The organism is Rhizobium ecuadorense, from assembly GCF_001187535.1.
GTDB lineage: Bacteria > Pseudomonadota > Alphaproteobacteria > Rhizobiales > Rhizobiaceae > Rhizobium > Rhizobium ecuadorense.
In genome coordinates, this window is record NZ_LFIO01000459.1 from 1 (window position 1) to 56,661 (window position 56,661).

Genomic DNA, 56,661 nt, shown 5'->3' on the forward strand with positions numbered 1-56,661 from the left:
CCACCGCAATAGGCAGTACTACGCCAATAGCGGGTAAAGGGAAGTTACAAAGGTGCCGGCAGGCGGATGAGGGGCAGCCACCGGCGTTTGCTTCTCAGAGGATCATCAGCGCCCTGACGAAGGCAACCGAGGCAAGCAGCGAGGCTGCCGTCCGCACATGGTTCCACCACGTCCAGTCCCTGAGATAGGTCGCCCAGAGCGCGGTCGCTTCTGCCCCGCCGCCGCTGACCTTCGCCAGCGCATCATTCATCGGCACGTTGAAGATGATGGTCGAGAGGAAAGAGGCGACGACATAGAGGGCCGCACCCGCCAGCATCAGCGCGGATGCGCCGCCGCGCCAGTTCATCAGCGCCAGCACTGATATGACGATGCAGAGGATTGCCGTCGGCACGAAGAGGGCCATGAACGGCGAGCGGACGATTGTCACGTTGATCGAATTCATTGCGGCGATGCCCTGTTCCGCCGGGATGCGGGAGAAGGCGGTCATGATGAAGGTCGAGAAGGCGAAGAAGATGCCGGCGACGAGGCCGCTGCCGATCGCTGCGGCGACGAGGGAAAGGATGAGGACGATCTGCATGTCGAAGCTCCTTCCGAAGATTTAAAACAAGAGAAACTCTCCCATTTGCAAAATGAGATAAACTCTCTTATTTTCCTTGTCAACCGTCGAAGGAGAGACGATGTCGGATCAGCCGGTCGCATCACGCAGGCGCCAGCAACATACCGGCCAGCCGCGCCGCATTCCCAGCCAGCAGCGCGGCCGCGAACGCTTCGAAAAGATCCTCGCCGTCGCCTCCGAGCTGATCGAAAGCCGCGGCAGCGACGGCTTGAAGATGAGCGAAATCGTCGAAAAGGCCGGTCTTTCCTTCGGCGCGCTCTACCAATATTTCCCCGATAAGAGTTCGATCATCCGGACATTGGCCGAGCGCTTCAACGAGGAGGGCAGGCGCTGCGTCGAGGCGGAGCTGGCTGAGGTGACTGATCCAGCGGCGCTCGCCGGCGCGCTCGCCACTATCGCCGACGAATATTATGCCTTTTTCCGGCGCGAGCCCGTCATGCGCGATATCTGGCATGCGACCCATACCGACAAGCTGCTGCAGCAGGTCGATGCCGAGGATATGGAATTCCATGCTCAGGCATTGCTCGCCGTGCTCGCCCGCCTGTGGCCGGAGCGTGACCGCGGCGAGCTTCTGGCGATCGCCCGGCTGACGATGCAACTGCTTGCCGCCGCCGTGCGCTATGCCGTTTCGCTGGATGCGGAAGCGGGCGATGCGGCGATTGCGCTCTTCAAGAAGATGCAGGGGCCTGATATCGGCCGTCTCTTGCTGTAAGGCTCGCCTTGCGTCTGGAAACGATGGGCTCTTGCTGCTATTGCCGGAGACGCAAAGCTGAAGGAGAGCCGCATGATCCAGACGACATTTCCCGACCGCGCCGTAATGGCCGAACTGGTGGCCAAGATGCTCTGGGAGATCAAGGCGGTGCATTTCAATGCGGCCCAGCCTTACAAACTCGCCTCCGGCATGGCGAGCCCTGTTTATATCGATTGCCGCAAGCTGCTTTCCTTCCCGCGCATCCGCTCGACGGTGATGGATTTCGCCGCCAGCACGCTGCTGCGTGATGCCGGCTTCGAGCAGTTCGACTGCATCGCCGGCGGCGAGACCGCCGGCATCCCCTTCGCCGCCCTGCTTGCCGATCGCCTCGGCCTGCCGATGATCTATGTCCGCAAGCAGCCGAAGGGCCATGGCCGCAATGCCCAGATCGAAGGCCATATGCCGGAAGGGTCGCGCGTGCTGGTGATCGAGGACCTGACGACGGCCGGAACCAGCATGTTCAAGTTCATCGATGCCGTCCGCGCTGCCGGCGGCATCGTCGATCACGGCATCGCGCTGTTTTTCTACGACATCTTCGGTCAGCAGCGCTTTACCGACGGCAAGGTCAGGCTGCATCACATCGCCACCTGGCGCAATATGCTTGCAGTCGCCAAGGCGCAGAAGCTCTTCGACGAGAAGACGCTCGAGGAGGTCGAGGCCTTCCTCGATGCGCCGCTCGCCTGGTCGGGACGGAACGGTGGCGTCAGTGAGCTTTCGCTCTAGCCAGTTGACAAAAGCTCGCTTAATCGGTTGATGAACCTATCAGTGCTGTTGGGAGGAATATGATGATTTTGTGCTGCGGCGAAGCCTTGATCGACATGCTGCCGAGGGACACGACCCTTGGTGAAAAGGGCTTTGCCCCCTATGCCGGCGGCGCGATCTTCAATACCGCGATCGCGCTCGGCCGCCTCGGCATCCCCACCGCCTTCTTCACCGGCATTGCCGACGACATGATGGGCGAAATCCTGCTTGCGACGCTGAAGGCCGCCAATGTCGACTACAGCCCCTGCGCCATCACACAGCGCCCCTCGACGATCGCCTTCGTCAAGCTGGTCAACGGCCAAGCGACCTATGCTTTCTACGACGAGGGCACGGCCGGCCGCATGATCACCGAGGCCGACCTGCCAACCCTCGGCGACGATTGCGAGGCGCTGCATTTCGGCGCGATCAGCCTGATTCCGAGCCCCTGCGGCGAAACCTACGAAGCGCTGCTCGACCGCGAGGCCGAAAAGCGCGTCATCTCGCTCGATCCCAACATCCGCCCCGGCTTCATCAAGGACAAGCCGGCGCACATGGCCCGCATCAAGCGCATGGCGGCCAAATCCGACATCGTCAAATTCTCCGACGAAGACCTCGACTGGTTCGGTCTTGCAGGCGATCACGACGCGCTCGCCGCCCATTGGATCGCCGAGGGCGCCAAGCTCGTCGTCATCACCAAGGGTGCGGAAGGCGCTTCCGGCTATACCAGGGATCGCAAGGTGACGGTGCCGAGCCAGCGCGTCGCGGTCGTCGACACGGTCGGCGCCGGCGATACTTTCGATGCCGGCGTGCTGGCCTCGCTGAAGAGGGATAATCTGCTGACCAAGGCGCAGGTCGCCGCGCTCGACGAACAGGCGGTGCGCAACGCCCTGACGCTCGGCGCCAAAGCCGCCGCCGTCACCGTCTCCCGCGCCGGCGCCAACCCGCCCTGGGCGCATGAGATCGGGCTTTAAGCTTCAGCCAGCGTCGGCCCCTCATCCGCCTGCCGGCACCTTCTCCCCGCGCGCGGGGCGAAGGGACATGCCGCAGCCTCTCCGTCCCTCGTCAACGTCTCGCAGGGCACGTCCCCTCGCCCCGTTTACGGGGAGAGGGTTAGGGTGAGGGGCATTTTTAGCGCTTACTTTGCCAAGCGCCGCAGCCAGCCCTTACGTCCATGGCCCGCCCGTGCGCCTTCGACGGCTCATGCGATGACGATGGATGCCGATCAATCAGGAGACTACCCTTGAGCCCCGCTCCGCTCGGAGCTCGGGGCAGCCACCAAGTCCCGCAGGAAATCTTTGCACCAGAGCGAGACGTCGTGCGAGAGCAGATGTTCCATCATCATGCTCCAGCGGTCGCGGCGCTCCTCCAGCGACATGGCGAGCCCTCGCGCAATCGCATTGGCGGTACCTTCGACGTCATAAGGATTGACCAGCAGCGCGCCCTTCAGCTCTCGTGCGGCGCCGGCAAAGCGTGACAGCACCAAGACACCCGGGCGATCCGGATCCTGGGCGGCGACATATTCCTTGGCGACGAGGTTCATGCCGTCGCGCAATGGTGTGACGAGCCCGATCGTCGCCAGCCGAAAAAGCCCGGCGAGTACGTTGCGGCTGATCGATCGGTTGACATAGCGGATCGGCACCCAGTCGACGGTTCCGATGGAACCGTTGACGCGGCCGGCCTGTTCGGCGACCATCTTCTGCATCTGCTCGTATTCGGGAACTTCCGATCGCGATTTCGGCGTGACCTGCAGAAAGGTCACCTTGTTCTGGTAGGCCGGATTGACGGTGATGAAGTGCTCGAAGGCTTCCAGCCGCTGAATGATGCCCTTCGAATAATCGAGGCGATCGACCCCGATGATCATGTCGCGGCCTTCGATGCTGCGCCGGGTCTTCTGGACCATGACGTTCTCTGCGGCTCTTTCGGCGAATTCGGCGAATCCAGCGGTTTCGATGCCGATCGGATAGGCGCCGGCCTTGAATGTGCGCCCATGCGAATCGAACAATCCGTTGCCGAGGTCGTCGCCAATGCCCTCCCTTCTGAGATAGCCGGCGAAGTTCTGGAGGTCGTAATCGGTCTGGAATCCGACGAGATCGTAATGCGAGAGCCCACGCATGATCTCTTCGTGCACCGGCATGGTGACGAGAATGTCGGCCGGCGGCCAGGGAATGTGCAGAAAGAAGCCGATCCGGTTCTTCAGCCCCATCTGGCGCAGTTCCGCCGCCAGCGGGATGAGGTGATAATCGTGAACCCAGATAATATCATCAGGCGCGATCAACGGCGCCAGCCGGTGCGCAAAGAAGCGGTTGACGCGGAAATAACCGGCCATTTCCTTCCGGCCATATTCGGCGAGATCCAGGCGGTAGTGGCAGATCGGCCAGAGAACGCGGTTTGCAAAGCCGCGATAATATTCCTCGACGTCGGTGTCGGTGAGGTCGGTCAGGGCATAGGTGATATTGCCCTTCTGCTGTAGCGACAGCGCGCCGGGTTCCCTGTCGCCGCTCGATTCTCCCGACCACCCCATCCAGATGCCGCCGCGCTCCTGCAGGGCTGCCTGCAGCGCGACGGCGAGGCCGCCGGCAGCCGCACCGCCATCTCTGTTCGGCACGGGAACACGGTTGGAAACGACGATAAGACGGCTCATGGGGTTCCTTTGCCTTGGAGCGGTTCAGCTTTTCCGCGCCGATCCGGACGAGGGCCTGCTCATAGGCCAATGGGAATAATGGAACGGAGCGTCGTCCCGGGCTTGATGGGCCATGTCTTGGGAGACAGCCGTTGCACAGAATTTGCTTGAATCTAGGGCGATCGCCGCGGATTGAAAGAATTCCTTCTACAATTTTCCATTAGAAGAACGTTTCATCCGCTTCCGCACGGGAGCGTCTGTGCGGGGCCGCGCGCCTGACGCCACCGATGTCGGTTCGACTTTTGCCGCCGTGATGATGATGTTGGCGCCCGTCGCGATGTCGGCCTGTGGATCGCCTGCGCGGGTCACAGCCCGCTGCAGGACTCCTCTCCTGGGCATAGGGCGCCGGAGGACGGGCATAGAGGTTTGCCCGGCCTCTTGATTAAGATGGGGCGGCAGCCTCGAGTACTTACTTCGCCAGCTTCGACAGCGCCGCAACCAACCCTTGCGTCGAGGAGTCATGGCCTGCCGCGCTCTCCTTGCCCTCGACGACAGGCAACAGACCCGTCGCCAGTTCCTTGCCGAGCTCGACGCCCCACTGGTCGAAGGAGTTGATGCGGAAGAGCACGCCCTCGACGAAGACGCGATGTTCGTAAAGCGCGATCAGGCGGCCGAGCGCGTAAGGCGTCAGCTTGTCGTAGACGAAGGTGATCGACGGACGGTTGCCCTGGAAGACGCGGTGCGGGGCGATGAAATCGGCCTTCTTGTCGTCCATGCCCTTGTCGGTCAGCTGCTTCTTGGCTTCTTCGAAGGTGCGGCCCTTCATCAGCGCTTCCGACTGGGCAAGAACGTTCGAGATCAGCAGCTGGTGCTGGTGGCGCAGCTCCGGTTCGAAGGCATTGGCGGCGATCATGAACTCGGCCGGGATGATGCTCGTGCCCTGATGGATCAGCTGGTAGAAGGCGTGCTGGCCGTTGGTGCCGGGCTCGCCCCAGACGACCGGCCCGGAATTGCCCTCGACCGGCGTGCCGTCGATGGTGACGCCCTTGCCGTTCGATTCCATGTCGAGCTGCTGCAGATAGGCGGGAAAACGCGACAGGCGCTGGTCATAGGGCAGGATGGCGCGGGTGGGATAACCCAGCACATTGCGGTGGTAGAAGCCGATCAGGCCGAGCAGCATCGGCAGGTTTTCTGCAATCGGCGCCTTGCGGAAGTGATTGTCGACGGCATGGGCGCCATCGAGGAACTTGCCGAAATTCTCCGGACCCACGGCGATCATCAGCGGCAGGCCGATGGCCGACCAGATCGAGTAGCGGCCGCCGACCCAATCCCAGAAGCCGAACACGCGGGCGCTGTCGATGCCGAAGGCTGAAACCTTGTCGAGCGCCGTCGAGACGGCGGCGAAGTGATGCTGCACGGCCGCTTCACCGAGCGCCTTGGCGATGAATTTACGCGCCGTCTGCGCATTGGTCATCGTCTCCACCGTCGTGAAGGTCTTTGAGGCGACGATGAACAGCGTCGTCTCCGGCTGAACCAGCTTGAGGATATCGGCGATATGGGCGCCGTCGATGTTGGAAACAAAATGCGCCCGCGGGCCGTCATGGAAGGGGGCAAGCGCCAGCGTCGCCATGACAGGGCCGAGATCCGAGCCGCCGATGCCGATATTGACGACATCGGTGATCGCCTTGCCGGTGGCGCCCTTCAGCGCGCCGGAGCGGATCTCGTCGGCGAACTTGCCCATGGCGGCGAGCACAGCGTTGACATCGGGCATCACGTCCTTGCCGTCGACCAGAACCGGCGTGTTGGAGCGGTTGCGCAGGGCGGTGTGCAGCACGGCGCGATCCTCGGTGAAATTGATCGCCTTGCCGGAGAACATCTCCTCGCGCTTCTTCTCGACGCCGCCGTCTTCGGCAAGCTTCACCAGCAGCTTGAGGATGTCGTCATTCACCGCCGTCTTGGAAAAATCCATCAGCAGATCGTCGAGCGAGACCGAGAATCGCGAAAAGCGCTCGGAATCGGCGGCGAAGGCCGCACGGAGATCGGTCGCCTTGGTGGCATCAGCAGTGCTTTTCAGCTGTTCGACGATGGCGTTCATGGGGAGGCTCCTTTGGAGGCGGAAAGGTTGCGGAAACTATTCGCTTTATCGGGGCCAAATCAAGTTCAGCCATTGCTCCAACATGAAAAAAGCCACCCGCGGCAAGCGGATGGCTTTAAATTTCATGAGCTTGTCAAATTCAGCCGCGCAGGTCCTTGCGCAGGATCTTGCCGACGGGGGATTTCGGCAGTTCGGTACGGAATTCGATGAAGCGCGGGCGCTTGTAATTGGTGAGATTGGCGATGCAATGGGCCTTCACCTCGGCTTCCGTCAGCTTCGGATCCTTCCTGACCACGAAGAGTTTGACCGCCTCGCCCGAATGCCCGTCCGGCACGCCGATCGCCGCGGCTTCGAGAATGCCGGCGTGCATGGCGGCGACTTCCTCGATCTCGTTCGGATAGACGTTGAAGCCGGAGACCAGGATCATATCCTTCTTGCGGTCGACGATCTTGGTATAGCCGCGTGCGTCCATGAAACCCATGTCGCCCGAGCGGAAATAGCCGTCGTCGGTCATCACCCGCGCCGTCTCCTCCGGCTTCTGCCAATAGCCGGCCATCACCTGCGGCCCGCGGATGCAGATCTCGCCGACATCGCCCAATGGCAGCGACTTGCCTTGCTCGTCGCGGATATCGAGGTCGGTGGAGGGCATCGGCAGGCCGATCGAGCCGGTGAATTCGGGCGAATCGAAGCGGTTGGCGGTGGCGACGGGCGAGGTCTCGGAAAGCCCGTAGCCCTCGGTCACCGCCGTGCCCGTTATTTTCAGCCAGCGTTCGGCGACCGGGCGCTGCACGGCCATGCCGCCGCCGAGCGACATGATCAGCGGGGAGAAATCGAGCTTGGCGAAATCGGCATTGTTCATCAGCGCATTGAACAGCGTGTTGAGGCCGGGAAAGATATGCACCTCGGACTTGCCGAATTCCTTGACCAGACCGGGAATGTCGCGCGGATTGGCGATCAGGATATTGCGGGCGCCGAGCGACATGCCCATCAGCGAATTCACCGTCAGCGCGAAGATATGGTAGAGCGGCAGGGCGCAGAGGAAATTCAGCACCTCCGGCTGTTTCTTGCGCTCGAAGGCTGACCGCAGCCAGAGCGACAGCTGCAGCTTGTTGGCAAGCAGATTGGCATGCGTCAGCACCGCGCCCTTGGCAACCCCTGTCGTGCCGCCGGTATATTGCAGGAAGGCGACGTCGCCGCCGGTAAGAGCGACCGGCTGCAGGCTTTTCTTCGCCCCTTCGCGCAGCACCTGGCCGAAGCTTTTGTGCTGGGGGATCGACCAGGAGGGGACGAGTTTCTTCACTTTGCGTACGGCGAAATTGACGATCAGCCCCTTCAGCCCCAGCATTTCGCCGAGCGAGGTGACGACGACATGCTTGACGTCGGTCTTGTTGAGCACCTGCTCGACCGTACGGGCGAAATTCTCAAGCACGAAGATCGCCTTGGCGCCGGAATCGCGCAGCTGATGTTCGAGCTCGCGCGGCGTATAGAGCGGATTGACGTTGACGACGACGAGGCCGGCTCTGAGGATGGCGTAGGTCGCGACCGGGTTCTGCAGGACGTTCGGCATCATCACCGCGACGCGGTCACCCTTCTCGAGGCCGGTGCTTTGCAGCCAGGCGGCGACCTTGCGGGTCTGGCTCTCCAGTTCGCGATAGCTCATCGCCTTGCCCATGCTGGAAAAGGCGGTCCGGTCGGCGTAACGGGCACAGGATTTTTCGAGCAGTTCCGCCAGCGAGGCATGTTCCAGCGGCGGAAGCTCGGCCGGAACCATCTCCGGATAGGCGGCAAGCCAGGGTTTCTCGGGCTTGGCTCCGTTCGGATGGACGGAAATGCTGTTCATCGTGTCTCTCTCCCTTGCGGCCGCCGTGCCGACGATCGGTCGGCAAATCGACCGGAAAGACCCTCCATCTTCCAGTCCGGCAGCTTATGCCATTGCTCGAATGGTTCAAGCCGAATTGAAGCTATACTAACCTTGACGTAAACGTCAACATTCGCTGGCCGTGCCATCCCGCCGGAGATGGGAACTTTGAACCCGCCATGACGTTGATCTTCCATACCCAATCCGAGAAAACCAAAAGGAGGTGCACAATGCTGAACCAGGATACCGACGCCAACCGCCGTGACCCGAACGCCAAGAGCACACATTCGCTGATCGCCAGCGACCGCGTCGAAGGCACCCGTGTCTATGGGCCCGATGGCAGACATATCGGCTCGATCGAACGCCTGATCATCGGCAAGCTCGATGGCCGCGTCGCCTATGCCGTGCTGAGCTTCGGCGGCTTCCTGGGCATCGGCCACGACCACTACCCGCTGCCCTGGGAAAAGCTGAACTACGACACCCAGCTGGACGGCTATCGCATCGATCTGACCAAGGAACAGATCGAAGGCGCCCCGAGCTATGCGGACGATGACGACACCTGGTACAACGATAATGGCCGCCGAGTGTATGACTACTACGGCGTGCCGCCCTACTGGATGTAACGTCGTCCGATAGGCGGAACTGGAAGGGCCCCGTGCGATGCGGGGCCTTTTGGTGTGTGCTGTTGTCGGTGGCGCTGCCCCTCACCCTAACCCTCTCCCCGTAAACGGGGCGAGGGGACTCGCCCTGCGCGAGGTTAGTGAGGAATGGAGAGGTCGCGGCATATCCCCCTTCTCCCCGCGCGCGGGGAGAAGGTGCCGGCAGGCGGATGAGGGGCTTTTCAGCAACCCGCAACAAGATCATTGGCCGACCGCAGCACCGTACCGACGACAATGTCTTCAGCCCGAATCATTTTGCCCGTCGTCACCGCAAATACATGGCTCTCGCCCGGCAGCAGCGTCACCAGCATGGTATCCACCACGGCATCCGGATCCAGCCGGTCCGCCATCAGGCAGAGATCCTTGAGAAAGTTCTCGGCCGTCACCGCAACCGCAAACCCGCCATCGATCGCTGTGACATCGATGCTCAGCCGCGGCGGCTGCAGGGCGAGTTCGATATCCTCGACGAAATAGTGAAAAGCCCGCCTGTCGAGCATCTCGATGACGATGACTTCCTCCTTCGGTAAGCCGGGGCTGACGATATCCTCGGGCAGCGGAAACGCCTTGGCTTCGAAGCGGTCGCAGAGCAGGCGCCAGAATTCGAATTCGGCCAGCACGGAGCCGTCGAGATTCAAACGTCTGCCGCTGATCTTCGCCCGCCAGAACAGCGTGCGTTCGTTGACCGCCACTGCCGCAAGCCCCCCATCACGCGGCTGGATTGTCAGCAGCCGTGGATCATAGGCGGCCTTCAGCGCATACCAGAGCGGCTTGCGGCGCCCGGCCGAATCCAGCGCCGCCCAGGAGGTCACCGGCCAGCAATCGTTGAATTGCCAGACCACCGCGCCCTTGCAGATATTTCGATGCGAGCGCATGTGCTCGATGCCGAAACGGATGGCGCGCGCCTGATTGAGCTGGGTGGCGAAGTGCCAGTCGTCCATCGTCTTCGGCTCCGGCAGATGACCGGCGAGGCCGCGGATCAGCTTGTCATTGCCTTGCGTCGCCTTCTGGTGATGGAAGACGCCGTTCGATTGCGGCGTCAGCGGCTGGTCGTGCACGCTTTCTTCGATCGTCGCCCAATTGGCCGGTGCCTGCCAGCCGAATTCGGAGCAGAAGCGCGGGACATAGTCGCGGTAGACCTCGTAGCCGACATCGTTCCAGACGTCCCAGATATGTTTGCAGCCATGCGCATCGGCATTCGGCGCGATCTCCATCGAGCCGGAATAGGGGCTGCCGGGATAATAAGGCCGGTCGGGATCGAGTTCGGCGCAGAGCCTCGGCAGCAGGTCGAGATAATAACCGAGCCCCCAGCTTTCATCGGCCTTGATGACCGGCCGCCAGCCCCATTCGTCGAATCCCCAGATATTCTCGTTGTTGCCGTTCCAAAGGATCAGGCTGGCATGCGGCATCAGCCGCACGACATTGTCGCGCACTTCAGCCTCGACCTCGCTTCGAAGCGGCTCCTCCTCCGGATAGGCGGCGCAGGCAAAGAGGAAATCCTGCCAGACCAGCATGCCCATGCGGTCGCAGGCCTCGTAGAATTCGTCGCACTCGAAGATGCCGCCGCCCCAGACGCGTAGCATGTGGATATTGGCGGCTTTCGCCTCGTCGATCCGTGCCGCGTAGCGCCCCGCCGTCACCCGCGAAGGGAAACAATCGTCGGGAATCCAGTTCGCGCCGGCGATGAACAGCGGCACGTCGTTGATGACGAAGGTGAAGGCCGAACCATGCGCGTCGGCCGAGGTGTCGAGCCTGAGCGAACGGAAACCAAGCGCCCGCTGATAGCTGTCGAGCAGATCGCCGCCAGCATCGTCGACGAGCTCAAGCGTCAGGGGATAGAGCGGCTGGGGGCCGAGATGATGCGGCCACCAGAGTTTTGGCGAGGGCAGGCGAAGCGCGAAGGCGGCCGTGTCTTCTGCGGCGCCGATCGCAACCGTCGTCGTCACCCCGCCGATCGTCGCGACCAGCCGGCACGGCTTCACGTCGCCATGACGCGCCACCTTCGCATGGATCTTCACCAGCCCGTCACCGCCGGCAAGCGTGGCCGACACCCGTGTTTCGGCAAGCCGCGCCCGATCCCAGCTTTCCAGCCTGAGCGGTTTCCAGAGGCCCGCCGTCACCAGCGTCGGCCCCCAGTCCCAGCCGAAATTGCAGGCCATCTTGCGCATCAGATTGCCCGGTCCCGGATAATTGTTGGGCCGGTAGCCGTAATGTTTCTTCATCTCGGCGCCATAGGCGTAAGCCGAGCGGAAGCTGACCGTGAGGTCGTTGGCCCCCACCTTCAGCAGCCCGGAAACATCGAAGCGATAGGTGCGGTGCATGTTGAAGCTGCGGCCGATCTCCTCGCCGTTGAGCGTGATGACCGCGATCGTATCGAGCCCGTCGAAGACCAGTTCCTGCACCTTGCCCTCATCCGGCACGGCCTCGAAGCGGCAGCGATAGGTCCAGTCGGTTTTGCCGATCCAGTCGGTGGTGATCTCGTTGACGTCGATATAGGGATCGGGGATCAGCCGGCTGGCGAGAAGGTCGAGGTGCACGCAGCCCGGCACCGTCGCGGGGATCGCATCCGGCAGGCCGGATCTTCCTGTATCGTTGCAGTGAAGCGTCCAGCCGGAATTGAGCTCGGTCTTTTCGATCATGAAAGGTCCTAGAGAAACCGGCCGTGGCGCTGCAGCACTTCGATCTTGTAGCCGTCGGGATCGGTGACGAAGAAGAACAGGCCGAAGAGTTTGCCATCGCGGTTGAGCTCCACCAGCTGACCCGGCTTCAGCCCCAGCTTCGACAGCCGTTCACGCTCGACGGTCACCTCCTCGACGGAGACGGCGAGATGGCCGTAGGCGTTGCCGAGATCGTAAGGTTCGGTCCGGCCCTTGTTTACCGTCAGCTCCAATTCGAAGCCGGTCTCGGCACTGCTCAGATAGATCAGCGTGAAGGTTTCGAAATCGACGCGGTCGGCGACCGAAAGGCCGAAGGCCTTGCCGTAGAATGCGACCGAGCGCGCCTCGTCGAGAACGCGGATCATCGAGTGGATCATCTTTGCCAATTCTGCCTCCCATTCTTTCGGTCACAGCAGTCTTGGTAGCGGTCCTTTCACGCCGGGCGCAAGCCGATTCTTCGGGTGATCGCCGCTTCGACAAGTCCCATGGCGTCATAGATCAGCACTGCCATCAGGCCGACGATCAGCCCGCCCTGCAGGATGAAGGCGGTATTGTCGGAGATCAGCCCGGCGATGATCACCTCGCCGAGGCCCTTGGCCGCCACCGTCGAGCCGATCGTCGCCGTGCCGATATTGATGACGGTGGCGACCTTCAGCCCTTCGAGGATCAGCGGCAGGGCGAGCGGCAGCTCGACGCGCAACAGCCGCTGCGTGGCACTCATGCCCATGCCGTCGGCGGCATCGAGCACCTGCGGCGACACCTGTTTGAGGCCGGCGACGGTGTTTTCGAAGATCGGCAGCAGGCCGTAGAGAAACAGCGCAATCAGCGTCGGCATGGCGCCGAAGCCGGTGGCGGGAACGGCGAGCGCCAGCACCGCGACCGGCGGAAAGGTCTGCCCGGCATTGGCAATCGCCCGCGACAGCGGCAGAAAGTCGGCCCCGCTCGGCCGTGTGACGAAGATGCCGCCGACAACGGCGAGCACGGCGCTGCAGACGATCGATCCGATCACCAGCTGCAGATGACCGACCGCCAGCGACGCGAGGCTGTTCTGCGTATAGACGGCGGGCGCATTGTTGCTGGTCAGCGGCGTCAGCAGGAAGGAAAGCCACTCCGTCCTGAACAGCAGGATCAGCAGCAGGGCGAGCGCCGCCAGGCGGAAGAGATTGGCGACGACGAGTTTCATGCCTTGCGGCCCAGTTCGAGCAGCCGCGTCAACGAGATCGATCCCACCGGCGCTTTTTCGCCGTCCTGCACGGTCGCCTCGCCGACCCCCTGCCAGATCATTTCGGCGAGCGCGTCGCGCAGACTGAGCGACTGCGGCAGGGCATAGGTAAGCCCGCTCTTGGCCGGTTCCATGCTCTCCTTCAGCGGCAGCAGCGACATCAGCTTCAGCGCCCGGTCGGAGGTGCCGGTCAGTTGCTGGACGAAGGGGTCGGCGGGCTCGGTGAGGATCTTTTCCGGCGTCGAGCATTGCAGCAGCCGGCCCTCGCTCATGACAGCGATCTGGTTGCCGAGGTGGAAGGCCTCGTCCATGTCATGGGTGACGAGAATGACGGTGGTGCCGAACTGCTTCTGGATCGCCAGCAGGTCGTCCTGCGCCTTGCCGCGAATAACAGGGTCGAGGGCGCCGAAGGGCTCGTCCATCAGCAGCAGTTCCGGTTCGGCCGCCAGCGCCCGGGCGACCCCGACGCGCTGCTGCTGGCCGCCGGAAAGCTGATGCGGATATTTGTCGGCGAAGGTCGCCGGATCGAGATTGAACAGCCCGAGCAGTTCCTCGACGCGCCTGGAAATACGTGTGGAATCCCAATCGAGAAGCTGCGGCACGGTGGCGATATTCTGCGCCACGGTGCGATGCGGGAAAAGACCATGCCCCTGGATGGCGTAACCGATCCGGCGGCGGAGATCGGTCACCTCGACATCCATGACATTCTGCCCGCCGACGAAGATCTCGCCCTCGCTGATCGGCACCAGCCGGTTGATCATCCGCATCAGCGTTGATTTGCCGGAGCCCGACGTGCCGACGATGACGGTGATCGAACCTTTTTCGACCTGCATCGAGACATTGTCGACGACGGTGGCAGCGCCATAGCGTTTGGTGACGTTGCTGATCTCGATCATGCTCATGCGGCGGATCCCCGGATGCTGTCGATGACCGCATCGAGGATGACGGCCGATGAGAAGGCGAAGAAGACGGTCGGCACGGCGCCGAGCAGGACGAGGTCCATGGCCGTCTGGCCGAGCCCCTGGAAGATGAAGATGCCGAAACCGCCGCCGCCGATCAAAGCGGCGATCGTCACCATGCCGATCGCCTGCACCAGCACGATGCGGATGCCGGTGAGAATGACGGGAAAGGCGAGCGGCATGTCGATGCCGACAAGGATCTGCCGGCGCGTCAGCCCCATGCCGGCCGCCGCGTCCCGCACCGAGGGATCGACGCCCTGCAGGCCGACGACGGTGTTGGCGACGATCGGCAGCAGCGAATAGAGCACCAGCGCAATCAGGGCCGGCGCCGTGCCGATGCCGCGAATGCCGATCGCTGATGCCAGCGGCACATGGGTGGCGAGATAACCGAGCGGCAGCATCAAGAGGCCGAAGAGCGCCAGGCTCGGGATCGTCTGGATCAGGCTCAAGCCCTGCAGCACGATCGCTCGTAGCCGTGGCACCCAGAAGCAGAGGACGCCGAGCGGCAGGCCAAGGATAATGGCGATGGCGAGCGAGCCGAAGGCCAGCAGCAGATGCGAAATCGCTTCCGTCTCGAATTGCGGCGCCCGCGTCGAGAACTCCTTCATGATCGACAGGCTGTCGAGCAGGCCGGAGGAGAGCGAGATGAAGAGCAGCGCCGTATAGGCGGCAAGGGCTGCGACCCGCATCCACGGCGCCAGCCGGATCTTCACCAGCGCATCCGAGATGACGAGCCCGATCACCGCAAACAGCACCCAGAAACCGCCGCCCGGCGTCATGCGCGCCACGGTGCTGCCGGGCGGCGTCGCCGCCGTCGAGGTAAGGCCGATCGCAACGACCAGCGCCGCGAGGCAGAGTGTGGCGATGACAAGCCGCGCCATTGCGTTGCGGAGAAATAGCGCGGCGAAGGCGGTCAGAATGAGAAGCACGGTCAGGGTGACGACGGAGGGCTGGGGAAGAAGCTGCGTCAGCAGCATCGGCTTGCCGGCGGCAATGCGGTTCGCCTTGACGTAGATGAAGGGCATCAGTGCCGTCGCCGCGATGCCGCCCGCCACCAGAACCACGCCGAGCCGGTCCAGCCTGCGGACCGCTGAGGTTTCTTCCATCAAATCAACCCTGTCTGACCAGTCCCGTCCGGCCAACCCTATCAGCAAAGGGAGGCTCCGCCCGCAATCGGGCGGAGCGAGCGATGATTACTTCAGGAAGCCTTTTTCCTTGAGATAGGCTTCGGCGACGGACTTTGCCGGCTCGCCGTCGACCTGGATCTTGGCGTTGAGCTTGCGCAGTTCGTCGGCGGTCAGGCTCTTGAAGATCGGCGAAAGCACTTCCTCGATCTTCGGATTGGCCTTCAGCACCTCTTCGCGGATGATCGGCGTCGGCGCATAGACCTGCTGCACGTTCTTGTCGTCTTCGAGAACGGTCAGCTCGGCCGCTTCGATCGCACCATCCGTGCCGTAGACCATGGCGGTGTTGACGCCGTTCGTCTGGTCGGCGGCCGCCTTGATCGTCGCCGCCGTGTCGCCGCCGGAGAGCACCACCATCTGGTCGGGCTTCAGCTGGAAACCGTAGGTGGTCTGGAAGGCGGGAAGCGCGCCGGCCGAATTGACGAATTCGGAAGACGCCGCAAGCTTGGCGGCACCGCCGCCGGCAATCCATTTGCCGAAGTCTGTGAGGCTCTTCAGCTTGTTCGGCTCAGCGACGTCGTTGCGCACGGCGAGCGCCCAGGTGTTATTGGCCGGCGACGGCGTCAGCCAGACGATCTTGTTGGCGTCGTAATCGAGCTTCTTCGCCAGCTCATAACCCTGGTCGATGTTCTTCCAGGCCGCGTCGTCGGCCTTGTTGAAGAAGAAGCCGGCATTGCCGGTATACTCAGGATAGATGTCGATTTCGCCAGCGGTGATCGCCTTGCGCACAACAGGTGTGGCGCCGAGCGCGATGCGGTCCTGTGTCTTGATGCCGTTGGCTTCGAGCGCGAGCGCGATGACATTGCCGAGCAGCGTGCCCTCAGTGTCGATCTTCGACGAGACGACGACATCCGCGGCATGGGCCGCACCCGCCGCGAAGGCGGAGAGCGAGACGGCGAGTGCGAGTTTCTTCAGCATGGAATATCCCCTTCGTTGACACCGTTGAATATGGCGCAAACCTCGGCGGGAGGCCTGCGCGCGCAGAAAATCCGCCGGCACCGGCGACCACTTGGGCCGCCATGCCGGAATTGCGTGCGTCATGGAAATAGCGTGCACGCTCGAAAAATCGATGCAAGCCCCCTCCAGTATTTGCCGTCGCAGCACGATTATGGCGGCGAATGCACCTCCACGCGCGGAAACGCATTCCCTTTTCCAGGGTCGGCGCGATTTGTTTTTGTCCCCTTGCGTGTTTCCACGGCGTTCCGGTGCTCTTTCGCGGAATTTCCGCCGCCCGGATTTCTTATGATGGAAACGATAGTCCGGCTCCGCGGATGCAGGGATATCTTTTTTCGTGAACACACCATATCGTCCGGTTTTTCCAGCGCTTTCCGGAGGGAGAGATTTGCATCTCGGCGCCCTGTTCATAAGCCACCATGTGCTGACCTCTGGTTCGGTGCGGGAGACCGCGCGCCGCTTCGAGCTGTCGCCTTCCACGGTGTCGACGGCGATCCGCCATCTCGAGACCGAGCTGGCGATCAAGCTGACGGAACGCGCCTCCGGCGAGCTGGTGACGCTGCTTGCCAGCGGCAGGGTGCTGGAAGGTCTGGCGCCGATCACCGCCGCGATCGGCGAGTTCGGTCAATTCATCGATCATGACGCTGCGGCCGCCGACGCCCATGCGGCCTGGGCAGCCCGCATCCCCGTCAAGATCGTCACCATCGAGCGTTTTCTCGAAGTCGCCGATCAGGGCAGCATCAACCGTGCCGCCCGCCGTCTTCGCCTGGGTCAGCCGCAGCTTTCGCTTCAGCTTGCCAATCTGGAGAAATTTCTGGGTCATCGGCTGTTCGAGCGGCAGGCGCAGGGCTCAGTGCTGACGGAGGAGGGCAGGCGTGCCTACCAGATCTTCACGACGATCAGCCAGGCGTGGAACGATCTGAAATCCTCGGCCGACGAGCGCTATCGCCGCGCCGCCCGGTCGCTGCGCATCGGCTCGATCATCCCCACCGGCTCGGAAAGCTGGGTGGCGCGCTGCCTGGGCTCGCTGGTCTCCGAATGGAATGTGCGGCGCAGCAATAATGCGATCTCGCTGGTTTCGATGACCGCCGACGATCTGCGCGAGGCGCTGAAGAGCGGCCGCATCGATGTGGCGATTCTGGATTCGGTCTTCGGGCTGGAGAGCTTTCGCCATCGCCAATTGCTGCAGACCGATATGGTGGTGATCGCTCCGCCTGATAGTACCGGAACCACGGTCGCCGATCTCGTCGCCGGCCACGCCATCTGCATGCCGAGCCCGCGCACCGGCCTCGGCCATGCGGCGATGGCCTTCAGCGATGAGCGTGCGCCCGACCGGCGCTTGCGCAGCCGGGATATCACCGCGGCGGATTCGCTGCCGGTCATCGTCGACCTTGTCGCCAATCACGGTTACGTCTCCTTCCTCGGTCGCGTCAGCGCCATGCCGATCGCCGATAAAGTGCGCATCGTCGATCTCGACGAACATCTGCCGATGTCCTATCACGTCGCCTTCAACCATCGCAAAGCCGCCGCCGATGCCTGCGCCGTCATCATCGAAGCGGCGGCGAGACTTACATCGGAAGCCGTCGCCCAGACCATGGCGCGCGCCGAAGCCAGGGAGAGCGCCGCGTGACCATCCTGCTGGAAGTGTGTGTGGATAGCGCCGAGGGCCTTGCCGCCGCGATTGAAGGCGGCGCCGGCCGCATCGAGCTCTGCTCGGCGCTGGAGCTCGGCGGCCTGACGCCGCTGCCGAGCCTGATGAAGATCGCCGCCCGGGCGCCCATCCCGGTCTACGCAATGATCCGCCCGCATGCCGGCCCCTTCATCTTCGGCAGGACGGACGAGGAAGCGATGCTGCTCGATATCGACGCCGTGCGCGCCGCAGGCCTCGCCGGCGTCGTCATCGGCGCCAATCGGCCTGATGGTACCCTCGACATGCCGCTGATCCACCGTCTGAAGGCGCATGCTGCAGGCCTCGGCTCGACCCTGCATCGCGCCTTCGATCTGGTGCCGGATGCCGATCAGGCACTGGAACAGGCGGTCGAACTCGGCTGTGAGCGCATCCTGACCTCCGGCTGCGCGCTGAAGGCACCCGACGGAATCGAAACCCTGCAACGCCTCTCGGCCAAGGCGACTGGGCGCATATCCATCATGCCCGGCAGCGGCATCCGCCCGGCCAATGCCGGGGCGATCTTGCAGGCAACCGGTGCCCGCGAGGTGCATGGGTCCTGCAGCTTGCCTGTGGAAAGCGCCGATCCGCGTGCGGTCGCCTTTGGTTTCGAGGCGAAGAGTATGAATAAGACGGATGTCGCGGTGGTCAGGGAGATGTGCAGGGTGATTGCGGCGGTGGGTTAGCGAGCGCCGCCGACGCAAACACAGCGCTTAACGGCTGCCCCTCACCCTAACCCTCTCCCCGTTCTGACGGGGAGAGGGGACGTGCCCTGCGCGAGGTTAGTGGGGAACGGAGAGGTCGCGGCTCGCCCCCTTCGCCCCGCAAGCGGGGAGAAGGTGCCGGCAGGCGGATGAGGGGCTTGTCCCGCCGATCCAGCTCGGCGAAACGGGGCGCTAACCCTCCCTAACCAACCCTGATCACCGCCTTGATCAGCCCGCTCTTCTCATGCGCCCACCGCGCCAAGTCGCGTGGCGTATCGGCAAGCGTCGTGCGATGGGTGATGAGCTTGTCCACCGGCACCAGGCCTTTGGCGATCGAAGCCGCCACGTGCTCGAAATCGGCGCGGGTGGCGTTGCGGCTGCCGATCAGCGTCATTTCGCGTTTGTGGAATTCGGGGTCGGAGAAGCGGATGTCGTCCTTGACGACGCTGACCAGCACCAGTGCGCCGCCATGGGCGACGAAGGAGAAGGCTTTCTCCATCGAAGGGCCGTAACCCGTGGCGTCGAAGACCACGTCGAAACCGTCGCCATCGGTTTTGTCCCGCACGGCGTCCGCCGTCTGCTCGTTGGCGACGATGCCGGAGGTGAAGCCGAAACGGTCCGAGGCCATCTGCAGCCGCTCGGCACTGGTATCGAGCAGCGTCACGCCATGGCCTGCAATGCGCGAGAAGATCGCCGCCCCGAGCCCGATCGGGCCGGCGCCGATAACGAGCGCCTTGGCACCGGCGCCGGTCATCGAGCGGCGCACGGCATGGGCGCCGATCGCCAGGAACTCGACGGTTGCCGCCGCCTCGAGGCTCAAGCCCTCGGCGGCGTAGAGGTTGCCTGCGGGAACCGAGATCTCCTGGCAGAATGCGCCGTCCGTATGGACGCCGAGCACCTTGATATTGGTGCAGCAATTCGGCTTGCCCTTGATGCAGGCGACGCATTGGCCGCAGGACAGATAGGGATTGACGATGACGGGTGTTCCCACCGCCATGGCAACACCGTCGCCGGCTTCCAGCACCGTCGCCGAGACCTCATGCCCCATCACCCGGGGATATTCGAGGAAAGGGTGTTTGCCCTCGAAGATGTGATAATCGGTGCCGCAGATGCCGACATGGCTGACGGCCAACCGCACCCAGCCGGGTGCCGGTGCCGCAGGCGAAGGGCGTTCGGCGATCTCGAGCACGCCGGGCTCCCGGCAAACGACTGCTTTCATGACGGATCTCGATTCTTCGTTTTTACTCTATGTCGCGAGATTTGCCCCTCACCCTAACCCTCTCCCCGCTCGCGGGGCGAGGGGACGTGCCCAGCGAGACGTTGGCGAGGGACCGAGAGGTTGCGGCCTGGTCCCTTCTCCCCGCGAGCGGGGGTCCGAAGGACGGTGCCGGCAGGCGGATGAGGGGCGGGCAGGCGGCGATCTCCTGCTCGCCACTCAATTGCTCTTGCGGCGGCGCAACTGGTCGAAGAAGACGATCACGATGATCAAGAGACCGGTGATGATGCGCTGCCAGAAGGAGTTGACGTTCAGAAGGTTGGCGCCGTTGTTGATGGTGGCGAGAATGAAGGCGCCGATCAGCGGCCCGTGCACCGAGCCGACCGCGCCGAACAGGCTGGTGCCGCCGATGACGGAGGAGGCGATCGCCTGCAGTTCCCAGCCGTCGGCCTGGGTCGCATTGCCGATGGCGATGCGCGAAGCGAGCAGCACGCCGACGAAGGCGGCAAAGCCAGCCGAGAGGATATAGGCGAGGTAGATCATGCCCTTGACGTTGACGCCGGAAAGACGCGCGGCTTCCGCATTCGAACCGACGGCGAAGAGATAGCGGCCCCAGCGGCTGAGATGCAGGAAGACGAAGGAGGGCACCGCCACCAGGATGACCATCCAGAACAGGCTCGGAATACTGAGAAAATCGGCCCGCGCGAAATTGCTGAAGCTCTCGTCGGTGATGCTGATCGTCGAGCCGTTGGTGATCAACAGGCCGATGCCGCGCAGCGATGTCAGGGTTGCCAGGGTGATGATGAAGGGCGGCAGGCCCATATGGACGATGCCGAAGCCGTGGAAGGCGCCGATCGCCACACCGATTGCCAGCGTTAGTATGATCGCTCCCCAGAGCGGCACGCCCGCCTGCAGCAGCCAGGCGATGATGACGGTGCAGAAGCCGACGATCGCGCCGACCGAAAGGTCGATGCCGGCGGTGATGATGACGAAGGTCTGGCCGAGCGCCAGGATCGCCGTCATCGCGCCCTGACGCAGCAGGTTCGAAATGTTGAGCGGCGTCCAGAAGCTCGGGGTGACCAGGCCGAGCACGACCCAGAGGAAGACCAGCAGGCCGATCAGCGTCAGGCCGAACAGGATGTTCATTTTCCGGCGCGGCGGCGGCGCGACGATTTCGGTGGGGGTGGCAGTCATGAATTTTCTCCCTCTCAGAGCATTTCCGTTTTTCTCCGAACCACGGAAATGCTCTATCTCTTTGTTCTCACGCAATTTCCGGACGCAAAACCGCTAAGCACTTTTGCTGGAATTGCTTTTGCTCAGACGCCGATCGCTTCGCTGAGCACTTCCTCATGCGTCGCCGCGTGGAAATCATGGCTGGCGACGATCCTGCCGCCGCGGAAGACGTGCAGCCGGTCGGCCAGTTCGTAGACCTCGGGCAGGTAGGAGGAGATCAGGATGATGCCGGCGCCCTCCTTCAGCAGCTTGGCGAACAGCCGATAGATTTCCGCCTTGGTGCCGACGTCGACGCCGACTGTGGGTTCGTCGAAGATGAACAGCCTGGCGCCATGGCTCAGCCACTTGCCGATGACGATCTTCTGCTGGTTGCCGCCCGACATGCTGGAGGCCGGAACCCGCCGGCTCGGCGTCTTGATGCTGAGATCGCGGATCTGCCTGTCGGCATTGGCCGATTCCCGCGCGTGGTTGATGACGGGGCCGTGGCTGAGACGCCCGAACACCGGCAGGTTGATGTTGAGGCCGATCGGCAGGTTGAGGCAAAGCCCCTGGTCGCGCCGGCTTTCCGGCGCCAGCGCTATGCCGAGTTCCATCGCGGTGCGTTCGTTCTTGATATCGACAGGCTTGCCCATCCACTGGATGTCGCCTGCCGTCGTCGGCTGGCGGCCATAGAGCCCGAGCGCGAATTCGCTGCGCCCGGCGCCGATCAGGCCGTAGAGGCCGACGATCTGCCCAGCCTTGACGCTCAGCGACACGTCTTCGAAGCCCGGGCCCGAAAGGCCGCGGACCTCGACGATCGTTTCGCCGATGGCAATCTCTTCCTTGTGGTAGATCTGTTCGATCGAGCGGTTGATCATCAGCGCGATCAGCTCGGCGTCATTGGTCTCGCCGATCAGCCGCGTGCCGACATGGGTGCCGTCGCGCAGCACCGAGACGCGGTCGGCAAGCTCGAAGACTTCCTCCATGCGGTGGCTGATATAGACGATGGTGACGCCTTCGCCCTGCAGCCGGCGGATCAGCTTGAAGAGCTGCGCCGATTCCTGGCGGGTGAGATAGGCAGTCGGTTCGTCGAAGATCAGGAACTGGGTGCCGCGCATCGCCGCGCGCGCCGTGGCCACCAGCTGCTGCTGACCGATCGTCAGTGAGCTGAGCAGCGCGCCGGCCGGCAGGCCGAAGCCGAGATCGTCGAGCACGGCCTGCGCCAGCTTCTCCATCTGCTTCTTGCGCATCAGGCCGTATCGGTTGACCTCATCGCCGAGAAAGAGGTTGGCGGCGACCGTCAGGTGCCGGCAGAGCACGACTTCCTGGTGTACGGCGTTGATGCCGCGGGCGATCGCCTCGTTCGGCGTCGACAGCCCCACCGGCTGGCCGCACCAGAGGACTTCGCCGGCCGTGCGGGTGATGACGCCGGTGAGCAATTTGATCAGGGTGGATTTGCCGGCGCCGTTTTCACCGACGATGGCGTGGATTTCGCCGGCGAGGAAGGTCAGCGTCGCCGGCTTCAGCGCCTGAACATGACCATAATTCTTCTGCAGGCCCTTGAGCTCAAGGATGGGCGATCCGGTGGGGATGCGATTGGCCTCTTTCAGCGTGGCGCTGTCATCATGGCGATGACTGACCTCTTCCAGTCCGATCATGGACCTCTCCTCCTCTTGGTCGCCTCATTTCCACCCTTGCAAACCATAGCATGATGGAAAAAGCCGCGCCGGTTTTTAAAAACTGGCGCGGCCTGTCTGTCTTGTTTACTTGATCTTCGGGTTCAGCAGGGCGTCGATCTTCGGATCGGCCATATTCGCCTTGGTGACGAGGTTGGCGCCGGTATCGACATTGGCTTCGACCTTCTCGCCCTTGGAGACGGCAAGCGCGGTCTTGATGCCGTCATAACCCATGCGGTAGGGGTCCTGGACGACGAGACCGGCAATGGCGCCGTCCTTGAGGAAGCCGACCGTCTTGTCGTCGCTGTCGAAGCCGATGACCTTGATCTTGTCGCCGAGCTTGTTTTCGGCGATCGCCTGACCAACACCCTGCGCCAGGATCAGGTTCGAGGCGAAGACGCCGACGAGCTTCGGATTGGCCGTAATCAGGTCCGTCATCATGTTGAGGCCGGTCGTCGCCTGGCCGTCACCATACTTGTCGGCGATGACCTCGAGGCCCGGATGCTTGGTCTTGATCTGATCCAGGAAGCCTTCGCGGCGCTGCTCCAGCGAGCCGACGCCGGGAAGATTGGTCAGGATGACGATTTCGCCTTCTTCCTTGCCCGTCATCTCCTTGATGGCGGCGGCAAGACCGTCGGCGGCGATGCGGCCGCCCTGGACGTTGTCGGTCGTCAGGAACGACTTGAACGCCTTGGAGTCGGCGCCTGAATCGATGCCGATGATCGGAACCGACTTGGCGGCTTCATCGATCGGCTTGCCGAGCGCCTTGAATTCGGTCGGCGAAATGACGACGGCGGCCGGCTTGCCGGCAACGGCGTTCTCCAGAATGCTGATCTGGCCGTTGATGTCCGATTCCGCCTGGGCGCCGAGTTCCGGCACGTTGACGCCGAGATCCTTGCCGGCCTTGCGGGCGCCGGCCAGAACGATCTGCCAGTAGAAGGACGTCGTGTCCTTGACGATGATCGGGATCGTCACGTCGGCGGCAAAGGACGTGACCGGCATCGCCGTGGCGATGACGGCGGCGCCGGCGAGCGCGGTAAAGGCGCGGCGCGACAGAAGGGATTTCACGATGGTCATAAGGGTTCTCCTCTCAGGATGCGTTCTCCTCCGAATAAACCGGCCGCTGAACGCAGGCGGACGATTTTTATCGATAAAAAACATTTGCAGGGAGAAGCTAGCCGAGGCGCAATCAAATTGCAAGAGTGCCGATCCGGCTTTTTTGCTTTGGTAAAATCCTCCCAAGCAACTGATTTTATTCCAATACAACGATAGCCTAAAATAGCTACTGGCCGAGATCGACCTCATGCGGATGCACGACGCCCTTTTTCAAAATCAGGTTGCCGTAGAGCCGGAATTCCGTCGTTGCGACGATATAGGCAGCCTTGCGGGCCATCGCGTAGAAGGCGAAACGCTCGACCGGCACGATCGCAAAATCGCCGGCGCGCCGGGAAACGATCTTTTGGAACTCGGCGCAGACCTCCGGCACGGCGTGCGGGTCGCCGACCACCTCCATCCGCCAGGCTGTCTCAGGCACGAAAGTGTCGAGCGGCATGTGGGCGAGGATCGCCTCGGCCATGTCGGTGGCGCTGACGCCGTCGGCGCGAATGACCGGCGGGCCCATCGAACCAGAGGGGAAATTGGCGTCCGCGATGACGATGTCGTCGCCATGTCCCATCGTCTTCAACGCGTGGAGCAGGTCGGGGCCGAGCAGCGGATGAATACCCTTGAGCATAGTGTCTCCTCAGACCCGGACAGCTTCGGCGCCGAGCGGCGGCGCGACCAGCGTATAGGGCTCGAATTCGGCATAGATCTCATCGGCAAGCCGCGGCTCGACGATCTCCATGTTGCGGATCAGGCTCGACGGCTTGGCGGTGCCGATCAGCACCGATGCGACGATCGGTTCGCGCAGCGGAAACTGCAGGGCGGGGGCGGCCAGCGGCACGCCGTGGCGTTTGGCGATCGTCTCCATGGCGCCGACCTTGGCGAGCACCTCGTCATCGGCCGGCATATAGTCGAAATGGGCGCCCGGCACCGGGCCGGTGGCGAGAATGCCGGAGTTGAAGACGCCGCCGACGACCAGCGACGTGCCCCTCTGCTGGCAGAGCGGCAGAAGTTCGGCAACCGCCGACCGGTCGAGCAGCGTGTAGCGGCCGGCCATCAGGATGCAGTCGAGATCGGCGTTGCGCATGACGTCGAGGCAGACGGGCACTTCGTTGACGCCAAGGCCGAAGGCGGCGATCGCGCCTGAGGATTTCAGTTCTTCGAGCGCCTTGATGCCGGAATCGAGCAGCTGCTTCTGGTAGACCGCATTCTTCGCCGCGCCATGCGTATAGCCGCCGATATCGTGCACGTAGAGAATATCGATGCGGTTGAGGCCGAGGCGGGCATAGCTGAATTCGACAGAGCGCATGATGCCGTCATAGGAATAGTCGTAATCGGCATCGAAGGAGAGCGGATCGACATAGCTGTAATCGGGCACGGTGCCGGTCGGCACCGGCCGAAGCAGCCGGCCGACCTTGGTCGACAGCACGTAGGAGCCATCAGGCTGGTCGCGCAGGAAATCACCGACGCGGCGTTCGGCAAGGCCGAGGCCGTACCAGGGGGCGACGTCGAAATAGCGGATGCCGCTGTCCCAGGCCGCCTGCAGCGTTTCCATCGCTACCTCGCGCGGGCAGGCGCGGTAAAGACCGCCGAGCGCTGCCGCGCCGAAGCTGATTTCGGTCACCTCGAGCTTGGTCTTGCCGATCCGTCTCGTCTTCATCATGCCTCCTCGCCAAGCCTTGGGGTGTTCTTTTTAGATTAGAGAGTCGCGCCCAGATGCCACGGCACGAATTCATTGTCGCCATAGCCGAAGAGTTCGCTCTTGGTCTTCTTGCCGGAGGCCGTGTCGACGATCAGCTCGAAGATCTCGCGGCCCTTGCCGCTGATCGTCGCGTCGCCGGTGGCGATCGTGCCGCAATCGATGTCCATATCCTCTTCCATCGAGGCATAGAGCGCCGAATTGCTGGAAAGCTTCAGCGACGGCGCCGGCCGGCAGCCGAAGCAGCTGCCGCGGCCCGTGGTAAAGGCGATCATATTCGCCCCGCCCGCCACCTGGCCGGTCGCCGAGACCGGGTCGTAGCCGGGAGTATCCATGAAGACGAGGCCGGGGGCGGTGACCCGCTCGGCGTAACCGTAGACCGCCGTCAGCGGCGAGCGCCCGCCCTTGGCAACCGCGCCGAGCGATTTTTCCAGGATGGTGGTGAGGCCGCCGCGCTTGTTGCCGGGCGAGGGATTGTTGTCGAGCGAGGCGCCGTGCAGGGCGACGTAATCCTCCCACCAGGCGATCTTCTCGTCGAGCTTCCTGGCGACTTCGTCGCTGACGGCGCGGCTGCGCAGCAGATGTTCGGCGCCGTAGATCTCGGAGGTCTCGGACAGGATGGCCGTGCCGCCGGCGGCCGCCAGCAGATCGGCCGCGACACCCAGCGCCGGATTGGCGGTAATGCCGGAAAAGCCGTCGGAGCCGCCGCATTGCAGGCCGATGATGATTTCGCCGACCGAGATCGGCACGCGTTTTTCCTTGCCGACATCGGCGGCGATTTCGCGCAGCATGCCCATGGCGCGCTCGACCGCGCGGCGCGAGCCGCCGGCATCCTGAATGTTGAAATGCCGCTTGGCGGCGCCGGCACCGCTCTGGCCGTAGAGCGTCAGCTGGTTGACCTCGCAGCCGAGGCCGATCATCAGCACGCCGCCGAAATTGACATGGCGGGTATAGCCGGCAAGGGTCCGGTGCAGCACATTCATGCCGTCGCCGGTCGAGCTCATGCCGCAGCCCTGGTCGTGCACGATCGGCACGAAGCCGTCGATGCCTTCGTAGTGCGGCAGGATCGTCCGGTTGGCCTCGTCGGCGATCGCCCGGCAGACGGTGGTGGAACAGTTTACGCTGGCGATGATGCCGATATAATTGCGCGTCGCCGCCCGTCCGTCGGCGCGGCGATAGCCCATGAAGGTCCGCGCCTTGTCTTCATCAGTCGCCGCTTCCGGCGCCGAATTGGCGGTGGCCGCCAGCCGGTCGTTTTCGAAATGCAGATTGTGGCTGTGCACATGGTCGCCGGCCTTGACGTCGGCGGTGGTGCGGCCGATCGCCTGTCCGTATTTCACCACGGCGGACCCAAGCGGAATATCCGCAATCGCCACCTTGTGGCCGGGGTCGATTTTCTCGGAGGTCTTGATGCCGGCAACCGTCGAACCCGGTGCGATGGCCGCCGTTGCGACCGCGACATTGTCACCGGCCGACAGGATGATCCAAGGCAGTTTGTCCAAGTCTCTTCTCCCCAGAGCGTGATACCGAAAAGTGTGAGCGGTTTTCGGACGACATCATGCTCCAACTATTGAATTCAGGAAACGCTCGCTGCATCGGCGAAAGCGCATTGATTTTGTTTTTTATCTACAATAAACATTTTCAAGTCAACGGGAATATTGATCCTGTGGACGAGGGAGGCAATGAGCCGCAGGCGACCGGAAATAAGCTAAGGTCGTTTGAACAAGCCCCGGTCTATTTGCCTTGCTTTAGAGCCGGGCAGTGGGCACGAGGGCGGAAAGCGGGGTCTGGTGGCAAGGCAGAATACGGTCTTCAAGGAAGCCTACAACAGGTATGCCGTCGCCCTGCGCACGGATACGGCACTGCCCTCGGAACCGGAGATCGCCGCCCAGCTCGGCGTCAGCCGCTCGACGGCCCGCGCCATCCTCACCCGCCTCAGCGAAGAAGGCATCATCCGCTGGAACAAGCGCCAGAAGATCGTGCTGCGCCAGCCCACCGACCGCGATCTCTTTCCCTCCGAAGAAACCGACTCCCTGCACGATATCATCGAGCGCAGCTTCATGCAGCGCATCCTCGCCGATGATGCCGCCCCCGGCATGCAGATCAACGAGCTGGAGCTGGCCCGCGAGATCGGCACCGGCACAACAAGCGTGCGCGAATTCCTGATCCGCTTCTCCCGCTTCGGGCTGATCGAGAAGCGGCCGAACAGTCATTGGACGCTGAAAGGCTTCACCCGCGAATTCGCCCTCGAACTGGCCGATGTGCGCGAGATGTTCGAGCTGCATTCCGCCGCCGAATTCGGCCGGCTTGCCAGGGATAGCCAGGCCTGGACCGATCTCGCCGCTATCCGCGACGAACATCACGCCATGCTTGCCGACATCAATCAGCGCTTCAAGGATTTCTCCGTCCTCGACGAGCGCTTCCATCTCCTGATCCACCGCGCCTCGAAGAACCGCTTCATCGCCGATTTCTACGACGCCATCGCCATTGTCTTCCACTATCACTACCAGTGGAACAAGACCGCCGCCCGCGAACGCAACGAGCGCGCCATCCACGAACATCTGGATTATATCGCCGCGCTCGAATCCGGCGACCAGGCGGCGATCGAAACCGCCTGCCGCGCGCATCTCCACTCCGCCCGCCAGACCCTGCTGCAATCCCTGCCGCAGCTGGCGACGGAGAGTGATTGAGGTGAAAGGCGTGCCGTGTGGCCCCCTCATCCGACCCTGCGGGCCACCTTCTCCCCGAGGGGAGAAGAGGGAGCAAGGCGCGCCGACAGTGGCCAAACGGCTTCCTTCTGCTCACAGGCACTTCGTCCAATAAGGTCGATGGCGCAGCGGCATTCTCCCCTCTTCTCCCCAGCGGGGAGAAGGTGGCCCGAAGGGTCGGATGAGGGGGCCACACGGCACAACGCCAATCGTCGGGCATCATGAAACCTTCTGATCCATAAGCCGTTATCGTGCTTATGACCGGCGCTAAACTCAAACCGCAATCGGTTGACGGCACCGAACCGCAAGGTTCCGAGACGTCGCCCGAGGAGAAGGAATCGACTGTCGAGGTCGTGCCGCCTACAGATGTCCCCCCGCCGGATGTCATCGAGCCCGGTCCGGAGCTGACGCCCGAGGAGGCCGAGCAGGCGCGCAAGAAGTATCTGCTCAAGCGTTTCTGGATCAGCGCCCGCCGTTACTGGGGCAGCAGTGGCGACAAGCTCGCCTGGCCGTGCACACTCGGGCTGCTGGCCCTGATTGGCATCAATGTCGGCTTCCAATATGGAATCAATCTGTGGAATCGGGGGATTTTCGATGCCATCGAGCGACACGATGCCGCCACCGTCTATTTCCTCAGCGCCGTCTTCGTGCCGCTGGTGCTCGGCACCGTCGCCGTCGTCACCACACAGGTCGCGCTTCGCATGATGATCCAGCGCCGCTGGCGGTCCTGGCTGACAACTGCGGTCATCGGGCGCTGGCTGGCAAACGGCCGTTACTATCAGCTGAACCTGATCGGCGGCGACCACAAGAACCCCGAGGCGCGCATTTCCGAAGATTTGCGGATTGCCACCGAAGCCCCCGTCGATTTCATCGCCGGCGTCATTTCCGCATTCCTGGCGGCTTCGACCTTCATCGTCGTGCTGTGGACGATCGGCGGGGCATTGACGCTGCCGATCGCCGGTTTCACCGTCACCATTCCCGGCTTTCTCGTCGTCACCGCTGTCCTCTATGCCGCGATCACCTCCAGTTCGATGGCGGTCATCGGCCGCCATTTCGTCCAGGTCTCCGAGACCAAAAACCAGACGGAGGCCGAATTTCGCTACACGCTGACGCATGTGCGGGAAAACGGCGAGAGCATCGCATTGCTCGGCGGTGAAGAGGAGGAACGCAACGACCTCGACAAAACCTTCACCAATGTGCTCGGGCAATGGGCGCTGCTTGCCCGCCAGCACATGCGCACGACGCTGGTGTCGCATGGATCGATGCTGATTGCCCCGGTCGTGCCGGTCTTGCTCTGCGCGCCGAAGTTTCTCGAAGGCAGCATGACGCTCGGACAGGTCATGCAGGCAGCGTCAGCTTTCGCCATCGTCCAGGGCGCGTTCGGATGGCTGGTCGACAACTATCCCCGTCTTGCCGATTGGAACGCCTGTGCCCGGCGCGTCGCTTCGCTGATGATGTCGCTCGACGGGTTGGAGCGGGCCGAACAGAGCGACGCGCTCGGGCGCATCAAACGCGGCGAAACGGAAGGCGAAGCGATGCTCAGCCTCAACGATCTCTCCGTGTCGCTTGACGACGGCACCGCCGTGGTCACGGAAACCCGGGTGGCGATCGAACCCGGCGAACGGGTGCTGGTCGCCGGAGAATCCGGGTCGGGCAAGAGCACGCTGGTGCGGGCCATATCAGGTCTTTGGCCGTGGGGCGACGGCAGCGTCAATTTTCACGCCGACCGCCGCTTGTTCATGTTGCCGCAACGGCCCTACATCCCGTCGGGCACGCTGCGCCGGGCGGTCGCCTATCCCGGCGCCGCCGATAGCTGGACGCTTGATAAGATCAAGGATGCCCTCAAAAAGGTCGGATTGGACTATCTGAACGACAGGATCGAAGAAGACGCGCCCTGGGACCAGACCTTGTCCGGCGGCGAAAAGCAGCGGCTCGCCTTTGCGCGCCTCCTGCTGCACACGCCCGATATCATCGTGCTCGACGAAGCAACCTCGGCCCTCGATGAAAAGAGCCAGGACAAGATGATGCAGATGGTGATCGAGGAATTGCCGGAGGTGACCATCGTCAGCGTCGCGCATCGCGCCGAGCTCGAAGTCTTCCATAGCCGCAAGATCACCCTGGAGCGGCGCGAGGGCGGCGCAAAGCTGGTCAGCGATATCGATCTGATCAAGCGCACGAAAAAACGGAACCTGCTGTCACGCGTTCTGGAAAACCGCCGCGCGCCGCCGAAGGGCAGCACGGCCTCTAATAAGGCGACGCAGCCGCGAAATAGACACTGACGTCTTCCGGCTATTGCTTGTTCTGAGGCAGGTTGTCGGCAATGTCGTAATAGTCGCCTTTATCCCCGACAAAGATATGCATTTTTAGTTTGGTTTCGGTCGCGCCATCAAATGCGCCCATCGCCACAGCAATCCAGTCGTGATGAGATGGATCCCAAAACAGCGATGATCCACATACCGCGCAAAATCCACGCCTGACCTTTTCCGAGGATTGATACCAGGTAATACTTTCGCCTCCCTGGATCGTGATCTGATGTCTTGGCACGTCGGTTGAAGCGAAAAAGTGCCCGGATTGTTTTCGACATTTGGAGCAGTGACACGCGTCGGGAGCTCGCAGATCGCCTTCGATCTCAAAAGAGACGGCACCCCACAAACAGGATCCTTTGTGCATAAGCATTTCTCCAATACCCCTTGCCTCTAAACCTATGCGACGGATCCCGCTGGTCGCCGCGGCGTTCTCGGGCGTGCTGCATCAATCGCCTGACGCAGTCTCCGTGCTCGCAATCTGATCCAGATTGTCGCTCAGCCGCTTGAGCAGATCGGCAAGCTATGCCGCTTCCGCATCCGTGAAGGGCGGTATCGGTTTAGAGCCTGCGCGCTTCCAGACGACGCTTGTCGCGCCCGACATAGTCGGAGCCCAGCTCCGTCAGACGGAATTGCCGTTTCTGAAATTCCCCGCGGATTAAGATGAAACCTTGCTCTTCGGCTTCGTTCAATGTCTTCAGGCTGGTGCCTTTCGGGGGAGACTGCCAAGCCATGCCATCGGCGCTGTGCAGCAAGACCATGATCTTTATAATTTTGTTTCTCCATGGCTGATGCGTGCAGCCGGCTGGATTGCTTGAGCAATCCGATGGTTCCGCATTATTAATGTCGCACAATCCAGGAGAGCCAATTGATTTCAAAGGGTTGTTTTGGCTGGCCCGGAGTTTCGCAGCTATTGTATAAAGCTCCAGTAGTGTTGGTCAATTCAATCACTCCGTCCCAACAGGTTTGGTCATGCCCGGCGATTGGCCCCGTGGGCGCTGATTTCCATTGAAGCAGTTCTTCAGCGACTATGGTTTTGCCGGCGCCGGAAACGCCTTCGATCAGATAATTTCTGACGCCCATTTCGCCCTCGTTAACGCCCGCATCGGCCCGACCGAACCGCCTAATGCGAAGCCGCCTCGCTTGCCGCAGCCGGAGCCGCGCCCTCGCGTTTCCGGCTCGGCGCCACCGGGATCAGCCAGGTGGTGAAGAAGGTCAGCACCGCAACGACCACCACGCCCCAGAAGCTCCAATGCAGCGCCGCATTGAAGACGGCGCGGATCGCCGGGTCGGCGGCAAGCGCCGAAAGCCCGGTCGGCTGGTTCAGCGCCTCGTGCAGGCCGGCCGCCGCCTCGCCGCCGGCATAATGATTGATGCCGGCATTGAGGATGGCGCCGAGCACGGTGGCGCCGAGCGTATTGCCGAGGCTGCGGGCAAAGATGATCGAGGCGGTGGCGCTGCCGCGCATCGACCATTCGACGCTGTCCTGTACCAGCACGATGCTGGTGAGGCTGATCAGGCCCATGCCGAAGCCCATGAAGAAGGAGCCGGCGCCGGCCAATGCCGGCGAACTCTCCGGCGTCAGGAAGAGCAGGAAACAGGCGCCGAACGGAAACAGCAGGCTGCCGACGCGCAGCGTCCGGCGAATGCCGAAGGCTTTATAGAAGCGGCTGGAAAGCATCACTGCCAGCGGCCAGCCGACCACCAGCATGGTCAGCGTGAAGCCGGCAACGATCGGCGAGCGGCCGAGCACGCCCTGCACATAGATCGGCAGGATGGTGGAAAGCCCGATCAGCGCCATGCCGGCGAGCAGCGTCGCCGCATTGCTGGTGGCGATCAGCCGGCGGCTCCAGAGCGGGATCGAAATGATCGGTTCCGGCGCCCGTTTCTCCTGGGCGAGAAAGAGCAGACCCGCAATGACGAAGACGGCGAAAAGCGAAAGCAGGATCCAGGCGCTGGCATCGGTTTCCGTCAGCATGACGAGCAGCGCCACGATCGAGATCGAAAACAGCACCGATCCGAGGTAATCGATCTTTGCCTGCTTGTGCGCCACCTCCTCCTTCAGGAAGATCATGAAGGCGATGATCGAGAGAATGCCGATCGGCAGGTTGATCCAGAAGATCCAGGCCCAGGAAATATTGTCGACGATGATGCCGCCGGCCAGCGGCCCGACGACGGCCGAGGTCGCCCAGACTGTCGCCATCGCGCCCTGCACGCGGCCGCGCTCCTCGAGCTTGAAAAGATCGCCGATGATCGTCATCGTCACCGGCTGGATGGCGCCGGCACCCAGGCCCTGCAGCAGCCGGAACAGCACCAGCGACATCATCGACCAGGCAAGCCCGCAGAGCAAAGAGCCGAGAAGGAAGATCAGGATGCCGCCGATCAGCACCGGCTTGCGCCCAAATATGTCGGAAAGCTTGCCGTAGATCACCGTCGTCGTCGACTGCGCCAGCAGGAAGGCCGAAAACACCCAGCTGTAATAGGAAAAACCGCCGAGCTGGCCGACGATGCGGGGCATCGCGGTCGCCACGATCGTCGCCTCGATCGCCACCATGAAGGTCGCGAACATGATGGTCGCGACGACAAGCACGCGGTTCGAGCGATGCGCTGCATTCGACATGACGATCCTCTTCGGGTACTCCGCGGACGCCGGAAAATGGCGGGCTGGGTAGGGCGATCGCCGCTTGCGGAGGGTTGCGGTACTATTACGTCCTGGAAACCGGCCGGTAAAGCAGTTCTCACGCTAGCCGTTGTTTTATGCGGTTTCACGGCAGCCGCAACGAAGGCCCGGCGCTCAGCCCCCGGCCCTCATTCTATAAGGCGGACATCCGACTATCTTCACTGCGGGCAGGCCTCGCCGCCCGAGCCGGTATCCCCGGAGCCGGCGGTGCAACCCGGCGTCGGCTTGAGATCAGGATTCACGCCGCCGGGATTGATCGTGCTGCGGCCACTGTTGAGCTCAACGCCGCCATTGCCGCTCGTGCTGCCGGTCGTGCCGGGATCGGTGCCGACGGACCCGCTGCCCGTTGAACCGGTGCCGCCGGATCCGGTGCCCGCCGAGCCCGAGCCGGAACTTCCCGAGCCGCTGATAACAGGCGCCACCGAAAGCCGCCCGCTGGAATTCGCTCCACCAGCCGTCTGAGCCATGGCCGAGCCGGCAAGGCCGATGGAAAGGAGGGATATTGCGATGAGTTTGCAGGACATGATGTTCTCCGTGCTTGTTGTCTCAGTGAGAAATCCTGCTTGGCGGGGCATTGTTCCTCACATGCCCACGGCATCACGGTCGTTTGCTTAGAGGCGAAATCTGCCTGGAGAATGGCAATCACAGCGTTTTTGCGCTCTCGGAATTCATCGCGGTGGCCCCGAAATCACAATCTCGATGTCGACGCTGTCGGCGACTTGATTATTGAGACGATACGGACTTTAAGCCGCCGTTTGGAATGGAATGACGGAAGATGATGGATGGCTGCGAGCGGCGGCGTCAAGCAGGTGATCTGAATCAATTGCGGCACGAAGTACAGCGGGCCGTTCATCAACCAGCTATAAGCCATTGCGGCCCGTGATATCACCGTTTTTCACCTCACCTGCGTCACCAATACCGCAGCGATCTGTGTCCGTAAAACCTCCGCGAGGACCTCCCGCCCTTGGATGCGGAAACATGCCGATCAGGACCAAGGGCATCTGGTCCAAGGGGCGCCTCCCCTTCCGCTTTCCGGTTGCGAATCTGGTTCCCTTGCAGGAGAAATTCTGCGCCGATCCGCATCTGCTCTTTACGGAGCATTCGACGTGAGGACAATCGCAGTCGCAAACCAGCGTCGATTGACTTACGGTTGAGCTTTGACGAACCATTGCCACTCGACATACTCTAGTTACACTTTATCAAGTCATATCACAGATAGTACCCGAGCTTCCGGTCAGCGACGTATGGCTGTGAATGGGGTTTTAGAGAGGGCTACCTAAGTGAGCTTAGGAAAGAAGATCAGGCGGGTTGCGGTTGAACGATTGCAGGGCGTGTTCGACTACGAGATAACGTTTCCTGACGGCGCGGATACCATCATCATCATCGCGCCCAATGGCTACGGCAAAACGGCACTGCTCTCACTGATAAAAGATTGCTTAAGCCTCAACCTGCGACGAACAGCCAGCCATACGTTCCAGACACTGGAGATCAACTTTCAGGACGGCACCACGTGGAAGTTCGATAGGACTCTAGACGAAGAGCGAGTTCGGTATGAACCCTCGCTACGTCACAAGACTGTCTTGGATCCGGATTGGGTTCGCTTTGCTGAGTTGCAAGAACAACATAGCTGGGTATCGATGAAGCGGTATGACGCTTCGGGCGAAGAAGTTATCGAAGATCCACCGCATCTCGAAAATCTTAATCACCGAATGGTACTGCGTGCGCTTGAACGAGTTCGCTTCCTGTCGCCAGAATCCTCGTCAATGGTTAGGGATTTGCGCGAAGGTGTGAGCCTTCCTATCAGCGAAGCGCTGGTGAAATACTATCACGAAATCGCAGCAGATCCTCGTGTCCGGGAAATGCTAACCGCTGTTGCGCCTTCTGCAGTTTGGTCGGGTGTGGAGCCGATTGAATGCGTGTTCATCGAAACGCAACGCTTGCTGTATTCCAAACCAACTTCTCAAGACGGTGAGAAGGGCGCCTCTCAGGAAGAAATACTGAGGCAAGTCGCAAGTCTTTCAAAGCTGCTGCATAAAAACTACTCAGACTATGCCGCAACCTCACAAACTCTGGATCGTTCTTTTCCAAATAGATTGATAGCCCGTGCTCGGGATGGGATCAGCCCGAATCCCGATGATCTAAGGAAGAGTCTTATCGGAATTGAAAAACAGCGAGCAGCGCTCACTGAAGCCGGTATTCTGTTCGAACAGGCGGATAATATTATCTCAACGGACGATGATCTGCTGCCGAAGGTTGTGGATGCGCTGCAGATCTACGTCGAAGATTCTCAGGAGAAGCTGCGAACCTACGACGAGATCTTTCCGAAGATATCAGTATTCCGTGAGCTGATGTCTAGCAAACTTAGGCCCAAAAAGCTTTCAATTGGTCGTGACTTTGGCGCATCGGTCTACCGCGACGGAATTTCGTTGAAATTGGAAGGGCTGAGTTCCGGAGAAAAGCATGAATTTATTATGCTTTTCAAGCTGATATTTGAGACTCCGAGCGAGTCGCTTGTCTTGATTGATGAGCCAGAGATTTCACTGCATGTCGTGTGGCAACTAGAGTTCATGTCGGATCTAAGACGGATTCAGTCGGCCAATCCGTTCCAGAGCATTATTGCAACTCACTCCCCGCAAATTTTCCAGGGTTTTAAACACCTTCTAGTAGATCTGGCGGACCAAGTCTAAATGAACTCTGTAGACAGACATCTTGATGCCGAGAGCAAAGCCGCGACGTTGCTTGCGATGCGGAGCGCAAAAAAGGAAGTGTTTCTGATTGTTGAAGGTGACAGCGACGTTGATGTCCTAGCCAACGCGTTGCGAGTTCCTCGCTCAAACATTCTCAGTTGCGATGGCAAGGAAACCCTTATGGCTGTGTACCGAATGGCTCCTCAAAAAGGCATCGATGAGGGCTCAGTATTCTTACGCGACCGAGACAATGACGATGTGTCGACCGGGTTATCCAGCGGAGTGTTACTCCTTGTGACTAGCCGATACGATCTTGAAATGGAGTTGCTTGAAAACAGGATATTTCAGCGCATCTTGTCGGAGTTTATGAGAGACACAGTCGGCGCGGCGCAAGCGAAAGCGGAATTTGATAAAATTTGCGAGGCAGCATCTGCTGTTGGAGCTCTGAGAATATACTCCCAGGACCACACCGCTAATTTGGATTTTGACGAGCTTAAATACAATCGCTTTTTGAACTCGAGGAATTTGGCTGTCGATATCAGCAATGCCGTGCGCTACATATTTGCAAAGTCAAAGGTCGCTTTGGCCAATCCTGCGGCCGTTAAAGCCGCTGTTGTGCAGACTTTACAAGGAAGGGCCGCTGCAGACATCGTCTGCTGCAAAGAGTTTGTGGACGTCCTCCATCTCGCGCTATCTAGACACTATAACGCTTGCGACGCGAGAGAATGCCTCCCAAGCATTCTCAGTAGAACGATACGAATCTCCGCTGTTCACGAAGACTTCAAGATGATGGCTCTGTATCCTCCGTTCTCTTCCCATGTGGCGGGGTGTGGCTACGGGTGGTCAGGTTCGCCCCTATGACGTCTGAATTTTGAGTCCTGCCGTCAGAACCCATGTTTCAAGTGTTGATTTAGGAAAATGGTGCCGCTTGCAGGACTCGAACCTGCGACCCCATCATTACGAATGATGTGCTCTACCACCTGAGCTAAAGCGGCATCTCACGGCCGAAGCATGCGGCCCGCGATTTGCATGGCGCTGATACAGCCATTGTCCGAAGATTTCAAGCGCCCTGTCATGGCTTTGGCAAAAAAGAGGGCAGGGGCGGCGAGTTCAGGTTCAGAGGCGAAGCCGGGCGCGGGCGGCCTTGTATTCGGCCTCCAGCCGGTCGACGAGTTTGGCCACCGGCTCGACGGCCTTGACGGCGCTGATGCCCTGGCCGCTGCCCCAGATGTCCTTCCAGGCCTTGGCGCCGCCGACCGCCTGTTCGAAATCCATCTTCGAGACATCGGCGGCGGGCAGGTTGTCCGGGTCCATGCCGGCGGCGACGATCGAGGGTTTGAGATAGTTGCCGTGCACGCCGGTAAAATAGTTGGAATAGACGATATCGCTGGCAGCGCCTTCGACGATCGCCTGCTTGTAGGGTTCAGTGGCGCGCGCTTCTTCAGTGGCGATGAAGGGCGAGCCGATATAGGCCATGTCGGCGCCCATCGCTTCTGCGGCAAGAATGGCGCCGCCGGTCGAAATGGCACCGGCAAGCAGCAGCGGCCCGTCGAACCATTCGCGGATTTCCTGGACGAGCGCGAAGGGCGACAGCGTGCCGGCATGGCCGCCGGCGCCGGCCGCCACCGCAATCAGCCCGTCGGCGCCCTTGCGGATGGCCGAATGGGCGTGGCGGTTGTTGATAATGTCATGCAGCACGATGCCGCCATAGGAATGCACGGCGGCGTTGACCTCGGGCACGGCGCCGAGTGAGGAGATGACAACAGGCACCTTGTATTTGACGCAGAGCGACAGATCATGCTCCAGCCGCTTGTTCGACATGTGGACGATCTGGTTGACGGCAAAGGGGGCGGCCGGCCTGTCGGGATGGGCGGCGTCGTGGCGGGCAAGCTCTTCGGTGATCTCGGCCAGCCATTCGTCGAGCTGGCTTGCCGGCCGGGCGTTCAGCGCCGGAAACGCCCCGATGATACCCGCCTTGCATTGCGCCAGCGTCAGCGCCGGATGCGAGATGATGAACAGCGGCGAGCCGATGACCGGCAGTCTCAATTTATCCCGGAGGATCGGGGGCAGGGCCATGGTGGACGCTTCCATTGACGTTTACGAAAACGTCAATCTCATAACAGAGAAGAAAAGCCGATAAAAGAGCGGCCGCCACGCCTTCGTCGATTTCTGCCCGAATATATGCGGCTGACAAAGCTGGTAGAATAAGGTCCGCAAGCGGCAAAACCTGGCGATTATCCCCGCCGATCCGCTACAGCCTGGCCTGCAAGGCTTGCGGTTTGCCGCACTTGCCGCTACCGAATTTTGATGGAGAACGGCGGGGATTGCAGTCCGATGCCGGGTTCAAGGTGAAGGACTTGAAGTGAGCGGATTAGAAACGGCCATCAGAACAGCGCTCGACAATTCCGATCGCGACAATCCGGAGGTTCGAGCGAGGATCTACCAGTCGGCCCGCCAGGCGCTTGAAGCCGGCCTGCGCAAGCAGGATATCACCGAGACCGAGGTCGTTGCCCATCATCGCCATCGCCTGGAAAGCACCATCCACGCCATCGAGAGCGAGGAGCGCGACCGCCTGCACCCGCGCCAGAGGCCGCCTGAAGTGCCCGTTCCGCCCGTCGTGGAAATGCCGGCGCCGCCGGTTCAAACGGGTGATGTCGGCGATATCGACAATCTCATCGACGGCCCCGTGGCTGCAGGCGGGACCCGCGCTCCCGAGGTGGCCCACAGCCGCGGCGACGATTTCAGCCTCGACGACGTGCATGCCGGCAGGGCCGATCATCTGGCTGCCGCCCCGGTCGGTGAGGAGCGGCTTGCCCGCGGTCAGCGCGCCACCAACATGGATTTCCGCCCGGAGCGGGCGGCAGGCCGCCGCAAGCCGCGCAAATTCTTTTCCAGGCTTCTCGTCTGGTGCGTGCTGCTGGCCTTCATCGGCATCGGCGCCTGGTGGGCGCATACATCAGGCCTGCTGATGACGGCCGCCGAGCGCGACACCAGCGTCGCCAATCCGCCCGCCAGCACCCAGCCCGAGGATTTCACCGGCAATGACGACAGCGCCGGCAATGCCGCCCCTCACACCGACGAGCCGGTGACCATCGATCCGCAGAACAGCTTTTCGGCCGATTGGATCCCGCTGTTCAAGCCTGATGACGCCGACAAGATCCAGAGCGGCCCGCGGGCGCGCACCGAAAAGATCGCCGAGAATGACGGCCCCGCCGTCCGCCTGATTTCCGAGAGCGGTGCGGCCGACGGCAATATCTCGATCAGCGTGCCCGCATCGGTGCTGCAGCAGCTTGCCGGCAAATCCTCGACGATCGCGCTGACGCTGCAATCCACAAGTGACGAGCCGACGCAGGTGACCGTCGAATGCAATTTCCAGTCGCTCGGCAATTGCGCCCGCCATCGCTTCAATGTCACCCGCGAAAAATCGGATGCGCTGCTGCAGGTGAAGTTCGACCGCTCGCTGGCGCCGAATGCACCGGGCACGCTGACGATCAATAGCGATCTCGACGGCAAGGCGCGCGGCATCAACCTCTTCGCCATCCGCATCCTGCCGGGGCAATAATCCCAGCCTCGGCGAAGCCGATGGCCTCGGTCCTCCCAGCAAAGCTGGTGGCCCGGCCCCGGCAAAGCCGGTAGCCCCGGCGTGCCTCGTCAGAAAACCCTACTTCAAGAAACCGGGCCCTGACCCGATGATCTCCTTGTCGACCGTGCCGAGCGCCTTCTCGTCCTTGCCGTCATAATCCATCCGGTTCAGCATGTGGCGGATGAGTTCGAGGCGCGTCCGCCGCTTGTCGTTGGCGCGGATCACCGTCCAGGGCGCGAAATCCGTATGGGTTTCCTTCAGCATGCGATTGCGCTTTTCGCTGTAATCGCCCCACTTCGTCAGCGCGGCAATGTCCATCGACGACAGTTTCCAGACTTTCAGCGGATCGTGCCTGCGGTCGTGGAAACGCTTCAGCTGCATTTCGCGGCCGATATCGAGATAGAATTTGAAGAAGAAGATGCCCTCATGGGCGATGATCTTTTCGAGCTGCGGCGCCTGCTTGAGAAAATCCTCATACTGCTGCGGCGTGCAGAAGCCCATCACCGGCTCGACGCCGGCGCGGTTGTACCAGGAGCGGTCGAACAGCACGAATTCGCCTGCGGTCGGGAACTGCGCGACATAACGCTGGAAATACCATTGCCCCTGTTCGCGCTCGGTCGGCTTGGTCAGCGCCACGACGCGCGCAAGGCGGGGGTTCATATTCTCCGAGGAGGCGGAGATGGCGCCGCCCTTGCCGGCCGCATCGCGCCCTTCGAACAGCGCCATCACCCGCTTGCCTGATGCCTGCAGCCAGAACTGCACCTTGACGAGCTCGATCTGCAGCTTTTCCAGCTGCTCGACATAGTCCTCTTCCTTCAGCTTCTTCTTGTGGGGAAAGTCGCCGGAGGCAAGCGCGTGTTCCTCCACCCAGTCCGGCAGGATGGGATCGTCGACATCGAAGATGCGTTGCTTTCCGTGGATCTCCAGCTCCACGGCCCTGCTTTCGACGGTTTCGGCCATATGCTCCTCCTTAAGCCCGATCGCTTCTTTCCTGCAGGCGAACATATTTACCGTTGAAAATCAAATCTCTCGCATTCGCCGATAATTTTTCGCGGGTTCGGCTGCGGCCTTTCGCATCGAAGCGGCAACCCGAAAATTTCTGTCATGAATTGCCGCTATCAGGCAGAGTTCAATATAAGAAACACGAATCGACGCCGCGAGGGCACTTGCAAGACGAAACTCCGTGGAGAAAAAGCCTGTTGGCGCGCATCCGGCGCGAACGGCCGGTGCTGCTGGCGGCGATCCTCAGCGCGCTCGCCGCGCTTGCCGCCGGCATGAACAAATGGGTGGTGCTCATCCTGCTGCTCGTTATGGTCGTCACCGCGCTTTTCAATGAGGCGCCTGATATCAAGGCAGAACCGGCCGAGCCCGTTGAGATCAAGCCGGAGGTGTTGCCGAGCCGCCTGCCGGAGGTGTCCGCCACGCTCGCCGGCCTCGATATCCCGGTCATGGTGCTGTCGGACGATGCCTCGGTGCTCTTCCAGAACCGGGCAGCCGAAAAGGCCTTCGGCGAGGTGGCGCTCGGCGCCCATATATCGGGCCGCATGCGTTCACCAGGCGTGCTCGACATGGTGCGCGAAACCATCGCCACCAACGCGCCGAACCAGATCGAGCATGCCGAGCGGCTGCCGTCGGAGCGCGTCTATATCGTCCGCAGCGCGCCTATTGAATTTTCGGCCGAGGGCGGGCCGCATGAGCGCTATTTCATCCTCTCCTTCCGCGATATTTCAGAGGTTCGCCGCATCGACCGCATGCGGTCGGATTTCGTCGCCAATGCCAGCCATGAGCTGCGCACGCCGCTTGCCTCGCTGCGCGGCTTCATCGAGACCATCCAGGGGCCGGCGAAGAACGATCTGAAGGCGCAGGCGCGTTTCCTCGCCATCATGTTCGACCAGGCGACGCGCATGAGCCGGCTGGTCGACGACCTCTTGTCGTTGTCCCGGCTGGAGCTGAAATCACATATCGCGCCGGATGAGAAGGTTGATCTGGTGCCGCTGCTCGGCCATGTCCGGGATTCGCTGGTGCCGCTCGCAAAAGATGTCGGCGTCGACATCGACCTGCATCTGCCCGACGGCAAGGTCGAGGTGCTGGGAGACCGCGACGAACTCGTCCAGGTGTTCGAGAACCTGATGGAAAATGCCTGCAAATACGGCCAGGAGGGCAAGATCGTCGATGTCTGGCTGAAGAACGGCGCCGGCCAGCCCGTCGAGGTCAGCATCGTCGACAAGGGACCGGGCATTCCGGCCGAGCATGTGCCGCGCCTGACCGAGCGCTTCTACCGCGTCAGCATCGAGGACAGCCGCTCGAAAAAAGGCACCGGCCTCGGCCTCGCCATCGTCAAACACATCCTCACCCGCCACAGGGCGCGGCTGATCGTCAAGTCAGAAGTCGGCAAGGGCACCGATTTCACCGTGCGGTTCTAATGACCGAATGGAGAGGCTGCCCCTCACCCTAACCCTCTCCCCGCAGGCGGGGAGAGGGGACCTGTCGCTCTCGTATGGCACGTCCCCTCTCCCCGTAAAACGGGGAGAGGGTTAGGGTGAGGGGCAAATCACACGGAACGACATCGATGAGAGGCCCTAAGCCGAAAACCACCGCCCGAGCGCGATCGTTGCGTCAGTCGGACAATGACGCGGAAGGCAAACTATGGAATGAGCTGCGCGATCGGCGGCTCAACGGACATAAATTCGTCCGGCAATTGCCGATCGGTCCCTATTTTGCGGATTTCGCCTGCCGTGAACTGCGGCTGGTGATCGAAATCGACGGCAGCCAACACGCAGGCAATCGACGCGACGCAATTCGGGATGTCTTCATGACCGGCAACGGCTGGTCGGTCGTTCGCTTCTGGAACGTGGATGTGCTCAGAGAACTGTCGTCCGTGCTGGAGACGATCGTTGCGATTTGCGAGGGACGGCTGGTCGAACGTGTCGAGGCGACGGATTTGCGGTTCTTTCCGGCAGCGGGCGATTAGCGATGGCGTGCTGTTGCCTGCCCCTCACCCTAACCCTCTCCCCGTAAAAACAGGGAGAGGGGACTTGCCCCGCGAGACGTTGGCGAGGGACGGAGAGGTCGCGGCTTATCCCCTTCTCCCCGTAAAACGGGGAGAAGGTGCCGGCAGGCGGATGAGGGGCAGACACACGGTACGATCTCAATGAAAGGATGCAAGAGTCTTCACTTTCTGGTGTGCTATGTGGTTCTGCAACACAAAGTAGTTAAGCGGCCAAAAATTCAGATCCCTGTGACGCATCCACTCCAGGTGTGTAGAAATTGATATTGAATATCAACAACTTAACCTGTCACAAATGTTTCACCGATTTGACATAAAAGGACGGTGCTTACAGCGCTAAGAGAGTCCCGCCGATGAAAAAAGGCACTGCGAGGGCCTCTCGAAAGGCCGCACTCACACAAGCCCAATGCGGGAGATTTCTAATGAACACCTTCAAGCTCACCGTTGCCGCGCTCGCTGCAACCGCCGCTTTCGCTGGCGCTGCCGTCGCCCGCGACCAGATTCAGGTTGCTGGTTCGTCCACCGTCCTGCCTTACGCAAAGATCGTTGCCGAGTCCTTCGGCGAAACCTTCACCAACTTCAAGACGCCGGTCGTTGAATCCGGCGGCACGGGCGCTGGTCTGAAGGAATTCTGCAAGGGCGTTGGCGAAGACACCATCGACATTGCCAACGCTTCGCGTCCGATCAACAAGAACGAAGCCGAAGCCTGCAAGGCTGCCGGCGTAACCGACATCCAGGAAGTCAAGATCGGTTATGACGGCATCGTCTTCGCAACCGACTCTTCCAATCCGGATGTTGCCTACGTCCCCGCAGATATCTACAAGGCCCTCGCAGCCCAGGTCGTCGTCGACGGCAAGCTCGTCGCCAACCCCTACAAGAAGTGGTCGGAAGTCAACCCGAAGCTTCCGGCTGTTGATATCGCCGCCTATATCCCGGGCGAAAAGCACGGCACCCGCGAAGTCTTCGAACAGAACGTTCTCGCTGCCGGCTGCAAGGCTTCGGGTGCTCTCGACGTCATCGCCAAGGAAATCTCCGACAAGGCCGCTCAGACGAAGGCCTGCGTCGCAGTCCGCAAGGACGGCGCTGCTGTCGACATCGACGGCGACTATCCGGAAACGCTCGCCCGCATCGCCGCCAACAAGACCGGCGTCGGCGTATTCGGCCTCTCCTTCTACGAAAACAACGCCGACAAGCTCAAGGTTGCGAGCATGAGCGGTATCGTTCCGTCGACGGAAACGATCGCCAACGGCACCTACCCGGTTTCCCGCCCGCTGTTCTTCTACGTCAAGAAGGCGCATCTCGGCGCCGTTCCGGGCCTGAAGGAATATGTCAACTTCTTCGTATCCGACCAGATGATCGGCCCCGACAGCCCGCTCGTCGAATACGGCCTGGTTGCTGCTCCCGATGCCGAGCGCGACGCGATCCGCAAGGACGTCGAAGCCGGCAAGTCCATGTGATCACTTTGCCGGCGCGGCGCTGCAAAGCCCGCGCCGGCATTGACTTACCCCCTCGCGCCGGCGTTGCCGCCGCCGCAGGGTTGAATTCATTCCGCATGATTGGGCTTTTTGGGGCTGCGGGCCTGGGGACGTAACGAATGAGCACATCCATCATACTTTTGTGCCTTGTGGTGATCGGCGCCGCCGCCTATCTGGTCGCGCGCAGCCGGGCCTCGGCTCTTGCCGGAGGCAAATCCTCCGCTCTGCATTCACGGCCGGCCTATTACGGCGCCTATGCGGCGATCTGGGCGGTTCTTCCCGCCCTCATCATCCTCTGCGTCTGGCTCTCGGTCAGCCCCGGCATCATCCAGTCCTCGGTTCGCAGCCACTTCCCTGACGAGGTCAAGGCTCAGCCCGCCGTCGAGCAGGATCTTGGTTATTCCATGGTGGCGACGCTTGCCCGCGGCCTGACGATGTTGACCGCGGATGAAACCGCAGCAGTCGGCACCGATCCGGCGGCTCTCCAGGCCAAGCTCAGCGAAAAGGGCGTGCCGCTTGCCGGCCAGCCGCTGCCTTACATGCTCGGCGCCGCCAAGACGCTCAACGCCATGAGCACATCGAGCCGCCTCGCCATGACGGCGGTCGTCTTCATTCTCGCCGTTGCCGGCGCCTTCTATGCGCTGCGCGCCATCGCGCCCCGCTTCCGCGCCCGCAACCGGGTCGAGCGCGTCATGCTCTGGGGCCTGCTGCTCGCCTCGTCGATCGCCATCCTGACGACGATCGGCATCGTGCTCTCCATGCTGTCGGAAGCCGCCCGCTTCTTTGCCGCTGTTCCCGCCGCCGACTTCTTCTTCGGCACCGTCTGGGACCCGCGTTTTGCCGGCGCCGGCAGTTCGTCCTTCGGCCAGTTCGGCCTGATCCCGCTCTTGCTCGGCACGCTCTATATCGGCCTGGTCGCCATGCTGGTTGCCGTGCCGGTCGGCCTCTTTGCCGCCATCTACATGGCTGAATACGCCTCGCCGAAGCTGCGCGGGATCGCCAAGCCGCTGCTCGAAGTGCTGGCCGGCATTCCCACGATCGTCTACGGCTTCTTCGCGCTCGTCACCGTCGGCCCGTTCCTGCGCGATTTCTCCGCTCAGATCAGCGGCCTGCTCTCCGGCAACTACACCAACTTCATCCAGGCGCAGAGCGTTCTGACCGCCGGCATCGTCATGGGCATCATGCTGATCCCCTACGTCTCCTCGCTGTCGGACGACATCATCACCGCCGTGCCGCGGGCACTGCGTGACGGTTCGCTCGGTCTCGGCGCCACCCGCTCCGAAACCATCAAGAAAGTGGTTCTGCCGGCCGCTCTTCCCGGCATCGTCGGCGCGCTGCTGATGACCGCCTCGCGCGCCATCGGCGAAACCATGATCGTCGTGCTGGCCGCCGGTGTCGCCGCCCGCATCCAGATCAATCCTTTCGAGCCGATGACGACGGTGACCGTCAAGATCGTCAATCAGCTGACCGGCGACCTCGAGTTCACCTCGCCGCAGACGCTGGTTGCTTTCGCTCTTGGCATCACGCTGTTCTGCATCACGCTTTGCCTCAACATCTATGCGCTCTACATCGTGCGCAAATACCGGGAGCAGTACGAATGACGGATATTGTTTCTCCCACATCAGGCGTCACCGTCTCCAAGGCGCCAGCGCGCCGCGATATCGGCATCAAGCGCCGCTACGCCGCCGAACGCCGGTTCCAGGCCTATGGCATCGCCGCCATCACCTTCGGTCTCGTCTTCCTGTTCATCCTGCTGTGGACGGTGATCGGCAAAGGCTACACCGCCTTCCAGCAGACGGCGATCACCCTGCCGATCGAATTCACCGAGAAGACGATCGACCCCAGCAATAAGCGTGCGACCGACCCTTCGGTGCTGATTGCCGCCAATTATCCGGTTCTGCTGCGCGACGCGATCGTCAAGCAGCTGAATATCAACGCCTCGAGCAAGCCTGACGTGCGCGATGCAGCCGCCATGCTCTCCAAGGGCGCGCCGATCCAGCTGCGCGACATGGTCGTCGCCGACCCGACGATCATCGGCAAGACGGTCAATGTCACCGTGCTCGCCGACGCCAATGTCGACAGCGCCAACAAGGGCCAGATCGACCTTTCGGTCGATGAGAAGAACCGCAAGGTCAACGACAAGCAGGTTGGCTGGATGAACGAGCTGAAGGCGAGCGGCGCTCTGCACAAGCAGTTCAACACCGGCCTCTTCGTCAACGGCAATTCCAGCCGTCCTGAGGCTGCAGGCCTTGGCGTCGCCCTCATCGGCTCGCTCTACCTGATGCTGATCGTGCTGGCGCTCGCTCTGCCGATCGGCGTTGCCGCCTCGATCTATCTCGAGGAGTTTGCCCCGAAGAACCGGCTGACCGACCTGATCGAGGTCAATATCAACAACCTCGCCGCCGTCCCTTCGATCGTCTATGGCCTGCTCGGCCTATCCGTCTTCATCAACTTCGTCGGCCTACCGCGTTCGGCTTCGCTGGTCGGCGGCCTGGTGCTGACGCTGATGACCCTGCCGACGATCATCATCGCCACCCGTGCGGCGCTCCGCGCTGTGCCGCCGTCGATCCGCGCCGCAGCGCTCGGCCTCGGCGCTTCGAAGATGCAGATGGTGTTCCACCATGTTCTGCCGCTCGCCATGCCCGGCATCTTGACCGGCACGATCATCGGCCTGGCGCACGCGCTCGGCGAAACCGCGCCGCTGCTCCTGATCGGCATGGTCGCCTTCGTCGCCAACGCGCCGACGACACCGCTCGATCCCTCGACGGCCCTGCCGGTGCAGGTCTATATGTGGGCCAACGAGGCCGAACGGGCCTTCGTCGAGCGTACTTCGGGTGCCATCATCGTCCTGCTCCTGTTCCTGATCGTCATGAACATGGGCGCCATCCTCTTGCGTCGTCGCTTCGAGCGCCGCTGGTAAACGGAGTTACAGATCATGAACATGTTGACGGAAGCTGCAGTTGAAAAGGCGCTGGATCAGAAGATGAGCAACGTCCCGTATAAGATGATCGGCCAGGATGTCTCGGTTTACTACGGCGAGAAGCGCGCGCTTTTCGATGTGAACCTGAACATCCGCGAAAACACCGTAACCGCGCTGATCGGCCCGTCCGGCTGCGGCAAGTCGACCTTTCTGCGGAGCCTGAACCGCATGAACGACACGATCGACGGTTGCCGCGTCGCCGGCAAGATCACGCTGGACGGCGACGATATCTATGATCCCGATATCGACGTCGTCGAACTGCGCGCCCGCGTCGGCATGGTCTTCCAGAAGCCGAACCCGTTCCCGAAGACGATCTACGAAAACGTCTCCTACGGCCCGCGCATCCATGGCCTTGCCAAGTCGAAGGCCGATCTCGACCAGATCGTCGAGACCAGCCTGCAGCGCGCCGGCCTCTGGAACGAGGTCAAGGACCGCGTGCATGAATCCGGCACCGGCCTCTCCGGCGGCCAGCAGCAGCGCCTCTGCATCGCCCGCGCCGTCGCCGTCAGCCCCGAAGTCATCCTGATGGACGAGCCCTGCTCGGCGCTCGACCCGATCGCCACCGCCAAGGTCGAGGAGCTGATCCACGAACTGCGCGAGAACTACACGATCGTCATCGTCACCCACTCCATGCAGCAGGCCGCGCGCGTTTCGCAGCGCACCGCCATGTTCCACCTCGGCAATCTGGTCGAGGAGAACGACACCGACAAGATGTTCACCAATCCCGACGATCCGCGCACCCAGGACTACATCATGGGTCGCTTCGGCTGATTTTGGCGTCACCAAGCCTTCCCGTTATTCGAGGATAAAGCCCCATGGCATCGACACATATTTATTCTGCCTATGATGATGATCTGAAGTTCCTGTCCAGGCGGATTTCCGAAATGGGCGGCCTGGCCGAGCAGATGGTCGCCGAATCCGTCCGGGCGCTAGTCAACGGCGATACGGCGCTCGCCCAGAAGGTCATCTCCGACGACGTGATCCTCGATCACGCCGAGCGCGAAATCGGCGACAAGGCGATCGTCACCATCGCCCGCCGTCAGCCGATGGCCGCCGACCTGCGCGAAATCATGGGTTCGATCCGCATCGCCGCCGATCTCGAACGCGTCGGCGACCTCGGCAAGAACACCGCCAAGCGCGTCATCGCCGTGCAGAGCACCGGCGTTCCCCGCAAGCTCGCCCGCGGCCTCGAGCATCTCTCCGAGCTGGCGCTCGTCCAGCTCAAGGAAGTGCTCGACGTCTACACGACACGCGCCGCCGACAAGGCGAGTGCGATCCGCGAGCGCGACAACGAGATCGACGCGATGTACACCTCGCTGTTCCGCGAGCTCTTGACCTACATGATGGAAGATCCGCGCAACATCACCAGCTGCACGCATCTTCTCTTCTGCGCCAAGAACATCGAGCGCATCGGCGACCACGCCACCAACATTGCCGAGACAATCTATTACATGGCGACCGGCGCCCAGCCGGAAGGTGACCGTCCGAAGGACGACAGCGCCAACACCGTCGGCGCGGTCACGGAATAACCGCCTAAACCAGACGATTGCGTGCGCGCCCATGTGGGGCGCGCAAAGAGGTCGCAGCCGATTTTTGTGAATTTGCGCAGGATGCATTGCTTAAATCACCCCCGGTTTAAGGATCATGCGCGAGGAGACCGACACGCATGATCCCGAGAGTTGCAGTTGTTGAAGACGAGGAAGCCCTGAGCGTGCTTCTCCGCTACAATCTCGAAGCTGAGGGCTTCGAGGTCGATACCATTCTTCGTGGCGACGAGGCCGAAATCAGGCTTCAGGAGCGCACGCCCGACCTTCTGATCCTCGACTGGATGCTGCCCGGCGTCTCCGGCATCGAGCTTTGCCGGCGCCTGCGCATGCGGCCGGAAACCGAGCGCCTGCCGATCATCATGCTGACGGCGCGCGGCGAAGAGAGCGAACGTGTCCGCGGGCTGTCGACGGGGGCCGACGATTACGTCGTCAAGCCCTTCTCGACCCCCGAGCTCGTTGCCCGCGTCAAGGCGATGCTGCGCCGCGCCCGCCCCGAGGTGCTGTCGACCGTGCTGAAATGCGGCGATATCGAACTCGACCGCGAAACCCACCGCGTCCACCGCAAGAGCCGCGAAGTCCGCCTCGGCCCGACCGAATTCCGCCTGCTGGAATTCCTGATGTCGTCGCCCGGCCGGGTCTTCTCCCGCTCGCAGCTCTTGGACGGCGTCTGGGGCCACGACATCTATGTCGACGAACGCACCGTCGACGTCCATGTCGGCCGCCTGCGCAAGGCGCTGAACTTCTCCAACATGCAAGACGTCATCCGTACCGTCCGCGGCGCCGGCTATTCGATGGAAGCCTGAGGGGTATCTGACAAAGTCGAGCAAGCTCCGCCCCTCACCCTAACCGACCGGGGTCGAGCCACGCGTCTCGACCCGTCCTTCGGACCCCCGTAAACGGGGCGAGGGGACGTGCCTCTGCGAGAGGTGGGTGAGGGCCGAGAGGTTGCGGCATATCCCCTTCGCCCCGCGCGCGGGGAGAAGGTGCCGGCAGGCGGAGGGGCAGCCACACCCAACGCACTCACAAAAAAACGGGCCTTGCAGCCCGTTTTTGCATCTCGATAATGCCTTACCCGCTCAGCTTGCCCGCGCCGCTGCCCGGCGGCGTTCGTTGATCGGCTGGTAGGCGAGTTTCTGGTGATAGCTGCAATAGGGCGAATTGTCCGGGGACTCGCAGCCGCAGAAGTGGAAGTCGTCCTTCAGCGGATCGCCGACCGGCCACTTGCAGGTGCGTTCGGTCAGTTCCGTCAGGCCGAGGCGGCGCGAGATCGGCACGACCACGTTGCCCCTCGGCACGTATTCCATTTCCTCGACCGTTTCGATCTCGATCTCTTCCTTCAGCATCGTCGCGCCCTGCTGGCGGGTGACGGTGCGGGTAGCGATCCGCGAGGCGTAGTTCGGCGCGCGCGGCGCAGATGTATTGCGTTTCGGCGTCCGCGCCGTGGCGGCCGTGCCGCCGGCCTTGGCGCGGCCGGGAAGGCTCAGCCTGTGTACCTTGCCGATCACAGCGTTTCTGCTGACACCGCCAAGTTGTGCCGCGATCTGGCTGGCGCTCAGTCCTTCGGCCCAAAGCTTCTTGAGTTTCTCGACCCGCTCGTCTGTCCAGTTCATGCCCTGTCTCCACCTTTCGCGTTGGTGATGGCAGAATCCCTCACCGTTGTCCCGGAAGCCTCCGAAACAAGAAACGCCTGATCAATTTTGGTGACTAGTTCCGCCGCATGCAGTCTAGTAATTGAACTTTAACCTAGTGTGAGCCTGACTCCGTGACAAGAGTCGCATGAATCCGGATGAATCGAATTCGGAGTTTTCCCCAACTTGCTGCCCCGGCGTGGCATTTCTGCAATATTGCCTGTTGAAGGTCGAAAACACCGCTGTACAACCTTGCTGCATGCGCTAAGGGCGCAGTTTTGTTGACATTGCAGCGCGAAAAGGAAATAGTACCGCTGGCCGCCGCAAGGCGGCATTTTTGATTTTTCGGGCCTGGTTTTCTTAGCCGGAGTCCGTTGCTAGACAACGCTGATCGGGAGACCCGCGCCATGGCCGAAGCCGCGCCGCTTTATGACACCTATTCTCGTGCCCCGCTGCGGTTCGAGCGAGGCGAGGGCGTATGGCTGATCACCGAAGGCGGCGAGCGTTATCTCGATTTCGGCGCCGGCGTCGCCGTTACCTCGGTCGGACACAGCAACCCGCATGTGGTCGGCGCCTTGAAGGAGCAGGCCGACAAGGTCTGGCACCTCTCCAACATCTATGAAATCCCCGGCCAGGAGCGCCTGGCCAAGCGGCTGACGGACGCGACCTTCGCCGACAAGGTGTTCTTCACCAATTCCGGCGCCGAGGCGCTCGAATGCGCGATCAAGACGGCGCGTCGCTACCAGTTTTCCAAGGGCCATCCCGAGCGCTTCCATATCATCACCTTCGAAGGCGCCTTCCATGGGCGCACGCTCGCGACCATCGCCGCCGGCGGCCAGGAGAAATATCTCGAAGGTTTCGGCCCCAAGGCGCCGGGCTTCGATCAGGTGGCTTTCGGCGATATCGAAGCGGTCCGCGCCGCCATCACCGATGCGACGGCGGCCATCCTCATCGAGCCGGTGCAGGGCGAGGGCGGTGTGCGCCCCGCCACCCCCGAATTCATGAGGGCGCTGCGCCAGATCTGCGACGAAAACGGCCTGCTGCTGATCCTCGACGAGGTCCAGACCGGCGTCGGCCGCACCGGCAAGCTCTTTGCCCATGAGTGGTCGGGCGTCACCCCCGACATCATGGCGGTCGCCAAGGGCATCGGCGGCGGTTTCCCGCTCGGCGCCTGCCTGGCCACGTCAGAGGCCGCCTCCGGCATGCAGGCCGGCACGCACGGCTCGACCTATGGCGGCAATCCGCTCGCCATGGCCGTCGGCGGCGCCGTGCTCGACATCATCCTCGCCGATGGCTTCCTCCAGCAGGTGCGCGACGTCGCCCTCGTCTTCCGCCAGGGCCTCGCCTCGCTGAAGGATCGTTATCCCGATGTGATCGAGGATATCCGAGGCGAGGGGCTGCTGCTCGGCGTCAAGGCTGCTATTCCCTCGGCTGAACTGCTGCAGGCGATCCGCGCCGCACATCTGCTCGGCGTTCCCGCCGGCGACAACGTCATCCGCCTTCTCCCGCCGCTCGTCGTCACCGCCGAGGAAGCCCGCGAGGGCCTTGCCCGCATCGAGCGCGCCGCCGAGAGCATCCGCGCCTCCAAGGTCAAGAAGACGGCTTGAAAGGATTGTGCCTGCGGGCGCACGACAGGTAAGAACATGGCTCCTAAACATTTCCTCGATCTTTCGGCCGTCACCTCAGCCGACCTCAGAACCATCATGAACGATGCGCTCGCCCGCAAGCAGGCCTTTAAGGCCGGCAAGGGCGACAAGCCGCTCGCCGGCAAGATGCTGGCGATGATCTTCGAGAAGCCGTCGACCCGCACCCGCGTCTCCTTCGATGTCGGCATGCGCCAGCTCGGCGGCGAAACATTGTTCCTGTCCGGCACCGAGATGCAGCTCGGCCGCGCCGAGACGATCGGCGACACCGCCAAGGTGCTGTCGCGTTATGTCGATGCGATCATGATCCGAACCACAGAACATTCCAGGCTCAAGGAGCTTGCCGAGCATGCGACGGTGCCGGTGATCAATGCGCTGACGGATGATACCCATCCCTGCCAGATCATGGCCGACATCATGACCTTCGAAGAGCATCGCGGCCCGATCAAGGGCAAGACCATCGCCTGGACCGGCGACGGCAACAATGTGCTACATTCGCTGGTCGAGGGTGCTGCGCGTTTCGGCTATCGCATGAACATGGCCGTACCCCTTGGTTCGGAGCCCAAGGATCACTATCTGAACTGGGCCCGCAATGAGGGCGCCGAAATCATGCTCTGCCATGATGCCGACCGAGCGGTCGAAGGCGTCGATTGCGTGGTGACCGATACCTGGGTCTCCATGAATCAGGAACATCGGGCCCGGGGTCACAACGTCTTCCAGCCTTACCAGGTCAACGCGGCCTTGATGGCGAAGGCCGGCAGCGATGCATTGTTCATGCATTGCCTGCCCGCGCATCGCGGCGAGGAAGTGACGGACGAGGTGATCGACGGCCCGCAATCCGTGGTCTTCGATGAGGCGGAAAACCGTCTTCATGCGCAGAAGTCGATTCTTGCTTGGTGCCTGGGCGCGATCTGAACCATAATCGGACGCCGCGTGTGAAAAACGCGCGGCCGCGCGAGCGAAGGGCACACTGTCCTTTCGCTTGAAAACTAGGAGTGAATCCATGGCAGAAGCTGCAGCCGCCCTCGGCCAGTTCGATTTCGCCGGCGATGACCATGTCGTCCCCTTTCAGGTGGAGGGTCTGGATGTGCGCGGCCGCGCCGTCCAGCTCGGCCCGATGCTCGATGCGATCCTCGAGCGCCATCATTACCCCGCCCCCGTCGCCCGGCTGCTTGCCGAAGTCGTGGTGCTGACGGTGCTGCTCGGCACATCGCTGAAGTTCGACGGCAAGTTTACGGTGCAGACCAAGGGCGATGGCCCGGTCGATCTTCTCGTCGCCGATTTCTCGACGCCGGAAAATGTCCGCGCCTATGCCCGTTTCGATCAGGCGCTGCTCAACAAGGCCGTTGAAGCTGGCGAAACCGAGCCGGAGCAGTTGCTCGGCCGTGGCGTGCTCGCCTTCACCATCGACCAGGGCAAGTTCGGCCAGCCCTATCAGGGCATCGTCGCGCTCGACGGCACCTCGCTGGAGGAGATCGCCGGCGTCTATTTCCGCCAGTCGGAGCAGATCCCGACGCGCGTGCGCCTGGCCGCGGCCGAACTCCTCGATCGCGACGAGGCGGGCAAGCCGCGCCATCGCTGGCGGGCCGGCGGCCTTGTCGCCCAGTTCCTGCCTGAGGCGCCCGAGCGCATGCGCCAGCCCGATCTGCATGGAGGCGACGGCGACACCGGCAGCCGCCCGCATGGCGAGGACGACTCCTGGACCGAAGCCCGTTCGTTGGTCGAAACCATAGATGCCGACGAGTTGACCGACCCCCAGGTCGGCACCGAGCGGCTGCTGTTCCGCCTGTTCCACGAGCGCGGTGTTCGCGTCTACGAACCGCGCGCGGTCTTCGACCGCTGCAGCTGTTCGCGCGACAAGATCAAGGGCGTGCTGAAAGGCTTCACCGCCGAGGAGATCGAGGCCAGCCAGGAAAATGGCGAGATCGCCGTCACCTGCGAATTCTGCTCGACCACCTACCGCTTCGAGCCGGCGGAACTTCAGCCGGCGGAATAACATTAGTCGCGCGTAGCGCGAAAAAGATGCGCATGCAGCGGCACAGTGGCTCGGCTTTTGGTAGTCACTGTGCCCTATTATCGCAGCTGGTTCGGGGCGGGACGTCAATGCGGCTTTTGTATTTTGTATTCGCATTCATTGCAGTGATGCCACGGATTGTCTTGGCTGACGACGAAACAATCAAATGGAAAGAGGTTGGCGGCTGGACCGTGGCTGTCGATCCGACCTTAGGCAACGGCTGTTTTGTTCTCACGTCCTTTGATGACGGCACCGTTTTTCGTCTGGGCCTCAATTATTCAAAAAAGGAAAGCCCCTTTTACATAGTGTTCGCAAATCCGAACTGGAAATCCTTGGAAGTGGGAAAGCAATATCCCATCGAACTGTCGTTAGATCGTTCTCAATGGACGGCGAATGCGAGCGCTCTCGATCTTGATGGCTTCAAGGGACTATGGATCGATTTCAAGGATTCCGGTCTCATTGCCGAGTTCGCTCGTAAACTGAGTTTTCGCGCCACCTTTAACGGAAAACAGATTGTTGCCCTGAGTTTGAAAAACTCCGTCAGGGCAACGGGTGAGTTGCTCACCTGCCAGAAGGCGGTAAACGCTGCGGTCGCAAAACAGCCGGCACCGCCCCAATCAAAAGATCCGTTCGAAGCAAAGCCAGGCACCCAGGCCTCGGATCCTTTTGACCTTTAGTCGGTTGTTGACCGGTCAAGGCTGAGGATCCGCGGCCGCGGGTACGGCGTCCATGTTGGCACTGACTGGAAGGTTGCATCCGACCTCATCCACGCGCAGTGTTTGCCGCATGGGTCCCCGGGTCAAGCCCGAGGACCCATGCGGCAAGCGCGGCGTTCGTGTTCGAACTGACAAAGCAACCCGTCAGTTGAGCACGCGCAGCAGCCCTGGTGAATCCAGCGAGAAGGCGGGGATGTCGACATCGAACATCTCGCCTTCGTCCGTTTCCATCTGATAATGGCCGAACATCAGGCCGGAGGGGGTGTCGAGCGGGCAGCCGGAGGAATATTCGTAGGTGTCGCCGGGGCTGAGACGCGGCTGTTCGCCGACGACGCCGGGGCCGGTCACCTCGTCCACCTGTCCGTTCTGGTCGGTGATATTCCAGTAGCGGTTGACCAGGCGGACGGCGATGCCGGAATTGTTGCTGATGACAATCCGGTAACCCCAGACATAGCGATCGTCGTCCGGATCGGATTGCTCCTCCAGATAGAATGGTTCGACGACGACTTCGATATCTTTTGTGAGGGCGCGATACATGCCTTGCACCTTAGTCAAGATATGTTACCCGTATCTTATAAGAGGGCCTGTCCGTCAAGAAACGGAACGTTGATCGTGAATAAAACGGTCATGATCGAAGGTGTTTCGATCGTTAAGCCTAATTGTCAGCGTTAATTCCAATTCCGAACGCCGGCACGGCCGAACTTGTTCCCCCGGCCGGATCTTCGAGAAGTCCGGCCCGGCCGAACCCTGGCAAGCCGAACCCCAAATGAGGTCCGGCCGCCATTGTCGTCGATCAGGCCGAGACCTTGGCAAGCGCCTTGGCGAAATCCTCGATCAGGTCGTCGGTATCCTCGATGCCGGCCGAAAGGCGGACCGTGCCCGGGGAAATGCCGAGTTCGGCGCGCGCCTCTTCCGACAGGTTCTTGTGCGTCGTCGTCGCCGGATGGGTGATCAGGCTCTTGCTGTCGCCGAGATTGTTGGAAATCTTGATGATCTCGAGCGCGTTCTGCAGCGCGAAGGCCGCCTCCTTGCCGCCCTTCAGCTCGAAGGCGACGAGGGTCGAGCCGCCGGTCATCTGCTTGGCGATGATATCGGCCTGCGGATGGTCCTTGCGGCCGGGATAGATCACCTTGGCGACCTTGCCTTGCTCGGCGAGGAAATCGGCGATCTTCGCCGCATTCTGCGTCTGCTGCCTGACGCGCAGCGGCAGCGTCTCGATGCCCTTCAGCAGCGTCCAGGCATTGAACGGCGACATGGCCGGGCCGGTATGGCGGAAATAGTCGTGCAGGTTCTCGTCGATCCAGTCCTTGTCGGCCAGAACGACGCCGCCCAGGCACCGGCCCTGGCCGTCGATATGCTTGGTGGCGGAATAGACGACGATATGGGCGCCGAGATCCAGCGGCTTCTGGAAGAGCGGTGTCGCGAAGACATTGTCGACGACGACCTTGGCGCCGATCTGGTTGGCGAGCTTGGCAACGCCTGCGATATCGACCACCTCGAGCGTCGGGTTGGTCGGGCTTTCCAGGAAGAACACCTTGGTGTTCGGCCGGATTGCCTGTTCCCAGTTGGCGAGATCACGGCCGTCGACCAGCGTGCATTCAATGCCGTATTTCGGCGCCAATGTTTCCACCACCCAGCGGCAGGAGCCGAAGAGGGCGCGCGCGGCAACGATGTGGTCGCCTGCCTTGACCTGGCAGAGGATGGCCGCGCTGACCGCCGCCATGCCGGACGCGGTGGCGCGGGCGTCTTCGGCGCCTTCGAGCATGCACATGCGCTTTTCGAACATGTCGTTGGTCGGGCTGCCGTAGCGGGCGTAGATGTAACCGTCGGTCTCGCCCTTGAAGCGGGCTTCGGCCGCCTCGGACGTTTCGTAGACGAAGCCCTGCGTGAGATAGATTGCCTCGGATGTCTCGCCATATTGCGAACGCAAGGTTCCGCCGTGGACGAGTTGGGTTGCCGGGCGCCAAGTCTTGCTCATGCCATCACCTTCACATAACAAAAAAACCGGTCGCAAAAGCAGACCGGTTTCAACCCGGTCTTTTTAGCCACTTGTTTAACGTGGCTGCAAGCCGACCGGCCAAATCACCACGGGATAATTCTGCA

Annotated in this window: 50 protein-coding genes, 1 tRNA gene, 1 pseudogene and 1 riboswitch; of the genes and pseudogenes, 24 read left to right on the forward strand and 28 right to left on the reverse strand. The window is 61.9% G+C overall.

Annotated features, from left to right (window positions below):
* Window positions 1-94 precede the first annotated feature (94 nt).
* Window positions 95-577: an anthrone oxygenase family protein gene (locus tag AF337_RS11150; RefSeq protein ID WP_049732227.1), complete on the reverse strand. Its 483-nt coding sequence runs from the start codon at window positions 575-577 to the stop codon at window positions 95-97.
* Window positions 578-677: 100 nt separating this feature from the next.
* Here AF337_RS11150 and AF337_RS11155 point away from each other — a divergent pair, with 100 nt between their 5' ends.
* The 3 genes from AF337_RS11155 (at window position 678) to AF337_RS11165 (ending at window position 3,079) form a co-directional block, all read left to right on the forward strand.
* Complete coding sequence (locus AF337_RS11155) at window positions 678-1,328, forward strand: TetR/AcrR family transcriptional regulator (RefSeq protein WP_049732228.1); 651 nt, start codon at window positions 678-680, stop codon at window positions 1,326-1,328.
* A 72-nt stretch (window positions 1,329-1,400) separates the two neighbouring features.
* The gene (locus AF337_RS11160; RefSeq protein WP_049732229.1) at window positions 1,401-2,090 is read left to right on the forward strand and encodes an orotate phosphoribosyltransferase; all 690 of its coding nucleotides are present in this window, start codon (window positions 1,401-1,403) and stop codon (window positions 2,088-2,090) included.
* 62 nt (window positions 2,091-2,152) lie between these two features.
* Complete coding sequence (locus AF337_RS11165) at window positions 2,153-3,079, forward strand: carbohydrate kinase family protein (RefSeq protein ID WP_049732230.1); 927 nt, start codon at window positions 2,153-2,155, stop codon at window positions 3,077-3,079.
* A 263-nt stretch (window positions 3,080-3,342) separates the two neighbouring features.
* On the opposite strand, the gene otsA is transcribed toward AF337_RS11165, so the two are convergent.
* The 3 genes from otsA to AF337_RS11180 all read right to left on the reverse strand — a co-directional run bounded on the left by otsA (window position 3,343) and on the right by AF337_RS11180 (window position 8,663).
* Window positions 3,343-4,749, reverse strand: coding sequence for an alpha,alpha-trehalose-phosphate synthase (UDP-forming) (gene otsA / locus AF337_RS11170; RefSeq protein ID WP_049732231.1), 1,407 nt, complete (start codon window positions 4,747-4,749; stop codon window positions 3,343-3,345).
* A gap of 448 nt (window positions 4,750-5,197) precedes the next feature.
* Window positions 5,198-6,823 carry a glucose-6-phosphate isomerase gene (gene pgi, locus AF337_RS11175; protein WP_049732232.1) on the reverse strand — a complete coding sequence of 542 codons (1,626 nt, stop codon included), beginning with the start codon at window positions 6,821-6,823 and terminating at the stop codon, window positions 5,198-5,200.
* 139 nt (window positions 6,824-6,962) lie between these two features.
* Window positions 6,963-8,663 carry a long-chain fatty acid--CoA ligase gene (locus AF337_RS11180; RefSeq protein WP_049732233.1) on the reverse strand — a complete coding sequence of 567 codons (1,701 nt, stop codon included), beginning with the start codon at window positions 8,661-8,663 and terminating at the stop codon, window positions 6,963-6,965.
* 248 nt (window positions 8,664-8,911) lie between these two features.
* Here AF337_RS11180 and AF337_RS11185 point away from each other — a divergent pair, with 248 nt between their 5' ends.
* Window positions 8,912-9,304, forward strand: coding sequence for a PRC-barrel domain-containing protein (locus tag AF337_RS11185; RefSeq protein WP_049732234.1), 393 nt, complete (start codon window positions 8,912-8,914; stop codon window positions 9,302-9,304).
* A gap of 218 nt (window positions 9,305-9,522) precedes the next feature.
* Here AF337_RS11185 and AF337_RS11190 read toward each other — a convergent pair whose 3' ends face one another.
* From AF337_RS11190 to osmF, 6 genes are all read right to left on the reverse strand, one after another.
* On the reverse strand, window positions 9,523-11,976 hold the full coding sequence (locus AF337_RS11190) for a glycoside hydrolase family 2 protein (RefSeq protein WP_049732235.1): 2,454 nt from the start codon (window positions 11,974-11,976) through the stop codon (window positions 9,523-9,525).
* Window positions 11,977-11,984: 8 nt separating this feature from the next.
* The gene (locus tag AF337_RS11195) at window positions 11,985-12,380 is read right to left on the reverse strand and encodes a VOC family protein (protein WP_049732236.1); all 396 of its coding nucleotides are present in this window, start codon (window positions 12,378-12,380) and stop codon (window positions 11,985-11,987) included.
* Window positions 12,381-12,427: 47 nt separating this feature from the next.
* Complete coding sequence (locus AF337_RS11200) at window positions 12,428-13,177, reverse strand: ABC transporter permease (protein ID WP_049732237.1); 750 nt, start codon at window positions 13,175-13,177, stop codon at window positions 12,428-12,430.
* A complete protein-coding gene (locus AF337_RS11205; RefSeq protein WP_049732238.1) occupies window positions 13,174-14,118 on the reverse strand; it encodes an ABC transporter ATP-binding protein in 945 nt (314 codons plus the stop codon). Before AF337_RS11205 ends, AF337_RS11200 begins: the two co-directional genes overlap by 4 nt.
* On the reverse strand, window positions 14,115-15,281 hold the full coding sequence (locus tag AF337_RS11210) for an ABC transporter permease (protein WP_049732239.1): 1,167 nt from the start codon (window positions 15,279-15,281) through the stop codon (window positions 14,115-14,117). The genes AF337_RS11205 and AF337_RS11210 overlap by 4 nt, the downstream gene beginning before the upstream one ends.
* Window positions 15,282-15,368: 87 nt before the next feature.
* On the reverse strand, window positions 15,369-16,277 hold the full coding sequence (osmF, locus tag AF337_RS11215) for a glycine betaine ABC transporter substrate-binding protein OsmF (RefSeq protein WP_049732240.1): 909 nt from the start codon (window positions 16,275-16,277) through the stop codon (window positions 15,369-15,371).
* A 424-nt stretch (window positions 16,278-16,701) separates the two neighbouring features.
* On the opposite strand from osmF, the gene AF337_RS11220 reads away from it, so the two are divergent.
* Complete coding sequence (locus AF337_RS11220; protein ID WP_049732241.1) at window positions 16,702-17,943, forward strand: LysR family transcriptional regulator; 1,242 nt, start codon at window positions 16,702-16,704, stop codon at window positions 17,941-17,943.
* Window positions 17,940-18,665, forward strand: coding sequence for a copper homeostasis protein CutC (locus tag AF337_RS11225; protein ID WP_049732242.1), 726 nt, complete (start codon window positions 17,940-17,942; stop codon window positions 18,663-18,665). Before AF337_RS11220 ends, AF337_RS11225 begins: the two co-directional genes overlap by 4 nt.
* Window positions 18,666-18,885: 220 nt before the next feature.
* On the opposite strand, the gene AF337_RS11230 is transcribed toward AF337_RS11225, so the two are convergent.
* The 7 genes from AF337_RS11230 to AF337_RS11260 form a co-directional block, all read right to left on the reverse strand.
* Entirely contained in the window at window positions 18,886-19,902 is a 1,017-nt protein-coding gene (locus tag AF337_RS11230; protein WP_049732243.1) for a zinc-binding alcohol dehydrogenase family protein, read from the reverse strand.
* A gap of 216 nt (window positions 19,903-20,118) precedes the next feature.
* Window positions 20,119-21,093, reverse strand: a complete 975-nt coding sequence (locus tag AF337_RS11235; RefSeq protein WP_012556483.1) for an ABC transporter permease — start codon at window positions 21,091-21,093, stop codon at window positions 20,119-20,121.
* A gap of 122 nt (window positions 21,094-21,215) precedes the next feature.
* A complete protein-coding gene (locus AF337_RS11240) occupies window positions 21,216-22,769 on the reverse strand; it encodes a sugar ABC transporter ATP-binding protein (protein ID WP_012556484.1) in 1,554 nt (517 codons plus the stop codon).
* 105 nt (window positions 22,770-22,874) lie between these two features.
* A complete protein-coding gene (locus AF337_RS11245; protein ID WP_049732244.1) occupies window positions 22,875-23,864 on the reverse strand; it encodes an ABC transporter substrate-binding protein in 990 nt (329 codons plus the stop codon).
* Window positions 23,865-24,069: 205 nt separating this feature from the next.
* Window positions 24,070-24,519 (reverse strand): RbsD/FucU family protein, encoded by a 450-nt coding sequence (locus AF337_RS11250; RefSeq protein WP_049732245.1) that lies wholly within the window; start codon window positions 24,517-24,519, stop codon window positions 24,070-24,072.
* Between the two features lie 9 nt (window positions 24,520-24,528).
* Window positions 24,529-25,548 (reverse strand): aldo/keto reductase, encoded by a 1,020-nt coding sequence (locus AF337_RS11255; RefSeq protein ID WP_049732269.1) that lies wholly within the window; start codon window positions 25,546-25,548, stop codon window positions 24,529-24,531.
* A 38-nt stretch (window positions 25,549-25,586) separates the two neighbouring features.
* Window positions 25,587-27,089, reverse strand: a complete 1,503-nt coding sequence (locus AF337_RS11260) for a UxaA family hydrolase (RefSeq protein ID WP_049732246.1) — start codon at window positions 27,087-27,089, stop codon at window positions 25,587-25,589.
* Window positions 27,090-27,377: 288 nt separating this feature from the next.
* Between AF337_RS11260 and AF337_RS11265 the strand changes: the two genes are divergently transcribed.
* Complete coding sequence (locus AF337_RS11265; protein ID WP_049732247.1) at window positions 27,378-28,277, forward strand: GntR family transcriptional regulator; 900 nt, start codon at window positions 27,378-27,380, stop codon at window positions 28,275-28,277.
* A 275-nt stretch (window positions 28,278-28,552) separates the two neighbouring features.
* Window positions 28,553-30,574, forward strand: a complete 2,022-nt coding sequence (locus tag AF337_RS11270; RefSeq protein ID WP_049732248.1) for an ABC transporter ATP-binding protein/permease — start codon at window positions 28,553-28,555, stop codon at window positions 30,572-30,574.
* Window positions 30,575-30,584: 10 nt separating this feature from the next.
* On the opposite strand, the gene AF337_RS11275 is transcribed toward AF337_RS11270, so the two are convergent.
* The 5 genes and pseudogenes from AF337_RS11275 to AF337_RS11290 all read right to left on the reverse strand — a co-directional run bounded on the left by AF337_RS11275 (window position 30,585) and on the right by AF337_RS11290 (window position 33,802).
* The gene (locus tag AF337_RS11275) at window positions 30,585-30,965 is read right to left on the reverse strand and encodes a GFA family protein (protein WP_049732249.1); all 381 of its coding nucleotides are present in this window, start codon (window positions 30,963-30,965) and stop codon (window positions 30,585-30,587) included.
* Window positions 30,966-31,158: 193 nt separating this feature from the next.
* Window positions 31,159-31,359, reverse strand: a complete 201-nt coding sequence (locus tag AF337_RS11280) for a hypothetical protein (protein WP_049732250.1) — start codon at window positions 31,357-31,359, stop codon at window positions 31,159-31,161.
* Window positions 31,360-31,612: 253 nt separating this feature from the next.
* A pseudogene (locus tag AF337_RS41995) lies at window positions 31,613-31,681 on the reverse strand (nucleoside kinase); the annotation flags it as partial.
* A 40-nt stretch (window positions 31,682-31,721) separates the two neighbouring features.
* On the reverse strand, window positions 31,722-33,218 hold the full coding sequence (locus tag AF337_RS11285; protein ID WP_049732251.1) for an MDR family MFS transporter: 1,497 nt from the start codon (window positions 33,216-33,218) through the stop codon (window positions 31,722-31,724).
* Between the two features lie 218 nt (window positions 33,219-33,436).
* Window positions 33,437-33,802 (reverse strand): hypothetical protein, encoded by a 366-nt coding sequence (locus AF337_RS11290; RefSeq protein WP_049732252.1) that lies wholly within the window; start codon window positions 33,800-33,802, stop codon window positions 33,437-33,439.
* Window positions 33,803-34,256: 454 nt separating this feature from the next.
* On the opposite strand from AF337_RS11290, the gene AF337_RS46055 reads away from it, so the two are divergent.
* The 3 genes from AF337_RS46055 (at window position 34,257) to AF337_RS11300 (ending at window position 36,826) form a co-directional block, all read left to right on the forward strand.
* A complete protein-coding gene (locus AF337_RS46055) occupies window positions 34,257-34,388 on the forward strand; it encodes a hypothetical protein (protein ID WP_280138842.1) in 132 nt (43 codons plus the stop codon).
* 170 nt (window positions 34,389-34,558) lie between these two features.
* Window positions 34,559-35,965, forward strand: coding sequence for an AAA family ATPase (locus AF337_RS11295; RefSeq protein WP_152970983.1), 1,407 nt, complete (start codon window positions 34,559-34,561; stop codon window positions 35,963-35,965).
* The gene (locus tag AF337_RS11300) at window positions 35,966-36,826 is read left to right on the forward strand and encodes a DUF4435 domain-containing protein (RefSeq protein ID WP_049732254.1); all 861 of its coding nucleotides are present in this window, start codon (window positions 35,966-35,968) and stop codon (window positions 36,824-36,826) included.
* A 58-nt stretch (window positions 36,827-36,884) separates the two neighbouring features.
* On the opposite strand, the gene AF337_RS11305 is transcribed toward AF337_RS11300, so the two are convergent.
* Window positions 36,885-36,960, reverse strand: a tRNA-Thr gene (locus AF337_RS11305).
* 121 nt (window positions 36,961-37,081) lie between these two features.
* Window positions 37,082-38,041 (reverse strand): NAD(P)H-dependent flavin oxidoreductase, encoded by a 960-nt coding sequence (locus tag AF337_RS11310; protein ID WP_049732255.1) that lies wholly within the window; start codon window positions 38,039-38,041, stop codon window positions 37,082-37,084.
* A 286-nt stretch (window positions 38,042-38,327) separates the two neighbouring features.
* On the opposite strand from AF337_RS11310, the gene AF337_RS11315 reads away from it, so the two are divergent.
* A complete protein-coding gene (locus AF337_RS11315; protein ID WP_049732256.1) occupies window positions 38,328-39,527 on the forward strand; it encodes a hypothetical protein in 1,200 nt (399 codons plus the stop codon).
* Window positions 39,528-39,626: 99 nt separating this feature from the next.
* Here AF337_RS11315 and ppk2 read toward each other — a convergent pair whose 3' ends face one another.
* The gene (gene ppk2 / locus AF337_RS11320) at window positions 39,627-40,508 is read right to left on the reverse strand and encodes a polyphosphate kinase 2 (RefSeq protein ID WP_049732270.1); all 882 of its coding nucleotides are present in this window, start codon (window positions 40,506-40,508) and stop codon (window positions 39,627-39,629) included.
* Window positions 40,509-40,747: 239 nt separating this feature from the next.
* Here ppk2 and phoR point away from each other — a divergent pair, with 239 nt between their 5' ends.
* From phoR to phoB, 8 genes are all read left to right on the forward strand, one after another.
* Window positions 40,748-41,971: a phosphate regulon sensor histidine kinase PhoR gene (gene phoR / locus AF337_RS11325; protein WP_049732257.1), complete on the forward strand. Its 1,224-nt coding sequence runs from the start codon at window positions 40,748-40,750 to the stop codon at window positions 41,969-41,971.
* A gap of 146 nt (window positions 41,972-42,117) precedes the next feature.
* A complete protein-coding gene (locus AF337_RS11330) occupies window positions 42,118-42,519 on the forward strand; it encodes an endonuclease domain-containing protein (RefSeq protein ID WP_049732258.1) in 402 nt (133 codons plus the stop codon).
* 458 nt (window positions 42,520-42,977) lie between these two features.
* Window positions 42,978-44,012 carry a substrate-binding domain-containing protein gene (locus AF337_RS11335; protein ID WP_049732259.1) on the forward strand — a complete coding sequence of 345 codons (1,035 nt, stop codon included), beginning with the start codon at window positions 42,978-42,980 and terminating at the stop codon, window positions 44,010-44,012.
* Between the two features lie 137 nt (window positions 44,013-44,149).
* Window positions 44,150-45,631 (forward strand): phosphate ABC transporter permease subunit PstC, encoded by a 1,482-nt coding sequence (gene pstC, locus AF337_RS11340; RefSeq protein WP_049732260.1) that lies wholly within the window; start codon window positions 44,150-44,152, stop codon window positions 45,629-45,631.
* Entirely contained in the window at window positions 45,628-46,950 is a 1,323-nt protein-coding gene (gene pstA, locus AF337_RS11345; protein ID WP_049732261.1) for a phosphate ABC transporter permease PstA, read from the forward strand. The genes pstC and pstA overlap by 4 nt, the downstream gene beginning before the upstream one ends.
* A gap of 15 nt (window positions 46,951-46,965) precedes the next feature.
* Entirely contained in the window at window positions 46,966-47,781 is an 816-nt protein-coding gene (pstB, locus tag AF337_RS11350) for a phosphate ABC transporter ATP-binding protein PstB (RefSeq protein ID WP_049732262.1), read from the forward strand.
* A 44-nt stretch (window positions 47,782-47,825) separates the two neighbouring features.
* A complete protein-coding gene (gene phoU / locus AF337_RS11355) occupies window positions 47,826-48,539 on the forward strand; it encodes a phosphate signaling complex protein PhoU (RefSeq protein WP_003570614.1) in 714 nt (237 codons plus the stop codon).
* A gap of 137 nt (window positions 48,540-48,676) precedes the next feature.
* Window positions 48,677-49,360, forward strand: a complete 684-nt coding sequence (gene phoB / locus AF337_RS11360; protein ID WP_003570612.1) for a phosphate regulon transcriptional regulator PhoB — start codon at window positions 48,677-48,679, stop codon at window positions 49,358-49,360.
* A gap of 273 nt (window positions 49,361-49,633) precedes the next feature.
* Here the strand turns inward: phoB and AF337_RS11365 are convergent, their stop codons facing one another.
* Window positions 49,634-50,167, reverse strand: coding sequence for a GcrA family cell cycle regulator (locus AF337_RS11365; RefSeq protein WP_049732263.1), 534 nt, complete (start codon window positions 50,165-50,167; stop codon window positions 49,634-49,636).
* A 425-nt stretch (window positions 50,168-50,592) separates the two neighbouring features.
* On the opposite strand from AF337_RS11365, the gene AF337_RS11370 reads away from it, so the two are divergent.
* The 4 genes from AF337_RS11370 (at window position 50,593) to AF337_RS11385 (ending at window position 54,519) form a co-directional block, all read left to right on the forward strand.
* A complete protein-coding gene (locus AF337_RS11370) occupies window positions 50,593-51,792 on the forward strand; it encodes an aspartate aminotransferase family protein (protein WP_049732264.1) in 1,200 nt (399 codons plus the stop codon).
* Between the two features lie 36 nt (window positions 51,793-51,828).
* Complete coding sequence (argF, locus tag AF337_RS11375; RefSeq protein ID WP_003570603.1) at window positions 51,829-52,743, forward strand: ornithine carbamoyltransferase; 915 nt, start codon at window positions 51,829-51,831, stop codon at window positions 52,741-52,743.
* Between the two features lie 88 nt (window positions 52,744-52,831).
* On the forward strand, window positions 52,832-53,824 hold the full coding sequence (locus AF337_RS11380; RefSeq protein WP_049732265.1) for an Hsp33 family molecular chaperone: 993 nt from the start codon (window positions 52,832-52,834) through the stop codon (window positions 53,822-53,824).
* A gap of 107 nt (window positions 53,825-53,931) precedes the next feature.
* Window positions 53,932-54,519, forward strand: a complete 588-nt coding sequence (locus AF337_RS11385; protein ID WP_049732271.1) for a hypothetical protein — start codon at window positions 53,932-53,934, stop codon at window positions 54,517-54,519.
* Window positions 54,520-54,702: 183 nt separating this feature from the next.
* Here the strand turns inward: AF337_RS11385 and apaG are convergent, their stop codons facing one another.
* Complete coding sequence (gene apaG, locus AF337_RS11390) at window positions 54,703-55,095, reverse strand: Co2+/Mg2+ efflux protein ApaG (RefSeq protein WP_049732266.1); 393 nt, start codon at window positions 55,093-55,095, stop codon at window positions 54,703-54,705.
* Window positions 55,096-55,351: 256 nt separating this feature from the next.
* Window positions 55,352-56,536 carry an O-succinylhomoserine sulfhydrylase gene (locus tag AF337_RS11395; protein ID WP_049732267.1) on the reverse strand — a complete coding sequence of 395 codons (1,185 nt, stop codon included), beginning with the start codon at window positions 56,534-56,536 and terminating at the stop codon, window positions 55,352-55,354.
* A 42-nt stretch (window positions 56,537-56,578) separates the two neighbouring features.
* A riboswitch (SAM riboswitch) is annotated at window positions 56,579-56,657 on the reverse strand.
* Window positions 56,658-56,661 lie beyond the last annotated feature (4 nt).

What these genes read in the sequence shown, in the direction of transcription:
- AF337_RS11150 (WP_049732227.1), bottom strand. Translation starts at nt 577, where the DNA reads ATGCAGATCGTCCTCATCCTTTCCCTCGTCGCCGCAGCGATCGGCAGC.
- AF337_RS11155 (WP_049732228.1), top strand. Translation starts at nt 678, where the DNA reads ATGTCGGATCAGCCGGTCGCATCACGCAGGCGCCAGCAACATACCGGC.
- AF337_RS11160 (WP_049732229.1), top strand. Translation starts at nt 1,401, where the DNA reads ATGATCCAGACGACATTTCCCGACCGCGCCGTAATGGCCGAACTGGTG.
- AF337_RS11165 (WP_049732230.1), top strand. Translation starts at nt 2,153, where the DNA reads ATGATTTTGTGCTGCGGCGAAGCCTTGATCGACATGCTGCCGAGGGAC.
- otsA (WP_049732231.1), bottom strand. Translation starts at nt 4,749, where the DNA reads ATGAGCCGTCTTATCGTCGTTTCCAACCGTGTTCCCGTGCCGAACAGA.
- pgi (WP_049732232.1), bottom strand. Translation starts at nt 6,823, where the DNA reads ATGAACGCCATCGTCGAACAGCTGAAAAGCACTGCTGATGCCACCAAG.
- AF337_RS11180 (WP_049732233.1), bottom strand. Translation starts at nt 8,663, where the DNA reads ATGAACAGCATTTCCGTCCATCCGAACGGAGCCAAGCCCGAGAAACCC.
- AF337_RS11185 (WP_049732234.1), top strand. Translation starts at nt 8,912, where the DNA reads ATGCTGAACCAGGATACCGACGCCAACCGCCGTGACCCGAACGCCAAG.
- AF337_RS11190 (WP_049732235.1), bottom strand. Translation starts at nt 11,976, where the DNA reads ATGATCGAAAAGACCGAGCTCAATTCCGGCTGGACGCTTCACTGCAAC.
- AF337_RS11200 (WP_049732237.1), bottom strand. Translation starts at nt 13,177, where the DNA reads ATGAAACTCGTCGTCGCCAATCTCTTCCGCCTGGCGGCGCTCGCCCTG.
- AF337_RS11205 (WP_049732238.1), bottom strand. Translation starts at nt 14,118, where the DNA reads ATGAGCATGATCGAGATCAGCAACGTCACCAAACGCTATGGCGCTGCC.
- AF337_RS11210 (WP_049732239.1), bottom strand. Translation starts at nt 15,281, where the DNA reads ATGGAAGAAACCTCAGCGGTCCGCAGGCTGGACCGGCTCGGCGTGGTT.
- osmF (WP_049732240.1), bottom strand. Translation starts at nt 16,277, where the DNA reads ATGCTGAAGAAACTCGCACTCGCCGTCTCGCTCTCCGCCTTCGCGGCG.
- AF337_RS11230 (WP_049732243.1), bottom strand. Translation starts at nt 19,902, where the DNA reads ATGAAAGCAGTCGTTTGCCGGGAGCCCGGCGTGCTCGAGATCGCCGAA.
- AF337_RS11235 (WP_012556483.1), bottom strand. Translation starts at nt 21,093, where the DNA reads ATGACTGCCACCCCCACCGAAATCGTCGCGCCGCCGCCGCGCCGGAAA.
- AF337_RS11240 (WP_012556484.1), bottom strand. Translation starts at nt 22,769, where the DNA reads ATGATCGGACTGGAAGAGGTCAGTCATCGCCATGATGACAGCGCCACG.
- AF337_RS11245 (WP_049732244.1), bottom strand. Translation starts at nt 23,864, where the DNA reads ATGACCATCGTGAAATCCCTTCTGTCGCGCCGCGCCTTTACCGCGCTC.
- AF337_RS11250 (WP_049732245.1), bottom strand. Translation starts at nt 24,519, where the DNA reads ATGCTCAAGGGTATTCATCCGCTGCTCGGCCCCGACCTGCTCCACGCG.
- AF337_RS11255 (WP_049732269.1), bottom strand. Translation starts at nt 25,548, where the DNA reads ATGAAGACGAGACGGATCGGCAAGACCAAGCTCGAGGTGACCGAAATC.
- AF337_RS11270 (WP_049732248.1), top strand. Translation starts at nt 28,553, where the DNA reads ATGACCGGCGCTAAACTCAAACCGCAATCGGTTGACGGCACCGAACCG.
- AF337_RS11275 (WP_049732249.1), bottom strand. Translation starts at nt 30,965, where the DNA reads ATGCACAAAGGATCCTGTTTGTGGGGTGCCGTCTCTTTTGAGATCGAA.
- AF337_RS11280 (WP_049732250.1), bottom strand. Translation starts at nt 31,359, where the DNA reads ATGGTCTTGCTGCACAGCGCCGATGGCATGGCTTGGCAGTCTCCCCCG.
- AF337_RS11285 (WP_049732251.1), bottom strand. Translation starts at nt 33,218, where the DNA reads ATGTCGAATGCAGCGCATCGCTCGAACCGCGTGCTTGTCGTCGCGACC.
- AF337_RS11290 (WP_049732252.1), bottom strand. Translation starts at nt 33,802, where the DNA reads ATGTCCTGCAAACTCATCGCAATATCCCTCCTTTCCATCGGCCTTGCC.
- AF337_RS46055 (WP_280138842.1), top strand. Translation starts at nt 34,257, where the DNA reads ATGCCGATCAGGACCAAGGGCATCTGGTCCAAGGGGCGCCTCCCCTTC.
- AF337_RS11300 (WP_049732254.1), top strand. Translation starts at nt 35,966, where the DNA reads ATGAACTCTGTAGACAGACATCTTGATGCCGAGAGCAAAGCCGCGACG.
- AF337_RS11310 (WP_049732255.1), bottom strand. Translation starts at nt 38,041, where the DNA reads ATGGCCCTGCCCCCGATCCTCCGGGATAAATTGAGACTGCCGGTCATC.
- ppk2 (WP_049732270.1), bottom strand. Translation starts at nt 40,508, where the DNA reads ATGGCCGAAACCGTCGAAAGCAGGGCCGTGGAGCTGGAGATCCACGGA.
- AF337_RS11330 (WP_049732258.1), top strand. Translation starts at nt 42,118, where the DNA reads ATGAGAGGCCCTAAGCCGAAAACCACCGCCCGAGCGCGATCGTTGCGT.
- AF337_RS11335 (WP_049732259.1), top strand. Translation starts at nt 42,978, where the DNA reads ATGAACACCTTCAAGCTCACCGTTGCCGCGCTCGCTGCAACCGCCGCT.
- pstC (WP_049732260.1), top strand. Translation starts at nt 44,150, where the DNA reads ATGAGCACATCCATCATACTTTTGTGCCTTGTGGTGATCGGCGCCGCC.
- pstA (WP_049732261.1), top strand. Translation starts at nt 45,628, where the DNA reads ATGACGGATATTGTTTCTCCCACATCAGGCGTCACCGTCTCCAAGGCG.
- pstB (WP_049732262.1), top strand. Translation starts at nt 46,966, where the DNA reads ATGAACATGTTGACGGAAGCTGCAGTTGAAAAGGCGCTGGATCAGAAG.
- phoU (WP_003570614.1), top strand. Translation starts at nt 47,826, where the DNA reads ATGGCATCGACACATATTTATTCTGCCTATGATGATGATCTGAAGTTC.
- phoB (WP_003570612.1), top strand. Translation starts at nt 48,677, where the DNA reads ATGATCCCGAGAGTTGCAGTTGTTGAAGACGAGGAAGCCCTGAGCGTG.
- AF337_RS11365 (WP_049732263.1), bottom strand. Translation starts at nt 50,167, where the DNA reads ATGAACTGGACAGACGAGCGGGTCGAGAAACTCAAGAAGCTTTGGGCC.
- AF337_RS11370 (WP_049732264.1), top strand. Translation starts at nt 50,593, where the DNA reads ATGGCCGAAGCCGCGCCGCTTTATGACACCTATTCTCGTGCCCCGCTG.
- argF (WP_003570603.1), top strand. Translation starts at nt 51,829, where the DNA reads ATGGCTCCTAAACATTTCCTCGATCTTTCGGCCGTCACCTCAGCCGAC.
- AF337_RS11380 (WP_049732265.1), top strand. Translation starts at nt 52,832, where the DNA reads ATGGCAGAAGCTGCAGCCGCCCTCGGCCAGTTCGATTTCGCCGGCGAT.
- AF337_RS11385 (WP_049732271.1), top strand. Translation starts at nt 53,932, where the DNA reads ATGCGGCTTTTGTATTTTGTATTCGCATTCATTGCAGTGATGCCACGG.
- apaG (WP_049732266.1), bottom strand. Translation starts at nt 55,095, where the DNA reads ATGTATCGCGCCCTCACAAAAGATATCGAAGTCGTCGTCGAACCATTC.
- AF337_RS11395 (WP_049732267.1), bottom strand. Translation starts at nt 56,536, where the DNA reads ATGAGCAAGACTTGGCGCCCGGCAACCCAACTCGTCCACGGCGGAACC.